General features: G+C 39.3%; 51 protein-coding genes (2 of these 51 cut by a window edge). 23 read left to right on the top strand and 28 right to left on the bottom strand.

Annotation, left to right across the window (positions count from 1 at the left end; genetic code table 11):
* From OOZ15_RS00525 to OOZ15_RS00555, 7 genes are all read left to right on the top strand, one after another.
* On the top strand, positions 1 to 853 hold the 3' portion of the coding sequence (locus OOZ15_RS00525) for a YaiO family outer membrane beta-barrel protein (protein WP_265953685.1). It extends 410 nt beyond the left edge of the window; 853 of the gene's 1,263 nt are visible here — the last part of the coding sequence; the start codon falls outside the window, past its left edge; the stop codon is at positions 851 to 853.
* Between the two features lie 217 nt (positions 854 to 1,070).
* Positions 1,071 to 1,616, top strand: a complete 546-nt coding sequence (locus OOZ15_RS00530; RefSeq protein WP_265953687.1) for an RNA polymerase sigma factor — start codon at positions 1,071 to 1,073, stop codon at positions 1,614 to 1,616.
* A 2-nt stretch (positions 1,617 to 1,618) separates the two neighbouring features.
* Positions 1,619 to 1,798: a hypothetical protein gene (locus OOZ15_RS00535; protein WP_265953689.1), complete on the top strand. Its 180-nt coding sequence runs from the start codon at positions 1,619 to 1,621 to the stop codon at positions 1,796 to 1,798.
* A 46-nt stretch (positions 1,799 to 1,844) separates the two neighbouring features.
* The gene (locus tag OOZ15_RS00540; RefSeq protein ID WP_265953691.1) at positions 1,845 to 2,633 is read left to right on the top strand and encodes a mechanosensitive ion channel family protein; all 789 of its coding nucleotides are present in this window, start codon (positions 1,845 to 1,847) and stop codon (positions 2,631 to 2,633) included.
* A gap of 524 nt (positions 2,634 to 3,157) precedes the next feature.
* A complete protein-coding gene (locus OOZ15_RS00545) occupies positions 3,158 to 3,937 on the top strand; it encodes an NIPSNAP family protein (protein WP_265953692.1) in 780 nt (259 codons plus the stop codon).
* A 342-nt stretch (positions 3,938 to 4,279) separates the two neighbouring features.
* Positions 4,280 to 4,912 carry a 7-carboxy-7-deazaguanine synthase QueE gene (locus OOZ15_RS00550; RefSeq protein ID WP_265953693.1) on the top strand — a complete coding sequence of 211 codons (633 nt, stop codon included), beginning with the start codon at positions 4,280 to 4,282 and terminating at the stop codon, positions 4,910 to 4,912.
* Between the two features lie 289 nt (positions 4,913 to 5,201).
* A complete protein-coding gene (locus OOZ15_RS00555; RefSeq protein ID WP_265953694.1) occupies positions 5,202 to 6,674 on the top strand; it encodes a Gfo/Idh/MocA family protein in 1,473 nt (490 codons plus the stop codon).
* Positions 6,675 to 6,743: 69 nt separating this feature from the next.
* Here the strand turns inward: OOZ15_RS00555 and OOZ15_RS00560 are convergent, their stop codons facing one another.
* Positions 6,744 to 9,185, bottom strand: coding sequence for a M14 family metallopeptidase (locus OOZ15_RS00560; RefSeq protein ID WP_265953696.1), 2,442 nt, complete (start codon positions 9,183 to 9,185; stop codon positions 6,744 to 6,746).
* 857 nt (positions 9,186 to 10,042) lie between these two features.
* On the opposite strand from OOZ15_RS00560, the gene bshC reads away from it, so the two are divergent.
* Both bshC and OOZ15_RS00570 read left to right on the top strand, forming a co-directional pair.
* A complete protein-coding gene (bshC, locus tag OOZ15_RS00565; protein ID WP_265953698.1) occupies positions 10,043 to 11,656 on the top strand; it encodes a bacillithiol biosynthesis cysteine-adding enzyme BshC in 1,614 nt (537 codons plus the stop codon).
* A gap of 39 nt (positions 11,657 to 11,695) precedes the next feature.
* A complete protein-coding gene (locus OOZ15_RS00570; protein WP_265953700.1) occupies positions 11,696 to 12,151 on the top strand; it encodes a GNAT family N-acetyltransferase in 456 nt (151 codons plus the stop codon).
* A 96-nt stretch (positions 12,152 to 12,247) separates the two neighbouring features.
* Here the strand turns inward: OOZ15_RS00570 and OOZ15_RS00575 are convergent, their stop codons facing one another.
* Positions 12,248 to 12,793 (bottom strand): pyridoxamine 5'-phosphate oxidase family protein, encoded by a 546-nt coding sequence (locus tag OOZ15_RS00575; protein WP_265953702.1) that lies wholly within the window; start codon positions 12,791 to 12,793, stop codon positions 12,248 to 12,250.
* Between the two features lie 248 nt (positions 12,794 to 13,041).
* Between OOZ15_RS00575 and OOZ15_RS00580 the strand changes: the two genes are divergently transcribed.
* The 10 genes from OOZ15_RS00580 to OOZ15_RS00625 all read left to right on the top strand — a co-directional run bounded on the left by OOZ15_RS00580 (position 13,042) and on the right by OOZ15_RS00625 (position 25,532).
* Entirely contained in the window at positions 13,042 to 14,412 is a 1,371-nt protein-coding gene (locus tag OOZ15_RS00580; protein WP_265953704.1) for a pyridoxal phosphate-dependent decarboxylase family protein, read from the top strand.
* A gap of 156 nt (positions 14,413 to 14,568) precedes the next feature.
* Positions 14,569 to 16,098: a glutamine-hydrolyzing GMP synthase gene (gene guaA / locus OOZ15_RS00585; RefSeq protein WP_265953706.1), complete on the top strand. Its 1,530-nt coding sequence runs from the start codon at positions 14,569 to 14,571 to the stop codon at positions 16,096 to 16,098.
* An 87-nt stretch (positions 16,099 to 16,185) separates the two neighbouring features.
* Entirely contained in the window at positions 16,186 to 18,171 is a 1,986-nt protein-coding gene (locus OOZ15_RS00590; protein WP_265953708.1) for a LysM peptidoglycan-binding domain-containing protein, read from the top strand.
* The gene (locus OOZ15_RS00595) at positions 18,128 to 18,532 is read left to right on the top strand and encodes an OsmC family protein (protein WP_265953709.1); all 405 of its coding nucleotides are present in this window, start codon (positions 18,128 to 18,130) and stop codon (positions 18,530 to 18,532) included. Before OOZ15_RS00590 ends, OOZ15_RS00595 begins: the two co-directional genes overlap by 44 nt.
* 5 nt (positions 18,533 to 18,537) lie before the next feature.
* Complete coding sequence (locus OOZ15_RS00600) at positions 18,538 to 18,759, top strand: DUF3820 family protein (RefSeq protein WP_265953711.1); 222 nt, start codon at positions 18,538 to 18,540, stop codon at positions 18,757 to 18,759.
* Positions 18,760 to 18,964: 205 nt separating this feature from the next.
* Positions 18,965 to 20,581, top strand: coding sequence for a CTP synthase (pyrG, locus tag OOZ15_RS00605; RefSeq protein WP_265953712.1), 1,617 nt, complete (start codon positions 18,965 to 18,967; stop codon positions 20,579 to 20,581).
* 166 nt (positions 20,582 to 20,747) lie between these two features.
* Entirely contained in the window at positions 20,748 to 22,637 is a 1,890-nt protein-coding gene (gene yidC, locus OOZ15_RS00610) for a membrane protein insertase YidC (protein WP_265953713.1), read from the top strand.
* A 168-nt stretch (positions 22,638 to 22,805) separates the two neighbouring features.
* Positions 22,806 to 23,996 carry a tRNA 2-thiouridine(34) synthase MnmA gene (gene mnmA / locus OOZ15_RS00615; RefSeq protein WP_265953714.1) on the top strand — a complete coding sequence of 397 codons (1,191 nt, stop codon included), beginning with the start codon at positions 22,806 to 22,808 and terminating at the stop codon, positions 23,994 to 23,996.
* 443 nt (positions 23,997 to 24,439) lie between these two features.
* Positions 24,440 to 24,595, top strand: a complete 156-nt coding sequence (locus tag OOZ15_RS00620; RefSeq protein ID WP_265953715.1) for a hypothetical protein — start codon at positions 24,440 to 24,442, stop codon at positions 24,593 to 24,595.
* On the top strand, positions 24,585 to 25,532 hold the full coding sequence (locus OOZ15_RS00625) for an NAD(P)H-dependent flavin oxidoreductase (protein WP_265953716.1): 948 nt from the start codon (positions 24,585 to 24,587) through the stop codon (positions 25,530 to 25,532). The genes OOZ15_RS00620 and OOZ15_RS00625 overlap by 11 nt, the downstream gene beginning before the upstream one ends.
* Here the strand turns inward: OOZ15_RS00625 and OOZ15_RS00630 are convergent.
* The 20 genes from OOZ15_RS00630 to OOZ15_RS00725 form a co-directional block, all read right to left on the bottom strand.
* Positions 25,529 to 25,780 (bottom strand): DUF1456 family protein, encoded by a 252-nt coding sequence (locus tag OOZ15_RS00630; RefSeq protein WP_265953717.1) that lies wholly within the window; start codon positions 25,778 to 25,780, stop codon positions 25,529 to 25,531. The two genes, OOZ15_RS00625 and OOZ15_RS00630, sit on opposite strands and share 4 nt — an antisense overlap.
* A gap of 22 nt (positions 25,781 to 25,802) precedes the next feature.
* Positions 25,803 to 26,234, bottom strand: coding sequence for a GNAT family N-acetyltransferase (locus OOZ15_RS00635; protein WP_265953718.1), 432 nt, complete (start codon positions 26,232 to 26,234; stop codon positions 25,803 to 25,805).
* Between the two features lie 107 nt (positions 26,235 to 26,341).
* Positions 26,342 to 28,144, bottom strand: coding sequence for an acyl-CoA dehydrogenase FadE (locus tag OOZ15_RS00640; RefSeq protein WP_265953719.1), 1,803 nt, complete (start codon positions 28,142 to 28,144; stop codon positions 26,342 to 26,344).
* 56 nt (positions 28,145 to 28,200) lie between these two features.
* Positions 28,201 to 28,548, bottom strand: a complete 348-nt coding sequence (locus OOZ15_RS00645) for a four helix bundle protein (protein ID WP_265953720.1) — start codon at positions 28,546 to 28,548, stop codon at positions 28,201 to 28,203.
* A 56-nt stretch (positions 28,549 to 28,604) separates the two neighbouring features.
* Positions 28,605 to 29,792, bottom strand: a complete 1,188-nt coding sequence (locus OOZ15_RS00650; protein WP_265953721.1) for an acetyl-CoA C-acyltransferase — start codon at positions 29,790 to 29,792, stop codon at positions 28,605 to 28,607.
* Between the two features lie 39 nt (positions 29,793 to 29,831).
* The gene (locus tag OOZ15_RS00655) at positions 29,832 to 30,197 is read right to left on the bottom strand and encodes a four helix bundle protein (protein ID WP_265953722.1); all 366 of its coding nucleotides are present in this window, start codon (positions 30,195 to 30,197) and stop codon (positions 29,832 to 29,834) included.
* Positions 30,198 to 30,255: 58 nt separating this feature from the next.
* Entirely contained in the window at positions 30,256 to 32,661 is a 2,406-nt protein-coding gene (locus OOZ15_RS00660; RefSeq protein WP_265953723.1) for a 3-hydroxyacyl-CoA dehydrogenase/enoyl-CoA hydratase family protein, read from the bottom strand.
* A 34-nt stretch (positions 32,662 to 32,695) separates the two neighbouring features.
* Complete coding sequence (locus OOZ15_RS00665) at positions 32,696 to 33,130, bottom strand: MarR family winged helix-turn-helix transcriptional regulator (protein WP_265953724.1); 435 nt, start codon at positions 33,128 to 33,130, stop codon at positions 32,696 to 32,698.
* A 163-nt stretch (positions 33,131 to 33,293) separates the two neighbouring features.
* On the bottom strand, positions 33,294 to 35,069 hold the full coding sequence (locus OOZ15_RS00670) for an AMP-dependent synthetase/ligase (protein ID WP_265953725.1): 1,776 nt from the start codon (positions 35,067 to 35,069) through the stop codon (positions 33,294 to 33,296).
* A 94-nt stretch (positions 35,070 to 35,163) separates the two neighbouring features.
* Complete coding sequence (locus OOZ15_RS00675) at positions 35,164 to 35,925, bottom strand: LytR/AlgR family response regulator transcription factor (protein WP_265953726.1); 762 nt, start codon at positions 35,923 to 35,925, stop codon at positions 35,164 to 35,166.
* 11 nt (positions 35,926 to 35,936) lie between these two features.
* Complete coding sequence (locus tag OOZ15_RS00680; protein ID WP_265953727.1) at positions 35,937 to 37,748, bottom strand: sensor histidine kinase; 1,812 nt, start codon at positions 37,746 to 37,748, stop codon at positions 35,937 to 35,939.
* A gap of 367 nt (positions 37,749 to 38,115) precedes the next feature.
* A complete protein-coding gene (locus OOZ15_RS00685) occupies positions 38,116 to 38,694 on the bottom strand; it encodes a hypothetical protein (RefSeq protein WP_265953728.1) in 579 nt (192 codons plus the stop codon).
* A 29-nt stretch (positions 38,695 to 38,723) separates the two neighbouring features.
* A complete protein-coding gene (locus OOZ15_RS00690) occupies positions 38,724 to 39,914 on the bottom strand; it encodes a histidine kinase (RefSeq protein ID WP_265953729.1) in 1,191 nt (396 codons plus the stop codon).
* Positions 39,915 to 39,988: 74 nt separating this feature from the next.
* On the bottom strand, positions 39,989 to 40,939 hold the full coding sequence (locus tag OOZ15_RS00695) for a hypothetical protein (protein ID WP_265953730.1): 951 nt from the start codon (positions 40,937 to 40,939) through the stop codon (positions 39,989 to 39,991).
* A 168-nt stretch (positions 40,940 to 41,107) separates the two neighbouring features.
* Positions 41,108 to 42,148: a hypothetical protein gene (locus OOZ15_RS00700; protein ID WP_265953731.1), complete on the bottom strand. Its 1,041-nt coding sequence runs from the start codon at positions 42,146 to 42,148 to the stop codon at positions 41,108 to 41,110.
* 161 nt (positions 42,149 to 42,309) lie between these two features.
* Positions 42,310 to 46,062 (bottom strand): phosphoribosylformylglycinamidine synthase, encoded by a 3,753-nt coding sequence (gene purL, locus OOZ15_RS00705; protein WP_265953732.1) that lies wholly within the window; start codon positions 46,060 to 46,062, stop codon positions 42,310 to 42,312.
* 164 nt (positions 46,063 to 46,226) lie between these two features.
* The gene (locus OOZ15_RS00710; RefSeq protein ID WP_265953733.1) at positions 46,227 to 46,913 is read right to left on the bottom strand and encodes an SGNH/GDSL hydrolase family protein; all 687 of its coding nucleotides are present in this window, start codon (positions 46,911 to 46,913) and stop codon (positions 46,227 to 46,229) included.
* A 186-nt stretch (positions 46,914 to 47,099) separates the two neighbouring features.
* Positions 47,100 to 47,489 carry a VOC family protein gene (locus OOZ15_RS00715; protein WP_265953735.1) on the bottom strand — a complete coding sequence of 130 codons (390 nt, stop codon included), beginning with the start codon at positions 47,487 to 47,489 and terminating at the stop codon, positions 47,100 to 47,102.
* Positions 47,490 to 47,852: 363 nt separating this feature from the next.
* Positions 47,853 to 48,641 (bottom strand): endonuclease I family protein, encoded by a 789-nt coding sequence (locus OOZ15_RS00720; protein ID WP_265953736.1) that lies wholly within the window; start codon positions 48,639 to 48,641, stop codon positions 47,853 to 47,855.
* Positions 48,642 to 48,697: 56 nt separating this feature from the next.
* On the bottom strand, positions 48,698 to 49,912 hold the full coding sequence (locus OOZ15_RS00725) for an RsmB/NOP family class I SAM-dependent RNA methyltransferase (protein WP_265953737.1): 1,215 nt from the start codon (positions 49,910 to 49,912) through the stop codon (positions 48,698 to 48,700).
* A gap of 76 nt (positions 49,913 to 49,988) precedes the next feature.
* On the opposite strand from OOZ15_RS00725, the gene OOZ15_RS00730 reads away from it, so the two are divergent.
* A complete protein-coding gene (locus OOZ15_RS00730; protein WP_265953739.1) occupies positions 49,989 to 51,023 on the top strand; it encodes a WD40/YVTN/BNR-like repeat-containing protein in 1,035 nt (344 codons plus the stop codon).
* A 45-nt stretch (positions 51,024 to 51,068) separates the two neighbouring features.
* Here OOZ15_RS00730 and OOZ15_RS00735 read toward each other — a convergent pair whose 3' ends face one another.
* The 4 genes from OOZ15_RS00735 to OOZ15_RS00750 form a co-directional block, all read right to left on the bottom strand.
* The gene (locus OOZ15_RS00735) at positions 51,069 to 51,524 is read right to left on the bottom strand and encodes a hypothetical protein (protein ID WP_265953740.1); all 456 of its coding nucleotides are present in this window, start codon (positions 51,522 to 51,524) and stop codon (positions 51,069 to 51,071) included.
* A 12-nt stretch (positions 51,525 to 51,536) separates the two neighbouring features.
* A complete protein-coding gene (locus OOZ15_RS00740; protein WP_265953742.1) occupies positions 51,537 to 52,061 on the bottom strand; it encodes a hypothetical protein in 525 nt (174 codons plus the stop codon).
* Positions 52,062 to 52,105: 44 nt separating this feature from the next.
* Positions 52,106 to 52,645, bottom strand: coding sequence for an RNA polymerase sigma factor (locus OOZ15_RS00745; RefSeq protein WP_265953743.1), 540 nt, complete (start codon positions 52,643 to 52,645; stop codon positions 52,106 to 52,108).
* Positions 52,646 to 52,726: 81 nt separating this feature from the next.
* Positions 52,727 to 53,197 (bottom strand): OsmC family protein, encoded by a 471-nt coding sequence (locus tag OOZ15_RS00750; RefSeq protein WP_265953744.1) that lies wholly within the window; start codon positions 53,195 to 53,197, stop codon positions 52,727 to 52,729.
* 117 nt (positions 53,198 to 53,314) lie between these two features.
* Between OOZ15_RS00750 and OOZ15_RS00755 the strand changes: the two genes are divergently transcribed.
* Both OOZ15_RS00755 and OOZ15_RS00760 read left to right on the top strand, forming a co-directional pair.
* Positions 53,315 to 54,199: an alpha/beta hydrolase gene (locus OOZ15_RS00755; protein WP_265953745.1), complete on the top strand. Its 885-nt coding sequence runs from the start codon at positions 53,315 to 53,317 to the stop codon at positions 54,197 to 54,199.
* 9 nt (positions 54,200 to 54,208) lie between these two features.
* On the top strand, positions 54,209 to 55,714 hold the full coding sequence (locus OOZ15_RS00760) for an ATP-binding cassette domain-containing protein (protein WP_265953746.1): 1,506 nt from the start codon (positions 54,209 to 54,211) through the stop codon (positions 55,712 to 55,714).
* Here the strand turns inward: OOZ15_RS00760 and OOZ15_RS00765 are convergent.
* Entirely contained in the window at positions 55,711 to 56,136 is a 426-nt protein-coding gene (locus tag OOZ15_RS00765) for a hypothetical protein (RefSeq protein ID WP_265953748.1), read from the bottom strand. The two genes, OOZ15_RS00760 and OOZ15_RS00765, sit on opposite strands and share 4 nt — an antisense overlap.
* Positions 56,137 to 56,250: 114 nt before the next feature.
* On the opposite strand from OOZ15_RS00765, the gene OOZ15_RS00770 reads away from it, so the two are divergent.
* A complete protein-coding gene (locus tag OOZ15_RS00770; protein WP_265953749.1) occupies positions 56,251 to 56,700 on the top strand; it encodes an Lrp/AsnC family transcriptional regulator in 450 nt (149 codons plus the stop codon).
* A gap of 59 nt (positions 56,701 to 56,759) precedes the next feature.
* Here the strand turns inward: OOZ15_RS00770 and OOZ15_RS00775 are convergent, their stop codons facing one another.
* On the bottom strand, positions 56,760 to 57,671 hold the 3' end of the coding sequence (locus OOZ15_RS00775; protein WP_265953750.1) for a tetratricopeptide repeat-containing sensor histidine kinase. It continues 1,134 nt past the right edge of the window; the window shows 912 of its 2,046 coding nt (coding positions 1,135–2,046); its start codon lies beyond the right edge, outside the window; it ends in the stop codon at positions 56,760 to 56,762.

A 57,671-nucleotide genomic window follows, 5' to 3' on the forward strand; every position in this document is an offset into this window, starting at 1 on the left:
AAAGGCTTTAGTCTATCAATTGCAGAAAGATATTGGCAGTGCTATTAAATATTTAAAGGAATTAGAGGGGAAATATCCAAAGGACGCTGAAATAAAACAACAACTGGTGCTACTGGAGAGTAAGTTAAGAAGCGACCGTATAGGCTTCGGTTATACACTAACCTCAATAGACCGGGATCCGGTAGGGCCTTGGCATCTGGGAAGTGTGCACTATATCAGGGAACGCCATTGGGGTTCTTTAATTGGAAAACTCAATTATGCCAATAGAATGAGCGGAGGAGAAAGCCTGAAAAATGGATGGCAATACGAATTAGAGTCTTATCTTTTTATGGGTAAACGAGGCTATTCTTATGCCAATATAGCTTTTAGTGATGCCCCAGTATTTCCACAGTGGCGTTTTGGTTATTCTTATTACCACAACTTACCAAAAGCCTGGGAAATAGAGATAGGGGGGCGATATACTAAGGCGGAAAATGTTTCCTTTGCTACCGGGGTAGCCGGAGTTGGAAAATATATAGGATCTTCTTGGATCAACCTTAGGGGCTATTTTATGGAACTTGATAAAAAGTGGTACCCGGCCTTAACCTTAACTACACGTTATTACTTTGATACTAGGTTTGATTATGCTACCCTCATTGCGGGTTATGGAACCACACCAGACGATAGAAGTGTTCAGGGATTAATAGACCAACGCCTTTCACTACTTTCTTATCGGTTTGGAGGAGGCTACTATAGAATTTTTAACAGACGCTATATAACAGGAGTTCAGCTGATGTATAACAACCAAGAATATATACACGATAAGCGACAAAATGAAGTCGAAGTTTTCTTAAGTTTGCAATATAAATTCTAAAAAATGAATTTATGTTTTGTAAACATTTATTTTTAATTGATAACTGTTGAACAGAGCGTTTTGATGTGAATTGCTACTAATCAGTGAAATATGGTTGAATTAAAAAAAATAAGTAACTTTCAGCATTTTGATATGTCTAAAATAATTGATGATGTTATGGCTTTAAACCTATCTTGAAAATATTTTGACTGGACCGATAAAAAGGAATGATAATAAAATGGATGATGGAGAATTGGTTGCAAAAATCGTTGCAACCAATAACACGCATTTGTTTTCTATTCTGTATGATAGGTATGCTGAGATAGTTTATCACAAATGTTTGAGTTTTTCAAATTCTGTTGAAGAAGCTCAAGATCTGACCCACGATATTTTTGTCCAACTCTTTATAAAACTTAGAAGCTTTAAGGGAAAATCCAAATTTTCAACTTGGTTGTATTCGTTTACCTATAACTTTTGCGTAAATTATGTGCAGAGAAATTTAAAAAAGCGAAGAGAAAAATTTGTTTCTACGGAGGACACAACGCAAGAACCGTATCAGGAAACCGAAATAGATGACAAGAATATATATGAGATGAAATCGGAAAAATTGTCAAAAGCATTGAAGCTTATAGAACCGGCTGATAAAATGGTTTTGATGATGAAATATCAGGATGATATGTCGATTAAAGAAATCCAAAAAGCATTGGATATAGGTCTAAGCGCCACTAAAATGCGTTTGAATAGGGCAAAGGGACGTTTAATAGAAATTTACAATACATTGTAATTATGGACAATCCGTTTAAAAAGATCATACATAATGAGAAACTTCCAGAGACTTTAAAGGGGAAAGTAATGGAGGATGTAGATTTTATTAAATTATCCCTGGATGTGGCCGATTTGTTCGTGATCAAATATCCGGACACCTTAGATAACATAATGAATATTAGAAAAAAGAAAAATAAATAAACAAACAAGCTTAAAAATCATGGAGACAACCTTTGACCTAAAAATATTGAATAATTTATACGAAGATTTTATTGAAATCATCCCGAAGGTATTAGGAGTAATTGCTTTTATCATTATAAGTTATTTATTGTTGAAACTAATTCTTTTCTTGGTTCGTAAATCACTGAAATTGACTAAATTAGATTCATTATTATCAAAACTAAATGATAAAAACCCAATTTTCAGTACATCTTCCAAACTACAACCCACAAAGATTATTCTGATGTTTGTGAAATGGTTTCTCATTTTGATCTTTATTGTGGTAGGTGCGGATATTTTGGGGCTGACGATGGTATCTAATGAAGTTTCCAAGATTATACAATACCTTCCTAAACTGTTCACTGCTGTTTTGATTTTCTTTATAGGAACCTATGGGGCGGTGTTATTGCGCAAAACTATTCAATCTGCTCTTAAATCCATTGATGTGAATGGTGCTAAGGCAATAAGTCTGATTGTTTTTTATTTTGTTTTTGTCATGGTGGCGATTATGACGTTAAACCAAGCAGGAATAGATACAGAAATTATCACTAAGAACCTTTTCTTTATCATTTGTGCTTTTTTAGCAGCATTGACTATTGCTTTAGGATTAGGATCCAGGGATGTTGTCCTTCGTCTTTTATTGGGCTTTTATTCTCGAAAGAATTTTCCGATAGGCAAACGAATAAAATTCGATGACGTTGAAGGAGCCGTTATCGCTATTGACAATATATCGTTGGTGTTGGAAAAAAACGATGGAAAGAAAATTGTAATTCCTATCAAAAAAATTGCGAATAAGCAGGTGGAAATCATAGATTGATTCCACAGACATACTCATAAATTATATAGGCCCAAGATGGAATAATCACCTCTTGGGCCTATTTTTTTTGAAAATTTTTAGAAGTTAAATAATTGCTTGTCAATGAATTGAAAGTAAAATCATTAAAAACTAAAAAAATATCAATTAAAAAAGTGACCTTTTAAAAAAAGAGGTGTCTTAAATAATAGAAACACAAATCTATCATAACACACAATTTTATGATCATTCTTTTGGAATACATCATTCTTGCAATTGGTTTTTTGGTTTTAATTGTTTTAATTTTTTTGGGTTTGATTAGTTGGTTAGATTATAGGAAATCAAAAAAGGAATATTGGAAAGCAAATGATGAAAAAAAAGATATCCATTAGAGGGTTTATTTAGGTAGGTTGGTTGTAGGTTCCTTTTGGAATCTCGATTTAAATGTTGAGGCTGTCTTGAAAAAGGCAGCCTTCTTTTGTTTGGCCATATGAAAATCAACGGATGATTTATTACCTTACGTCACTTAATCATTAACCTATAATATTATGTTAACCATAAAAGTAAAGTCTGTGTTTGTTCTGTTAGTCGCTATTGTTTGTTTAGGGTTTTCAAAAGAAGTATTAGCCAACGATATTTATCAAATAAAAATATATCATTATTCAACAAGCGAACAGGAAGCTGTATTGGAAAAATATTTAGAGACAGCCTATCTCCCTGCATTACACCGCTTAGGAATCTCCGATGTTGGTGTTTTTAAGCCTGTTGAGGTTGAAGAAGAAAAACAATTATATGTTCTTGTTCCGTTTTCCAATCAGGAACAACTTTTTGGATTGAAAGCTGAATTAGCCAAAGACGAAGAATATTCATCTACGGGTAAAGATTATCTGGAAGCAGCACACGATAACCCGCCCTATGACCGGATGGAAATCATTTTACTCGATGCTTTTTCAGAGCAACCACATTATCAAACACCTAAACTCTCATCACCAAATGCTGAACGCATATATGAATTGAGAAGTTATGAAAGTGCAACGGAAAAACTTCATGTCAACAAAGTAGAGATGTTCAACGAGGGTGGGGAAGTAGCGCTATTTGAAAAATTAGGTTTCAATGCGGTATTCTACGGAAGGGTTATTGCCGGAAGTCATATGCCCAATTTGATGTATATGACAAGTTTTGAGAATATGGACGATCGCAATAAGCACTGGGAGGCTTTTGGAGGTGACCCGTTTTGGAAAGAACTTTCAGGAAAACCCGAATATCAAAACAATGTATCGCATATCGATATCACCTTTTTATATCCAACAGAATATTCTGATTTGTAAATATATGATACAAGGTTGATTTGTCTAGGGGAAATATTTTACCTAAAAATCTTCTTATGTGATTAAATATTCCGCCCCGCCTAGGGCGGGCTTAAACACATTTGCAGTCTATTTTTTACTATTAATATTCCAGTCCTATGGACTTTTAACCCGTTAGGGGTGAAGTATTAATAGTAAAGGGTGTGTAAAAGGTCTTTTAAGCCCGCCCTAGGCGGGGTGGAATAAATTGATGTTAATATAGCCTCAAAACCGATTCATCCAGATTTAATTGTACAATGTGTTTGCTCTGTGATTTGTCCATAAGATCCACCGGGAAACAAAAACTATATGTATCTTTGCGGCATGATAAAAAGTGAGGTTTTAGCAAAGGTAAATGCAGGCGAAATGTTGCCGTTGATGGAGGAGTTTTACACCATTCAAGGGGAAGGTTTTCACAAAGGAGCGGCTGCTTATTTTATCAGGATTGGCGGTTGTGATGTGGGATGCCATTGGTGTGATGTAAAGGAAAGCTGGAACGCAGAGACGCATCCGCCAACGGATGTAAAAAGCATCGTCGAGAATGCAGCCAAATATTCCGATACCATTGTGATCACAGGAGGGGAGCCGCTAACGTGGGATATGAGCTACATTACCTCTGAATTGAAAAAAAAAGGACTTAAAATCCATATTGAAACCTCTGGCGCTTATGATCTGACGGGGGAGTGGGATTGGATATGCCTTTCACCCAAAAAGATAAAACTGCCCAAAGCGGAAATCTATAAAAAAGCACACGAACTTAAAGTAATTGTTTACAATCAACACGATTTTAAATTTGCTGAAGAGCAAGCCGAAAAAGTGAACGAAGATTGTATTTTATACCTACAACCCGAATGGAGCAAACGCGAAAAAATGATGCCTGAAATCGTAGATTATGTGATGAAGAATCCGAAGTGGAAAGTGTCGCTCCAAACCCATAAGTATTTAAATATTCCGTAGGGAAAACCTCAAAAAAGGATGGTTTTTCCGCACATTGTCTTAAAAAACGAATCAGCTTATCGTGATTGTTTGTTATGTAAGTGACCAGATATTCATTGCCCTTAATAAACAAACAAAAGAGTGAATAAAAACAATTTTTTACTAATACGTTTTAGTAAATCTGTATTGTTTAACATTTCTGCAACACTTTTTTTTCTATCTTTAGTCGGTAAGCAAGTAAATCTATAGATGTTTTTGATTATTTGACTATCAATTAAGTATATGTAAATCAATACTTTAATATATAATTATGGAAGAAAAACACCAGAATGAACAATCCAAAATTACTTCAAGGAGATCATTTATAAAAAAGGGAGCATTGGCTTCTTCTTTTTTGATTGTACCTAGGCATGTACTAGGAGGTGTAGGCTATATGGCGCCCAGTGATCAGTTGAATATAGCGGCTATTGGTGCCGGAGGAAAAGGACATAGCGATATTGTAAATGCTTCTGTTAACGGAAGGGAAAGGGTAGTGGCTCTTTGTGATGTTGATTTTTCAGGATCGGCAATGCGTACAGTAGAGAAATTCCCAAAGGCAAAGCTATATGCCGATTTCAGGGAAATGCTCGATAAAGAAAAAGATATCGACGCAGTTACCATTTCAACTCCGGATCACGTTCATGGACCGGCAGCTGCGTATGCGATGGAAAGAGGAAAGCATGTGTATGTACAAAAACCGATGACCCATAATATTCGCGAAGCACGAATGCTCACCGAAATGGCAAGAAAGCAGAAAGTGGTTACCCAAATGGGGAATCAAGGAGGGTCTAATCCGTTACTGAATATGGTTCAGCAGTGGGTGGATTCAGGAAAACTTGGAAAAATAACCAAGGTACAGGTATGGACTAACCGTCCCGTTTGGCCACAAGGTTTTGCCATGCAGGATCCGGATCCTTCCAAAAAACCGGAAGCTCTCAATTGGGATCTATGGTTAGGACCGGCTAAAGAAACACCTTATGTTCCGAATATCCATCCGTTTAACTGGAGAGGATGGTGGGAATACGGTACCGGAGCTTTGGGGGATGTGGGCTGTCACTTGATCGATATTCCGTTTAGGACTTTAGACTTGATGTACCCGAAATCAGCTGAATGTAGTGTAGGGTCTGTGTATACTCAAATGTGGACACCGGATTATCACCCAGAAGGTTGTCCGCCCTCATCGTTTATCAGCTTGAAATTTGACGCCACTGATAAAACCAAGTCACCAATTGAAATGACATGGAGTGATGGAGGTATTCGTCCGTCACATCCGGATATCATCCCGGCAGATAGTGATATAGGTGGACAAAACAGTGCCAATGGCGTATTGATCATCGGAGAAAAAGGAATTATTTCTACCAATATCAACGATAGTTCGCCCCTGATGCCGAAGTTATATCTTAATGACGGAACGACAGAATTTGGTCCTGAAACGGAAGAAAATGAAGAACCGGAATACGGACATCAGCGTAAATGGGTTGATGCTTGTAAAACTGGATTCGGAAGTAAGGAGCATCAAGGATTGACTTCTTCATTCGATTATGCCGGCCCGATGACGGAAACCGTGCTTATGGGGAACCTGGCCATCCGAAGCTATATGTTGAGAAAAGAGAGCAGTAAAGGACAAATGGAGTTCTACGGACGTAAGAAATTGCTATGGGATGGTAAAAATATGAAAATTACCAACTTTGAAGACGCTAATCAGTTTGTAACAAGAGAATACCGTAAAGGCTGGGAAATGTAGTTCTTACGGTAAGATAGTAAAGAGACCTGACAGGTTTCAAAAACCTGTCAGGTCTTTCATTTTTCCACATCATTCCATCATAAACAGGGCGTTGACAAAAAACAGCTTTCCGTTTTCCCAAAAAGCCCGGAATAGTGGATTGTCCACCAGATAAACAACTGTTCCGCTTCCCATGCTTTCTGTACCGAATATAAGGCTGTTGGCCTGAAGTTTTTTCGCATTGCTACCGGCAAACCCTGCAAGGGGTTCAGAAGTATCTGCAATATAAACCGCATTTCCGTTTTTTAGGTATGAATAAGCGTTCCCACTGAGTTTTAAGGTGTAATATGTGTCTTGATAACCGTAAGCCAATGGATGTGTGACATCAACTTTTGCTTTGTAAATAGCCCCGGTGATCATGTTTTTGATGTATTCACGCGAACTCGAAGCATAAGGCTCCGGTTTTTGAATGCTGTCCTGTTTCTCCCCTTCGTTTTCTTGTTTGCTAAGTCCAAAATCCTCGTCAGAGTCCAAGCTGGAAAGGGTTCTTCCAATTGCGATCAATTTTCCTCCTGAACGCACCCATGTTTTAATTTTCGACAATTGTTCCTTTTTTATGTTGTTTGATTCTGGAAGAATGAGAACATCATATTCCGATAGGTCAACACGATCAAAATAATCGTCATCTAAAACCGTAAGCGGGTAGTGTAGTTGTTGTTCGAAAAAGTGCCATACTTCGCCAAAATTCAGGGTGGAAACACTTCCTCCCGATAAAGCAGCGACTTTAACATCAGAAATCATATTTACAGAACTCGAACCAAAATCCTTTCCGCTATCTACAAAACCGGTAGAGGTTGTTGTTAGCGTTTTACGGTGTGCAGTTGCTAGATTGTTTAGAATGCTGTTGAGGTTTTTCAAATGGGTGTTGTCTCCTTTGGTGATGATCAAACTCCCACGATCAAAAGATTTTCCGCTTACCTCAAAATTTTCTTGGGCATAGCGAACACGAACTCCTTTTTTTATCAGACCCGTAAGAAAACGGGCATCGTCCATACTGTTCCAATCGGTAACATAGGCATAAGCATCATTCGAAATAACCGCTTTTGAATAAACTGGTGCTTCCGCATTGGCGCTCACGAGATTTTCTGAAGCCACGGCATTCAATCCATATGCATAGGGTAAAGACCAGGCCGTAATGTCATAGGTAAGTGAATCGCTCAACTTGGTTTTGGGTTCAAATAAAACTTTTACCAAGTTAGCTTTGGGTTGGTCGGTACTAATGACCAATTTCGAGTCGTTACCATCAAGAGATCCACTTTTTCCACTGTCATATTCATAACCTCTTGCATTGTATGAGGTATATCCGTAACTGATTTTATGAGCGTCCAAAAGTTCAGTCAGGGCATGAAGTTTGTCTGTATTTCCCGAAAGCACATAACTCTTGTATTTAAAATCCTTGTTGTTGTAAAACTTATCAAATTCCGCTATCAATTTTGAAGCGTTATTCGAAGCCATTTCAATTGTGGAAAGTCCTGTGGTGTAATGATGCGCAATTCGGTCTTTTAAGGTTAGCGTGTCACCATTGGCAATTTTCACACCCAATCCGGCACGGCCGCTACCACCTTGTTCATAGGTCATTCCAATCGCCCCGTTGTAAATAGGGTAGGTGTCGCCATAGCTGGGGTACAGCAGGTCAAAAACCTCTTTGGTAAAATAAAACCAGCCTTTTTCATCAAAATATTTGGCGTGATTCTTCCCGATGGATACCTGAAAATCCCGTTGCCATTGGGTAATCACTTCGTGCATAGGCTCTGCCGCCGGTGCAAAATAATACGGATTGTTGATGCCCTGTTCGTGAAAATCCACGTGGATATGTGGTAACCATTCGTTGTACAGGGTCAATCGTTGCTTACTCTCTTTTTGGGTCACCCAAGCCCAATCACGGTTCAAATCAAACATATAATGATTAGAACGTCCCGAAAGCCAGGTTTCGTGATGTTCTTTAGAGTTTACATCAACATTATATGGCGTGTTTTTAAAACTGTTGTACCAGTTAACATAGCGATCTCGTCCATCTGGATTGATACACGGATCAAAAATCACCACTGTATTTTCCAACCAGTCTTTTTTATTGGTCACTACCTCATAAATAGTCTGCATAGAAGCCTCGGTGCTCACACTCTCGTTGCCGTGTACGTTATAGCTCAGCCATACCAAGGCCTTTTCAGGAATGTTCCCCTCGGTAGTGGATCGTATGTGTTCCTTACGGATGGACTCCAAATTGTTCATATTCTTAGGTGTAGAAACAAAGGCCACCAGTAATTCCCGCCCTTCGTTGGTCGTTCCGTAGGATTTGATTTTAATTATCTCCGGCAATTCCGAAGCTAGATATTTGTAGTAATCAACAACCTGATGATGCCTCGAAAAATTCGTTCCGAGTTCGTGCCCTAAAAACTCCGAAGGCGATTTAACGCTCTGTGCAACAACGCAAAACGCCATAAAAAAAGTAGCAAAAAAAAGTCTAAACTTCATATGATTTTAATTGAATTAGCAGGTCTAAACTACAAATAAAATCCGTTCTCTTTATATCTTAGAACAATTCTGTCCTAAATAAATTTTTATCTGTTCATTTTTTCCATTGATGAAAAAACGAACCAAAAAAATCTAGGCTGACGATAAAAACATAAGAAAATACTACGGAATCCCCAGCCACAGATAAAAATAACTCATTCCGCCTTAGGGCGGAACTCAAACAGATTTTTATCTTTAACCCACCGCTGCTTCCTTGATTTTCAATATTTTTATCGTAGGCCGGAACCAAACCACAAACGTTGAAATTTCATCTAAACCTTAGCAAATTCAGTATGTTAAAAAAATTCAATAAAAACGTTTTGGACGCTATTTATCTTAGAACTAATTTTAATCTTTTTTGATTGAAGCGAAAATTAGCTATTTTGAGCCAATTGAAAAAAATAAATGAGTTCTTAACGGTTTTTTTAGGAGATGGAACCTCAAAGAATTTTATATTTACCATTTTATAATGACGCCTGAGGTTGTCTAAAAAGTAATATGAATTGGATATTGTCAGGTTGAGCATTGCTTGAAATGAAATATATTTTATTGGAAGCACATGGTATAACCATCGAAACCTATTAATTTCTAATGGTTATATAGTTCTCGACCGCGCCTGTCTGCCGACAAAGGCAGGCTCGAACTGACAGAAGACAACCTCACCGGGCTTTCCGCTGTATCTGTTTTGCCGATTCTCGGTTGCAGAAAGTATTTTTGAGTATTTTTATGTTATGTAGGCCATTGATTCACGACTCACTCGTACAGCAAAACAGGATGCCGCTGCAATCCCTGGCGCGTTTATTACAGAAAGATTAACTATGCCAACAAGCTATATTTCGTTTAAAGAAACCGGATATTTTTCTAATCTTATATGCGATTATCTCGATCAAAAAGAGTCGCTTCACCCGTTTTATAACAGGTTTCCGTCCATAGAAAATTTTAAAGCCCAGATAGAAGAAAAAAAAGCTGTGTTTCCACAGGAAAACAGAAATGTTTTGGTGGAAGTCCTGAAGGACCAATATCACGACATAGGCCCTTCAGAAATTACAAAAAACAATGTTGAACTGTTAAAGTCAACTTCTACTTTTACCGTGGTCACAGGGCATCAACTCAACCTTTTTACAGGACCGCTGTATTTTCTGTACAAGATCGTTTCGACCATCAATCTTACAAAACAACTGAAAGAAGCCTATCAGGACAGTGATTTTGTGCCAATATATTGGATGGCGACCGAAGATCACGATTTCGATGAGATCAATTACTTTAATTTCCACGGAAAGAAATTCCAGTGGCAGGGACCGGACACCAAAGAAAGCAGTGGAGCCGTAGGGGAATTGCCAACAAAAGGTTTGGATCAGGTTTTCGAACTTTTCTGTCAGGATATTGGCATGGGGGCAGACGCACAGACACTGCGAACATGGTTTGAAGAAGCCTATCTAAAACACAACAACCTCACCGACGCCACCCGATACTTGGTCAACCGAATGTTCGGGGACGAAGGTTTGGTGATTATCGACGCGGCCGACAAGAGACTGAAAAGTCTTTTTGTACCCTATATGAAGTCGGAATTGTTTGAGCAATCCTCACAAAAATATGTTGACGAGACCATCGAAGCTTTGAATGAAATTGATCCGTCCTACAAAATACAGGTTAATCCAAGGGCGATCAATTTGTTTTATCTGGATAAAGGACTGCGCGAACGCATTGTAGAAACCGATGGAAAGTTTTCCGTGAATGAAACCGATATTTTCTGGAATAAAAAAGAACTTCAACAGCATTTGGAGGAACATCCGGAGCGTTTTTCCCCCAATGTTATGACACGACCGCTCTATCAAGAGGTGATTTTGCCCAATTTGTGTTATATCGGTGGTGGGGGCGAACTGGCCTATTGGTTGGAACTGAAAAGCTTTTTCGATTCAGTTAAAGTACCTTTCCCGGCCTTATTGCTTCGCAATTCGGTACTGACAGTCACAGAAAAACAGGCTAAAAAGTTGGATAAATTGTCTATTACTTTTTCACAGCTCTTTTTAAAACGTCATTCGTTCATCAATAGAAAAGTGCGTGAGATCAGCAATATCGATATCAATTTTAAAGATCAGAAAAAACACCTTGAAGAGCAATTTCAGGAAATGTACCGCTTGGCAGAAGTGACGGACAAATCTTTTTTGGGTGCTGTAAAAGCACAAGAAGTGAAGCAGTTAAAAGGCTTGGACAAGCTGGAAAAACGCTTACTGAAAGCACAAAAACAAAAACTGTCCGACCAGGTTTCCAGAATAACCGATCTGCAAAACGAATTGTTTCCCAACGAATCCCTGCAAGAACGAACCGATAATTTTGCCAATATTTATGAAGAATACGGCGAAACCTTCATCAAAACCCTTTTGAAGGAATTAGATCCGCTGAAAGCCAAATTTGTGATTTTGGTGGTTTGATTTTTTAAGTATTTGCAAACAGGAAAAATGGTTGAAACCATGAACTTCAGAAAAGCAAAATTGGATGACATACAAGAGTTAAATCAAATTAGCTTGAAATCAAAAAAGTATTGGGGATATCCGGATCAGTGGATTGAAAATTGGTCAGACGAATTGACCCTGACATCTGAAAAATTCGCAGAACAGGAAATTGTTGTCGGGGAAATAGAAACACAAGTTGTTGGATTTTGTTCGATTTCAGAAAATAAGGACAATTACGAAATACTTCATCTTTGGTTATTGCCAAACTTCATAGGAAAAGGCTATGGGAAGAAATTACTAACGCGGACAATAGAAGAGTTTGTAAAGACTGATAAACCAATAATTGTCGAAGCTGACCCAAATGCTGAACCATTTTACAAAAGTCAGGGATTTGTAACTTTTGATAGCATTGAAAGTGTACCATCAGGGCGATTTTTACCAGTAATGAAAAAAACTATTGCTGAACTTCGATGAGCGGACAGTCGATTGCTGTGAAGCTCACACTATGTTTATACTTGATGGATTAACCGTCCAATCGCTGGGAAAAAATAAAATAATTTTTCATTCACACTAAGGCACCAAAAAACTCCCTTCCCAACTATCATCTTCTCTTGAGAATAAAGCGCGTAGGTGTTCAGTCTTTTTTAATTGCAGATATTCGATCTTTTTGGGAATGATATGGACAATGGAAAAGTAGTTTACACTTTCCAAACGCTCGATCATTTCAGGATCTTTTATTTTTGTCCCCGGAGCCATATCGGTAGTGTAGTCTTTTTTGGCTTCTGTTTTCGTCTGCTTCCACGCTTTCTTTATCAGTTTTTCATCCTGTTCCAAATAAGCTATTCCGTCAACCTTAAGTTGTAGCATTTGACTGTAGTCAAAAAATAGCAAGCCTACATTATTGTTCTCCCGAATATGCGTTACTTTTTTAGAGCGTTTGTCAGTATAAAAACTGATGGTAAGGTCGTCTTTGACATCACGAAGCACGACAGTTCGCAAACGCGGACTGTTATTTATACCAGTGGTAGCCATGGTAAAATAACGAAACGGATGCGAATTCTCTTTGGCCGCTTTCAATAAAGCAGCTTTTGCAGTATGGAATAATTCGTTGGTCACAATTATAGCCTTTGTATAAAGATAATAATTTCTAATGAATTATTTCGGAGCTTCCTGCTATCGCAACTAGGAGCGTTAAGCGGAGACGAATAAGGAGAATGGATAAAGTAAAACAAAAAAAATATTTCAACGCCAACCTGAATGGAAAGGACAGACAAGCGTCGGGGTTCCCGATAATTATCGGGATAAAATCTCACTTAGTGAGTGAAAACAGATCAAAAGCCTACCTTTGCAAAAAATGATTTTCTATGCACAATGTAGATATAGATTCTGTAGAAATGACGATCGACGTCATGAAATATGTACTAAACAGAATAACAAGGGTTTCCCCTGAATTAGGGCATCCGAAAAAGGAAGAAGAGTTAAAAAAGCTGGTAGGTGAAACCATTACGGACAAGGGTATAGGAGGCGAAAAAGCCTTTCAGCTCTTTAGGGATGTTTTGGTAAAAGCGACTGTGCCTGTCGACCATCCCAGGAATTTAGCTTTTGTACCGGCAGCACCATCACGCTCGGCAGTAATGTTCGATTTGGTTACGTCGGCCTCCAGCATTCACGGAGCTTATTGGATGGAAGGAGCCGGTGGCATTTTCTGTGAAAATGAAGCCATGAAATGGCTTGTATCCTTTACAGGGCTACCCACCGGCGCGTTCGGCGTGTTTACAAGCGGCGGAACAGCAGCCAACCTTTCTGCAATGGTAACAGCACGCGAACATTGGCGTAAAGACGAAAAGAATATCGGAAAAAAAGGTTTGATCCTCACTTCTATTGGAGCCCATGCTTCCATAAAATCTATGGCCAAGGTGATTGATGTAGATGTATTATTGGTCGATACCGAAGACCGTTTGGAGAAAGAAGACCTGCAAAATAAGGTAGCATCGCTTACCCCGGAACAGCGGAAACGCTTGTTTGCCGTTGTGGCTACCGGGGGGACGACCAATGCCGGAATTATCGATGATCTAAGTGGTGCAGCTGATGTTTGTGAGGACGAAAATCTTTGGTTCCATGTCGATGCAGCTTATGGCGGTGGTGCCCTTGCAGCCGATTCAGTAAGACACCTTTTTACGGGGATTGAAAGAGCCGACAGTATCACCATTGATCCGCATAAATGGTTGTTTTCTCCCTATGATTGTGGGGCGGTGATCTATAAAAAACCGGAATTGGCCAAAGAAGCGCATGCACAAGAGGGTTCTTACCTCGAAATATTTAAAGATGAAGGTGCTCGAGGTTTTAATCCGTCCGATTATCAAATTCAGCTGACAAGAAGAGTACGCGGATTACCACTTTGGTTTTCTCTGGCGATGCATGGGATTGATAAATATAAAGCTGTGATAGAGCAAGGCATTAGTTTGGCACAATTGGCAGGAAGACTGATCACTGAAGATCCCAATGTGGAATTGGTGCGAGAACCAAGTCTGTCCTGTGTTTTGTTCAGAAGAAAAGGGTGGACACCGGAAGATTATCGCAATTGGACCTATAAAAATCATAGCGATGGCTTTGCTTTGGTAACACCTACGAAATGGAAAACCGGCGATACGTTTGAAACCTGTGCCCGATTCTGTTTTATCAATCCCGATACTACGGAAAAAGATATTTCAGATATTTTGGCTTCTATGAAATGATGTAGAAACATGAATAATGTTAATCAATCTCATACATTAACCGCATTTTAATCGATGCGGTTTTCTTTTTTCGAGTGTTTTATCCCTAACAATAGGGGCCAAAAAAATATACAGGCAGCAGATGTTAAATTTCAAGCAAAATACTTAATTTTGCGCATGCAAAACAACGTACTCATTTTAGATTTCGGTTCGCAGTACACCCAGTTGATCGCCAGACGCGTGAGGGAACTCAATATTTTCTGCGAGATTTATCCATACAATAACATACCAAAAGACCTTTCAGAATATAAGGCGGTAATTCTTTCGGGAAGTCCGTTTTCTGTTCGATCAGAAGATGCACCACATCTAGATTTGTCACAAATCAGAGGGAAAATACCAATGTTGGGCGTATGTTACGGGGCTCAGTACCTGGCACATTTCGGTGGTGGCGAAGTGGCACCATCAAGCACCAGGGAATACGGCAGGGCGAACCTTTCTTTTATTGCTGAAAAAGAAGTGTTTTTTGAAAATATTTCAGAAGGTAGTCAGGTTTGGATGAGTCATAGTGATACCATGAAGGCTTTGCCGGAAGGCGGTGTGAAATTGGCAAGTACAAACGATGTTCAAAATGCAGCTTATAAAATTAATGGGGAAACTACCTATGGTATTCAGTTTCACCCGGAAGTATATCATTCTACAGACGGAAAACAATTGCTGGAAAATTTCTTGGTAAAAATTGCAGGGGTTAAACAAACATGGACGCCTGATAATTTTGTGGATATGACCGTAGCCAGCCTCAAAGAAAAATTGGGAGATGACAAAGTGGTTTTGGGACTTTCAGGAGGTGTAGATTCCAGTGTAGCAGCAGTTTTATTGCACAAAGCTATAGGAAAGAACTTGTACTGTATTTTTGTCAATAACGGATTGCTGCGTAAAAACGAGTTTGAAAGTGTGCTGAAGCAATATGAAGGAATGGGGCTTAATGTAAAAGGTGTCGATGCTTCGGAACGATTTTTGAGCGCACTTGCAGGAGTAGATGATCCGGAATTGAAACGTAAAGCCATCGGAAGGGTCTTTATTGAAGTATTTGACGATGAGGCCCACGCGATCAAAGATGTGAAATGGTTAGGACAAGGAACGATTTATCCGGATGTGATCGAATCGGTTTCTGTAAATGGTCCGTCGGCAACTATAAAAAGTCACCACAACGTAGGGGGGTTGCCCGATTTTATGAAATTGAAAGTAGTGGAACCACTGAATATGTTGTTTAAAGATGAGGTAAGACGTGTAGGCGCTTCCATGGGAATGAATCCGGAATTATTGGGAAGACATCCTTTCCCGGGACCGGGATTGGCGATTCGTATCTTGGGGGACATTACTGCCGAAAAGGTTCGTATATTGCAGGAAGTTGATGATGTTTTTATCAGTGGATTGAAATCATGGGGACTTTACGACAAAGTATGGCAAGCTGGAGCTATATTGCTTCCGGTAAATTCCGTAGGGGTTATGGGAGATGAGCGGACTTATGAAAAATGTGTAGCTTTACGTGCTGTGGAAAGTACAGACGGAATGACCGCAGATTGGGTGAATTTGCCGTATGAATTTTTGCAAAAAACGTCAAATGATATAATAAACAAGGTAAAAGGCGTTAATAGAGTAGTATACGATATAAGTTCCAAACCACCTGCGACTATTGAATGGGAATAATTATCCGTATCTCACCCTGATCGAGTTTATCCTCCAAAGTTTACGTAGGAAGGATCAAAGGGTTGAACTTGAACCAAAATACAATTTATGAACAGTAAGAAGATCATTTTTATCATAGCAGTTCTTTTCTGTGTAACACTTCAGGCGCAGAAGTTTCAAACTCATGCCGTTAAAGAAGGGGAGACATTGGAAAGTATTGCAAAAAAGTATAAGGTAACACCTTATTCCATTATAGAGTTGAACCCGGAGGTTAAAAATGGGGTAAAGAAAAACACAATTGTCATCATTCCGGTAGGCATGGAAGAGACACAAACCGGAGCTCCGGTACCCAATGTGGCCGCTGCTACTCAACAAGAAAAAGAAGTAGAACGGTTTATAAAGCACAAAGTTCGCCGTAAAGAAACCTTGTTCGGAATTTCCCAACAGTACGATATCTCGGTTGATGATATAAAGCGGTACAACAAAGAACTATACAGCCGTCAGTTAAAGAGAAGGGAAAAGATCCAAATCCCGATTTTTAAGAAAGGAGCAGTTGCCGATTCCGGTTTACCGAAAATAAAAGAAGGATTTGTAACCTATAAGGTAGCACCAAAGGAAGGACCGTGGAGAATTGCTTATGAGCACGGTATTACAGTTGATTCCCTTAAAAAGTTGAATCCGCAGATGAGTGATGTGCTTCAGTTGGGAGATACTTTGATGGTGCCTTTTGTTCCCGGGAATGTAAAAAAAGCTATAGAAGTTGATCAGTACAACTATTATACGGTACTTCCTAAAGAAGGCTTTTACAGATTGAAAGTGAAACTGGGTGTTACTCAAGAAGAGATCGAACAATTGAACCCAGAGGTCAAAGATGGTGGATTAAAGGTCGGGATGGTACTTAAATTACCCAAAGAAAAAATGGGAGACATGGCGGTAAACAACGGACAACTTATCGAGCGTTTCTCGTTGTTGGACAGCCTGAATTATGACGACAAGTCGGAAATAGCTCTCATGTTGCCTTTCAAATTGAATGAATTCGATTTTGAAAACCTGGAGAGCAATAGGACAAAAATAAAAAGGGACAAACTGCTTGGTGTTTCCATTGATTTTTATACCGGAGCGATGATGGCCATCGATTCTGCTAAACAAATGGGTTTGTCATTAGATTTGAAAGTGTTTGACACCAGTATCGGAGAAGGTTCGGTATATCAATTGTTGTCAAGCAACGATATGGATGGGGTAAATGCAATAGTTGGACCTGTTATGCCTACAGCCTTCAACAGGGTTTCAAGCTATGTAAAAACACGTAATATTCCTGTTTTTGCACCCTTTTCAAACAATGGAATACAATTGTATGACAATGTGTTCCAAACTTTGCCACCGGAAAAACTTTTCCGTGAGAAGATGTATACTTTTCTAAAAACTAATGGAATGGATAAAAACATTATCATTATAGCAGATTTGAAACATGCCAACATTAGAGCGAAGTTGAAAGAGATCTTCCCCGGAGCAAAAATAATCAATCCTATAGATGATAAATATATCCGTTTGGATGAGATCAATCCGTTCTTGTCGTCTGAAAAAGAAAATTGGGTCATTGTGGAGACCAATGATATTCCACTACTTACCAATCTTATAGGAGTGGTGAATTCTGCCAAGACGGAAAAGTATGATATTACACTTTTGACAACTATGAAAGGAAGTGCATATGAAAGTGAGAATATCTCAAACATGCATTTGTCCAATCTGAATTTTCACTTTTCTACTATCGATAAGATGTCGGATGCCGATTCTGGTTTCAACAAAAAGTATAAATCCAAATACGGTACGATACCCAATCGATATGCTGTTAGAGGCTTTGACTTGATGATGGATGTGATTTTACGTTTGAGCTTCAATAAAAACCTGTATTATGGAGTTTCAAGGGTTAGTGAGACAGAGTATATTGAAAATAAATTTGACTATGTAAAAGATCTTTCCGGCGGTTATTACAATCAGGCGCTGTATATTGTGAAATATGATAATATGGAAATAAAAGAAGTAAAAGACAATGCCAACCTCTATAGTGACATATCTGGGAGCACTACGGACTAAGTGTGTTCATGTAAAAAGCAATAATTCTTTTATTACCGATGCCCCTGTTGATAATAACGGAAAAGGCGAAGCCTTTTCTCCGACTGACACGGTCGCCACTGCTTTGGCGAGTTGTATGCTTACTGTTATGGGAATCAAAGCAAGGGATATGGACATAGACCTGACTGATGCAACAGCCTATGTGACCAAAACAATGGCTGAAAACCCGCGACGGATTTCAAAAATCGAGGTCATTCTCGATATTCCCGCAAAAGTGGATGAAAAAAATAAAACTATCCTTGAGCGGACAGCCAATACCTGCCCCGTACACCAAAGTTTACATCCCGATATCGAAAAAGAAATTGTGTTTAATTGGGCATAGACTGCATGGACATCACACAAAACAAGACTTTTCTACTGGAATTGGCAAAAGCGAAAATGCCCTTCGGAAAATATAAGGATCGATATCTTACTGATATTCCTGAGGCCTATTTTGTGTGGTTTAAACAGAAAGGATTTCCAAAAGGAAAACTCGGACAACAACTAGAAGCCATGCACGAGATCAAGGTCAATGGATTGGAAGGGTTGGTGAGAAAGATCAGGGGTTAAGATTGTAATACTGATAGCTTTTTTTGCCCTTTCCTACAAGAATGATAATAATAATTCTGATTATATAGAGATGGAGCAATGTATATCCGTTTCAACAAAAACGAAATGGTGAACTCCGTTTTTTTAAATTCAAATTTGTATTTTTGCCGCGGTATTTTAATAGCCTGTTTTCAGTCGGGCAAGAAATCTATAAGGAGATAAATAAATGGCAGAGACCAAATACATTTTTGTTACGGGTGGAGTTACCTCATCATTGGGAAAAGGAATTATTGCCGCATCATTGGCGAAACTTTTACAAGCTAGAGGCTATAAGACAACAATTCAAAAACTAGACCCATACATCAATGTAGATCCGGGTACTTTGAACCCCTACGAACATGGGGAGTGTTATGTAACCGATGACGGAGCAGAAACCGATTTGGATCTTGGCCATTACGAACGCTTCTTGAATGTAAATACCTCACAAGCCAATAATGTCACCACCGGAAGGATATACCAAAGTGTTATTGAAAAAGAACGCAAAGGGGAATTTCTGGGGAAAACCGTACAGGTGGTACCACATATTACAAACGAGATCAAAGAGCGCATTCAGCTTCTTGGCAAAAACGGAGATTATGATATCGTGATTACCGAGATTGGTGGAACGGTAGGTGATATTGAGTCTTTGCCATATATTGAAGCAGTGCGACAATTGATGTGGGAATTGGGGGATAATAATGGCATTGTTATCCACCTGACATTGGTGCCTTACCTTTCCGCAGCAGGGGAATTGAAGACCAAACCTACGCAGCACTCCGTAAAAACATTGATGGAAAGCGGAATAAAAGCCGATATTCTTGTGTGTAGGACTGAGCACGAACTGTCTGACGATCTTAGGGAGAAGTTGGCCTTGTTCTGTAATGTAAAACGGGAAGCGGTGATTCAATCCATTGATGCTTCTACGATCTATGATGTGCCTAACATGATGCTTAATGAGGGTTTGGATACGGTAGTACTTAAAAAAATGGCGTTGGAAGAAAAATCAGTTCCAGATTTAGAACGCTGGGATCAATTCTTAGACCGTCATAAAAATCCGAAAGATGAGGTTCATATCGGTCTTGTTGGGAAGTATGTCGAACTTCAGGACAGTTATAAATCCATTTTGGAATCCTTTATCCATGCAGGAGCAGAGAACGAGGTGAAAGTCAATGTAGAATACATCCATTCAGAATATATAGATGATGACGTATTAAACAACAAAATTGCCAAACTCGACGGTATTTTGGTAGCTCCTGGTTTCGGAGAGCGCGGTATTGAAGGAAAGATAGATGCCATAAGATACGTGCGAGAGCACAATATCCCTTTTCTCGGGGTTTGTTTGGGAATGCAAATGGCGGTTATTGAATTTGCCCGTAATGTTTTAAATATCAAAGATGCTAATTCGACTGAAATGGACCCAAACACACCAAATCCGGTTATCGATTTGATGGAAGAACAAAAAAGTATCACCCACATGGGTGGTACCATGCGTCTTGGGGCATGGGATTGTGATATCACCGAAGGCAGTTTAGTAAGCAAAATTTATGGAACCAACAAAATATCAGAACGGCACAGACACCGTTACGAATTCAACGATAAATATAGAACGCAAATAGAAGCTGCCGGAATGGTGGCTACAGGATTAAATCCGGATACCGGTTTGGTAGAAGTGGTAGAATTGCCTTCACATCCTTGGTTTGTAGGAGTGCAGTATCATCCGGAATATAAAAGTACGGTGGCCAATCCACATCCACTGTTTGTAGCCTTTGTAAAATCTGCACTTCAGTATAAAAATAATAAATAGTGCCAGTTTGACATGAATTGACGTTTTGGGCATATCTTTGCACGTTAACAGCGCATAACGATAATTGCCCTTTTTGGCATACTGTAAATTACCTCGGGACAAGCCCGATAATTATCGAGATAAAATCTCACTTAGTGAGTAAAAGATATTTTTTAATTTAAATTAAATGGAAGGAAAGAAGTTCGACATTAATTCAATTATAGGTTTTGTACTTATTTTTGGAATTTTATTGTGGTTTTTATACCAAAATCAACCTACAGAAGAAGAAATTGAAGCTGAAAAGGCCAAAACAGAACAGGTCGAAAAAGCAAAAGAAGAGCAAGAGAGCACTGCAACTCCTGTTGTTGAAGAAACTCCTACCGTCGATCTGACAGATTCTACCGCTTTGGCTCAATATAAAGGAAGTCTGGGAGCTTTTGCCTATTCGGCTACAATCCCATCTGCAGGAGATGATATCACAACTTTTGAAAACGAGCTTGTCAAATTTAAAGTAAGTAATAAAGGAGGGCAGATCGTTGAAGCCGTTCTTAAAAAATATAGTACTTACGATTCTGTTCCGGTTTATTTGGTAAAAGACGGAAATGCTTCCTTCAATTTAAATATAAGCACAACAGACAACAGAACACTCAATACAGAAAACCTGTATTTTGAACCTTCATTGTCAGAAAGTGGAGAAAACCAGATACTTTCCATGAAGTTGAAAGCGTCGGACAATCAATATCTTGAGTATCGATATGAGTTGAAACCCGATGGATATTTGGTAGATTTTACAATTCGTTCTCAAGGCTTGGACAATGTGTTGAACAGCTCGCAACCGGTTCAATTGGATTGGAAACAGAAAGGAATTCGTCATAGCAAGAGTATAGAGTATGAAAACCGTTATACAAGGCTTACCTATATGCATGACGGAAAAACAAGTAAATTGGGTCAGGGTGATTCAGATGATGATACCGATAGCAATGTGTCTTGGATTTCATACCGACAACACTTTTTCAGTACTATTTTGATCAATCCTGCTGAGTTTAGCAATGCTTCGTTTACCTCAGAAAAGTTGTTTGAAGAGGAGAGCAAAGAAGAAAAATACACTAAACAATATACTTCATCAATTCCTTTGGAAGTACAAGGCGGTGAGTTGAACTACAATATGCACTGGTATTACGGACCTACCGATGCTAGAGTCTTTAAAAAGTATAAAGATTTCAATTTAGCCGACTCTATACCTTTTGGGTGGGGAATTTTCGGTTTTATCAACAAACATGTGTTTACACCTTTATACGATTTCTTAAGTTCTGTATTCCCTTACGGAATCGCTATTATCGTCATGACGATTCTTGTAAGATTGGTTATGTCCCCGGTGACCTACAAATCCTATTTGTCACAGGCAAAAATGAAGGTCATCAAACCTGAGGTTACGGAGATTAGCCAAAAATACAAGGACAATGCGATGAAGAAGCAGCAGGAGACCATGAAGTTGTACAGAAAAGCAGGGGTGAGCCCAATGAGCGGATGTATTCCGGCATTGATGCAATTGCCTATTTTTTACGCTTTGTTCATGTTCTTCCCAACGGCATTTATGCTAAGGCAGAAACCGTTTTTATGGGCAAAAGACCTTTCTTCTTATGATACGATCTATGAATTCCCAGAAGGATTTAGTATACCGTTTTATGGAGATCACGTGAGTTTGTTCCCGATTTTGGCTTCAGTAGCTATATTTTTCTACATGAGAATGACCACCGGACAACAACAGGCCATGCAGCAGCCAACACAAGAAGGAATGCCGGATATGGGCAAAATGATGAAAGTGATGATCTATATTTCACCACTAATGATGCTGTTTTTCTTCAACAATTATGCGAGTGGTTTGAGTTTGTATTATTTTATTTCAAACTTGATTACGATCGTGATCATGTTGGTCATCAAGAATTATATCATTGATGAGGATAAAATTCATGCTAAAATTCAGGAAAATAAAAAGAAACCTAAAAAAGAGAGTAAGTTTCAGCGAAAAATGCGTGAAATGATGGAGCAGGCAGAAGCTCAGAAAAAGAAAAAATAAGGGCGATTCCCTTAAAAATATCAATGACCTGTTGGATTTTAGTATCTGGCAGGTCTTTTTGGTTTGTAACTGAAAGAAAAACCGCTTTTTTACGACCAAAACGTTCCAAATCAATTTTGTAATTTTGCAAAAGTTTTATTTACGTTGATTTTTCGATCGTATAAAGAAATGAAGAGAGTAATAGTAGGATTATCAGGAGGAGTAGATTCCAGTGTGACGGCATACTTGTTGAAAGAGCAGGGTTATGACGTGATAGGCCTTTTTATGAAAAATTGGCACGATGATTCGGTGACCATATCCAACGAATGTCCTTGGCTGGAAGACAGTAACGATGCCATGATGGTAGCCGATAAACTGGGGATTCCTTTTCAAACGGTTGATTTGAGCGAACAATATAAAGAACGTATCGTGGATTATATGTTTAACGAATACGAAAGAGGGCGAACGCCCAATCCGGATGTGTTGTGCAATCGTGAGATCAAATTTGATGTTTTTATGAAGATTGCACTGAGTTTGGGCGCCGATTATGTTGCTACAGGCCACTATTGTAGAAAAGACACCATTGAGATCGATGGAAAACCGGTACATCGCCTGTTGGCAGGAAAAGACAACAACAAAGACCAATCCTATTTCCTTTGCCAGTTATCACAAGAACAATTGAGTAAAACTTTATTTCCGATAGGGGAATTGACAAAACCGGAAGTTAGAAAAATAGCTTCTGAAAACAACCTCGTTACTGCCGAAAAGAAAGATTCACAAGGGCTTTGTTTTATCGGGAAAGTAAGGCTTCCTGATTTTCTTCAGCAAAAACTGAAACCGGAAGAAGGTTCTATCATAGAAGTGGCACCCGAAAAAGTGCTCGCTAAAAAAAATGGGGAAATGACTTTTGCTTCAAAAGAAGAAGAATTGGCTTTCAACGCTCGAAAAGTGAGCTACACAGCTGCGGACGGAAAAGAGGTAGGAAAACACCAAGGTGCACATTATTTTACCAAAGGTCAACGAAAAGGCTTGGCGGTGGGTGGAACTCCCGAACCCTTGTTCGTGATTGAAACTGATGTGGACGAAAACATTATTTATACCGGACAGGGAAAAAAACATCCGGGGCTCTTCAGAAAAGCGCTTTTTGTTACTAATGATGAATTGCATTGGGTGCGAGAAGATCTGACCTTAAAAGTTGATGAAACCATGGATGTCACAGCGCGGATTCGTTACAGACAACCTCTGCAAAAAGCGACTTTATACCAAGTAGATGGTGGTCTGTATGTGGATTTTGAACAGCCGCAAAGTGCCATCACCGAAGGACAGTTCGTCGCCTTTTATCAAGGTGATGAGTTGATCGGTTCAGGGGTTATTGCTTAGATAAATTTCATTTTTTCAACCATTAAGAAGTTAAGAGTCATTAAGGTAGAAATACAAAACTTAATGCTCCTTAATGGTTTCCCCTCAATTTTTATATTTCCCAACAATAGCCTATTTTTATCTTTAGAACTAATAGCGTCCAAAACGTTTTTATTTAATTTTTTGAGATTTTGATGAAATTTCAACGTTTGTGGTTTGGTTCCGGCCTACGATAAAAATATTGAAAATCAAGGAAGCAGCGGTGGGTTAAAGATAAAAATCTGTTTGAGTTTCGCCCCAAGGCGGAATGAGTTATTTTTATCTGTGGCTGGGGATTCCGTAGTATTTTCTTATGTTTTTATCGTCAGCCTAGATTTTTTTGGTTCGTTTTTTCATCAATGGAAAAAATGAACAGATAAAAATTTATTTAGGACAGAATTGCTTTAGAACCTTAATATATAATTATGCCATCTAGTAAGGGTCATACAAAACAAGTTCAATACGCCAAATCCTTTAAAGAGGCCTCACAAGATTCAGATGTAATGCTTATGGCTGAAAAAGGCATGGGCTACTACTTTAAGATAATTCAAGAATTTGAACAAGGCTTCAATGCAAAATAAAACGACCCAACTATTTAACATACAATACCCCATTGTCCAAGCCGGTATGGTGTGGGCCAGTGGTTGGAAATTGGCATCAGCGGCAGCAAATTCGGGGATACTCGGACTTATTGGTGCCGGTTCGATGTATCCTGAAGTGTTACGGGAGCATATTCAAAAATGTAAAAAGGCAACGGATAAGCCCTTTGGGGTGAATGTTCCGCTTTTATATCCTGATATCGACAAGATCATACAGATTCTTATTGAAGAGGAGGTGAAAATTGTTTTTACCTCTGCCGGAAATCCGAAGACATGGACTTCCCATTTGAAATCACACGGAATTATGGTGGTACACGTGGTTAGTAGTGTGAAGTTTGCTTTAAAAGCACAAGAATCTGGAGTTGATGCTGTTGTAGCCGAAGGTTTTGAGGCCGGAGGTCATAACGGAAGGGATGAAACCACCACTTTTACCTTGATTCCGATGGTGAAAGAAAAAATAGAAATCCCTTTGATTGCTGCGGGGGGCATAGCCACTGGAAGTGGAATGCTGGCAGCGATGGTGCTCGGGGCTGATGGGGTGCAGGTGGGAAGCAGATTTGTCGCTAGCGAGGAGGCTTCATCCCATATTAATTTTAAGCAGAAAGTTGTTGAAGCCAAAGAGGGCGACACACAACTCACCTTGAAGGAATTGGCGCCGGTACGCTTAATAAAAAATAAATTCTACGACGATATTCAGGCGCTTTATGCTAAAGGAACGACCAAGGAGGAATTAGTAGCACTCTTGGGTAGGGCAAGAGCCAAAAAAGGAATGTTTGAAGGGGATCTTGACGAAGGCGAATTGGAAATCGGACAAATATCCGGATTGATTAGTGATATTAAACCGGTTCAGGAGATTGTAGCAGATATGATTTCTGAATTTAAAACGGCAAAAGCCAAAGTTGCCAATTTAGATACTTAATTTTTCTTAGGCTTTTCTTTCTTTTCCATAGGACCACGAAGGTGGATAATGAGTCCGTTTAAAAAATTACGAAGGATTTGATCGCCGCATTCCATGTATTTGGGATGGTTTTCATTTCTAAAGAAGGCTCCCAATTCACTTTTACTGATTTTGAAATCGACAAGAGCCAGAATTTCTACGATTTGATCATCCCTTAGTTTGTGTGCTACCCTAAGCTTTTTAAAAATATCGTTGTTCGTTAGTCCCATAATCACAAAGGTAGGGAATGTTTTAAATCTTCTTTTGAAAATGGTAGCCAATAATTTCAAAGCCCTGATTAAAGTAGAACTTGTGGGATCTGCCGTTGTCCACATAAGAGTTTAGCTCCAGGGTTTTAAATTTATTTTGTTTGGCCCATTTTTCTATATGTGAGAGAAATTGCCTTCCAAGACCTTTGGATTGGATGCTGCTGTCTATAATGACATTATCCAGTTCCAGTTGTTTTCCGCTGTAGAGTTTTATACTGATCCACCCAGATGACATCCCAACAAGTTTACTGTCGATGACAAAGCCAAAACAGCGGTAGTTTTCAAGCTTAAACATCTCCCTGAGCAGTTGCCTTAACTCAGCCTCTGTTTTATTTGGGTTCAATTGGGCGGCAAGGGGAATGATCTCTTCAATATTGTCTTCAGAAAGAAAAGTAAAATGAATGTTTGCTTCCATAGCCCAAAATTACAAATTTCAACCAATCAAAAACGCCCTGCAATTGCAAGGCGTTTTCAACAACAACTAAATTCTAAAATCTAAAAGAATTCAAGAGTAATACTGTTTTAGAAACAGTATTTGTTTTCAGCCGTCACTTTTTCGGCTATGGTATTTCTAAGGGCTACCACATTGGGAAGGTTGGTGTATTTGGTGAAGCGTTTAAGCCCCATCAGCATCATTTTTTGTTCATCCCCTTCAGCAAACGAAGAAATCCCTTCTTTTCCTTTGGTATTGATCTTCTCAACAGCGTGGAACAAGTTGAGTTTTGCCATGGCGATCTGTTCTTTCTGACTTTTTTCGCCAAAGCGTTTGGCATTTTTCTCCGTTCGAAGAATAGCAGATTCCGCCATATAGATTTCGATTAAAATATCGGAAGCTGCCATTAATAACTGCTGATGTTCTTCCAATTCCGGACCATATTTCTGTACCCCGGCTCCGGCTACCATTAAAAAAGCTTTTTTGAGCTTGGCTAGCATTTCCTTTTCCTCGGCAAACAACTGAGAATAGTCGGGCATATCAAAAGAAGGAATACCCATGAGTTCATCTTTTACTGCTGCAGCCGGTCCGAGAAGGTCTACATGTCCTTTCATCGCTTTTTTGATCAGCATACCTACTGATAGCATACGGTTAATCTCATTGGTCCCTTCATAGATCCTGGAAATACGGGCATCTCTCCATGCTGATTCCATTGGAGTGTCAGCAGAGAAGCCCATCCCTCCAAAAATCTGAATTCCTTCATCTGTACAGTCCTGACAATATTCAGAAACAGCTACCTTTAGAATGGAACACTCTATGGCGTATTCTTCTACACCTTTTAATTCGGCTTCCTGATGGGATTCTCCTTCGGATTGGCGAATGGCAATACGATTTTCAATATCCTTAGCTCCGCGATAAACGGCAGATTCACCTACATAACAGGCTGTGGCCATTTCTGCAATCTTTGATTTGATCGCTCCGAATTTGGCAATCGGTGTTTTAAACTGTATGCGGTCATTGGCATATTTTACAGCTTCTGTGATGACTCTTCGTTGAGCATCTAAACAAGCACCTGCTAGTTTGATCCGTCCGATGTTCAAGGCATTCATCGCAATTTTAAATCCGTTGCCTCTTTCTGAAAGCATATTTTCAACCGGCACCTTGGTTTCGTTAAAGAATACCTGACGGGTAGAAGAGGAGTGGATTCCTAATTTGTGCTCTTCCTCGCCCAGGGTAATGCCATTTTCGGGATCGTTTTCCACAATAAACCCGGTGATGTATTTGTCGTCTTCAATACGGGCAAACACGATAAACAAGTTGGCAAAGCCTGCATTGGAGATCCACATTTTTTGTCCGCTGATGAGGTAGTGTTTACCATCTTCAGAAAGGACAGCCTTGGTTTTTCCGCTATTGGCATCCGATCCGGCTCCGGGCTCTGTTAAACAGTAAGAACCGAACCATTCTCCGGTGGCCAGTTTAGGTACGTATTTCTTTTTTTGCTCTTCAGTTCCGTAAAGGGTAATCGGCATAGTTCCTATCCCGGTATGCGCTCCGAAGGCAGTGGCAACAGAGCCTGTGGCTCCCGAGATATAATCACACACCAACATGGTAGTTACAAATCCCATTCCGAGTCCGTCATATTCTTCAGGTACAGCCACTCCCAAAAGACCAAGTTCACCAGCCTTACGCATGATCTCTTCGGTAAAAGCATAGTCTTTCTTCTCGAAACGCTCTTTGTTAGGCCATATCTCACGATCAACAAATTCCTTGACCGAGTCACGCATCATTTTTTGTTCCTCCGAAAAATCTTCAGGAGTAAACACGTCTTCAGCTTTGGTTTCTTTGACCAAAAACTGACCGCCTCTTGTTATGTCTTTTTCTGTTGTTTCCATTTTGGATTATAGTATTATGTACAAAGTATCAAGTATTAAGACTTTGCACTGTTATTTTATAATAATGATTTTTGAAGTGAATAATTCATTTTACAAACTTCAAAAAGTTCTTTTATAAGTTGTATTCTTTTTCTACTTGAAAGATTAAGCCTTTCCGTAAGATATAATTGAGTAAGAAGTTCGAATGAAGAACCATTGGAAATTCCTAAAAATTGTTTGAATTCCCCGTCAGAATTTCGTCCAGCTCCTTCAGCAATATTTGAGGGAATGGAAGTCGCACTACGTCTTATTTGAGAGGTTAAATTGTATTTTTCCTCTTTAGGAAATTCAGCTGTTAAAATGTAGCAATTTTCAGTAACATTCATTGCTTTTTGCCATATTTTAAGTTCTTCAAATCGATGCATATTTATAAGTTTTAAAAATCCATACTTAATACTTTGTACTCAATACTCAATACTTTTTAATTTATAAACTCATAAACTCCCGCTGCTCCTTGTCCGGTTCCGACACACATGGTCACGATACCGTATTTGTTTTTTCGTTTTCGCATTTCATCAAAAAGTTGAACAGAAAGTTTTGCTCCGGTACAACCCAGTGGGTGACCCAGAGCAATAGCTCCTCCGTTTACGTTAACGATATCCGAATTTAAGCCTAATTCGCGAATCACAGCTACAGATTGTGAAGCAAAAGCTTCATTGAGTTCGATTAGTTCAATCTGATCGAGTTTCATCCCGGCTTGTTTTAAAGCTTTTGGAACGGCTTTAACCGGACCTATACCCATGATTCTCGGTTCTACTCCCACAGCGGCATAAGACACCAATCGGGCAATGGGTTCGAGATTTAATTCTTTGACCATCTCTTCGCTCATCACCAATGTAAATGCTGCACCATCACTCATTTGCGATGAATTTCCGGCGGTCACACTTCCCCCTTGTGCGAAGACGGGTTTTAATTTAGCCAGTACCTCTTTTGAGGTATCGGCACGCGGACCTTCATCGGTATCAACTGTGTATGATTTTATAGCCTTTTTACCCTCGCCATTCACATAGGTCTGGTCGATCTTGATAGGAAGAATCTGTTCTTTAAATTTTTCATCTTTGATGGCTTTTAGCGCCTTTATATGCGAGTTGTAAGCAAATTCATCCTGATCTTCCCTAGATACTTTGAACTGTTCTGCTACAGCTTCAGCGGTGAGCCCCATTCCCCAATAATAATCTTCGTTGCCTTCTTTAGCTACTTGATAGTCCGGTACAGGTTTATAACCTCCCATGGGGATATAGCTCATGCTTTCGGCGCCTCCGGCAATGATACAATCGGCCATTCCGGATTGGATTTTTGCCGTTGCAATACCTATGGTTTCCAAGCCCGATGCACAATAACGATTGACGGTCACTCCGGGAACGTCTTCGATCTTCAATCCCATCAAAGAGATCAGGCGTCCCATATTAAGACCTTGTTCTGCTTCCGGCATGGCGTTTCCTACGATCACATCGTCAATGCGTTTTTTGTCCAATTCCCGAACCTCTCCCAACATGTGCTGGATGACTTCCGCAGCCAGTTCGTCCGGTCTTTTAAATCTGAATAGCCCACGAGGCGCTTTCCCTACGGCTGTTCTGTATGCTTTTACTATGTATGCTGTTTTACTCATTTTATGACGATTTAAGACTTCATGACTTAAGACGTAAGACTAATTTGTAGTCAGATTGTCTATAAATTTTGAAATCATAGATTGTATTTTGTGAATTTTAGTTTCTAAATGTTTATATGTTTTTTCAGAAAGATATTCTATTTTGTAAGAAATAATGAGTTGAGTTTCCCATTCATAGGCTGAACCAAGTGCATTTTCCAAATATTGAATAAAATGTTTGTCTGAACTTTTAGCAGTTCCTTCAGCAATATTGGAAGGAATAGACACTGCTGACCGTTGTATTTGACTACTTAGGCCATATTTTTCTGATTTTGGAAAAATTTTAGTTGTTGCATAGGTTTCTTTAGCTAAATCAATACCATCTTTCCAAATGGTTAACTTTCTAAAGTTATGTTTTGATGCCATTTAATTTAAATTTTAAGTTATTATAGAGTCCTATGTCTTACGTCCTACAGTCTTACATCTAATTCCTTAGCGGTTTCCCCGTCTTCAACATATGTTGAATGCGTTCTAGCGTTTTTTTCTCTGTACAGAGGCTTAAAAAAGCTTCTCTTTCCAAGTCCAATAAGTATTGCTCTGTTACCAATGTTGGTTCAGAGAGGTCACCTCCGGCCATAACGTAAGCCAGTTTGTTGGCGATCTTTTTATCGTGATCAGAGATATAATGTCCAGCTTCCATGGAGTCGGTTCCAACGAGGAACATACCCAAAGCTTGTTTTCCCAGTACTTTTACATCTTTTCGTTTCGGTGGTTGTGTATATCCAGCTTCAGCCATTAACAAAGCGTGTTTTTTGGCTTCGGCTATCTGTCGATCTTTGTTGACCACCACTATGTCTTTTCCTTTTTGGAGGATTCCGCTATCAAAAGCCTCATAGGCAGAAGTGGCAACTTTGGCCATTCCGATGGTAAGGAAATACTCTTGGAGCACATTCAGTTCTACATCATTTTTATGGAAAGTATCCGCAGCTCTCAAGGTCATTTCTTTTGAACCACCACCACCGGGGATCACTCCAACACCAAATTCTACCAATCCGATATAAGTTTCAGCAGCAGCGACCACCTTATCGGCATGCATGGAAAGCTCACAACCACCACCGAGTGCCATTCCGTGGGGAGCGGCAACGGTTGGTATGGATGAATAGCGCATGCGCATCATCGTATCCTGAAACGCCTTGATAGCCATGTGTAACTCGTCATACTCCTGTTCAACAGCCATCATAAAGATCATCCCGATATTGGCACCTACGGAAAAGTTGGTCGCTTGGTTTCCGATGACCAAGCCTTCAAAATCTTTTTCAGCAAGATCAATAGCTTTGTTGAGTCCGGCAATCACATCACCGCCAATGGTGTTCATCTTGCTTTGGAACTCACAATTGAGGATACCGTCACCCAAGTCTTCAATAACAACCCCGCTGTTCTTCCATACTTCATTTGATTTTCTGATGTTATCGAGAATGATAAAGGAGTCTTGTCCTGGTTTTTTTACTTGAGATCGAGACGGAATATCGTAATAATAAGTAGCTCCGTCTTTTACGGTATAGAAGGAAGTATTTCCTTTGGAAAGCATATCAGTCACCCATTTTTCGGGTTGTTTACCCTCGGCTTTGATCAGTTCCACGCCTTTTTCAACTCCGATGGCATCCCATATTTCAAAGGGACCGTGTTCCCATCCAAAACCGGCTTTCATGGCATCGTCGATGCGGTAAAGTTCGTCGGAAATCTCAGGAATACGGTTCTGTACATAGGCAAAAAGCGCAGCAAAGTTTTTACGATAAAATTCACCTGCTTTGTCCTTTCCGTCAACAAGGATGGAGAAGCGGTCTTTTACTTTATCCACTGTTTTAGTGAGCTCCAGGGTAGCAAATTTTGCTTTTTTGTTTGCTGAATACTCCATAGTATCGAGGTCCAGGGAAAGAATTTTACTCTTTCCGTCATCTGATTTTACCTTTTTATAAAAGCCTTGTCCTGATTTGCTACCCAACCATTTGTTGTCCATCATGGTTTGGATGAAACCGGGAAGTTTAAAAAGATCGTGGGCTTCGTCATCCGGGCAATTTTCATAAATCCCATTGGCAACGTGTACCAAGGTGTCCAATCCCACAACATCAACAGTACGGAAGGTAGCTGATTTTGGTCTACCGATAACAGGACCGGTAAGTTTATCGACTTCCTCAACGGAAAGCCCCATTTCTTTTACCTGATGAAAAAGACTTTGAATACCGAAGATACCGATTCTATTCCCGATAAATGCGGGAGTATCTTTGGCCAAGACTGATGTTTTACCAAGGAATTTTTCGCCGTACATCATTAGGAAGTCAACAACATCTTTCTTACAGTCCGGACCGGGTACAACCTCAAAGAGTTTAAGGTATCGGGGCGGATTGAAAAAGTGGGTTACGGCAAAATGTTCTTGGAAATCCTTACTTCTTCCTTCGTTCATAAATTGAATCGGAATTCCCGAGGTGTTTGAGGTGATCAAAGTTCCGGGTGAACGGTATTTTTCAACCTTTTCAAAAACACTTTTTTTAATATCAAGCCTTTCAACAACAACCTCAATAATCCAATCTACATCCTTGATTCTTGAAAGGTCATCGTCCAGATTTCCGGTTGAGATACGATTAGCAAATTTTTTGCTGTAAATAGGAGAGGGGTTCGATTTTAAAGCACTTTTAAGATTGCTGTCTACAATCCTATTTCTCACAGCTTTATCTTCCAAGGTGAGCCCCTTTTTCTTTTCTTTATCGTTGAGTTCTCTAGGTACGATATCGAGCAATAAAACTTCAGCTCCTATATTGGCAAAGTGGCATGCTATACCGCTTCCCATAATACCGGAACCTATAACTGCAACTTTCTTAATTCTTCTGTTCATATTTCTGTGTTGAAATTAATGGGTTGAATATATTTTATTTAAATATCTTTTTTTCTGAAATAAGTTCGTTGATCACTTCAGCAACTTTAAAAAAGTTTTCAAGCTCAGTTTCACTTACATGATTCTTTACCGTTTCATTAAATTTTAAAACCACTTCCTTGGAAGTTTCCCTTTTTTCCTTACCGAAAGAAGTGAGGTAGATTAAAACACCTCTGCCGTCTTTGGGATTTGGCTTTCTGATAATAAGCCCTTTTTCTTCCATATTCTTTAAAGTCCTGGAGAGACTTGTGCCTTCCATGCCCATTTTGGGTCCTAATGCAGTTGAAGGAGTGCCTTTTTCCGGGTCTAAAGACAATAGTGTAAAACCTGTAGCCATGGTGCTATCAAACTTTCCGGCTTCTTCGTTATACATCTTGGCAACAGCTTGCCATGTAGCCCGCAGTATGTAATCTATTGTTTTGTACTTCATTTTTTATTGGTGGTGTGCTCAAATATACAAATAATTTTCTATGCATGCATAATAAATAAAGGTAAAAAATTGTTAAATGATAATACAGTTAGGGATTAACTGATAAGATAATAAAAAAACTCCCCAAAAATGAGGAGTTTGTATAAAAGTATGTTGTGATTTTTTATTTGTGTTCGTAGATTTTGTTGTAGAGATCGATATATTTTTCCTTGATGATACGTCTTTTTAATTTTAGTGTTGGAGTAAGGTGACCTTCTTCTATACTCCATTCGTCCGGAGTGAGTTCAAAACGTTTTATTTGTTCCCAGTGACCAAACTTTTTATTATACAGGTCGACCTCTTCTTGTATTCTTTCTATGAGTTTTGGGTTAGCAATCATTTCTTTTTGACTGTCTCCCAATGCTACACCATGTCTTTTTGCCCATTCCTGAATAAATTCAAAATTGGGTTGGATCAGGGCTGTTGGCATTTTCTCTCCTTCTCCCATGACCATGATTTGTTCTATAAAACGGGATTGTTTCATTAGGTTTTCAATAAGCTGTGGGGCTATATATTTACCTCCCGAAGTTTTAAACATTTCTTTTTTACGGTCGGTAATCTTTAAAAAGCCTTCATTGTCGATCTCACCGATATCTCCGGTGTGGAAATAACCATCGTTAACTACTTCTTTGGTTTTTTCTTCGTTTTTATAATAACCAATCATAACATTGGGACCTTTACAAAGAATTTCACCATCTTGGGCGATCTTTACATCAACACCGGGAAGCATTTTACCTACAGTTCCTATTTTCCAACCGCGATTGTTTTGGTCATTTACCGCTATAACGGGAGAGGTCTCTGTGAGTCCGTAGCCTTCCATAACCGGGATATTGGCAGCACCAAATACTCTAGAAAGTCTAGGTTGTAGTGCTGCACTTCCGGAAACCATGATTTTCAGGTTGCCTCCCAATCCTTTTTGCCATTTACTGAATACCAGTTTTCTGGCAATACCCAATTTAAATTTATACCAACCTCCGTTGGCATCATAAGGTTGAAATTTATGTCCGAGTTCGATGGCCCAAAAGAAAAGTTTCTTTTTGATGCCGCTTAGTTCGGCTCCTTTAGCATATATTTTGTCATACACTTTTTCCAGAAGTCGGGGGACGACGGTCATGACGTGAGGTTTTACCTCTTTCAGGTTATCACTGATCTTATCGATGGATTCTGCAAAGTAAATCTTGATGCCACAGTATTGGTACAGATAAACAACCATCCGTTCAAAAATATGGCAGATAGGGAGGAAACTCAGCGCTTTGTCTCCTGAATCAAGCGGAACACGTTCTTCACTTGCCAATACATTGGATACGATATTGTCGTGGGACAACATCACACCTTTAGGTCTTCCTGTGGTTCCGGAGGTATAAATGATGGTTGCCAGATCATCAGGTTTTACGGCTTCTTTTCTTTTTTCAACTTCATTCTGATTGGAATCGTCTTTTCCTAGTTCTAAAACTTCATTCCAGTTTTTGACACCTTTTAGGTCTTTAAAGCTATAAACTTCCTTGAGGTTTGGAATGTTTTGTTTGACTGCATTTAGTTTCTCTAAAATATCATCATCAGAAACAAAACAATATGACGCTCCTGAATGATTCAAGATATATTCATAATCTTCTTCAGAAATCGTAGGGTAGATAGGAACATTTTGTGCTCCTGTCTGTAAGATACCGATATCGGCAATATGCCATTCGGTTCTATTGGTGTTGGTGATAGCGGCTATCTTGTCGTTGGGTTGAATACCAAGACGCAACAATCCTCTACTGAATTGATTCACTTTATCAACATATTCTTGAGAAGATGTGTTCACCCATTCATTTCCATATTTAGTAGAAAAGGCAATGTCTAAATTAAATTTTTCCAATTGATAATATGGAAAATCGAACAAACGGGTTACTTTACTCATAAGGTTGAATGCTAATTATCAGATTTGCAAAATATGAAATTTACGGACTATTTTCAAAAGAACTCATAAAAAAAGGATAGTTACATTGAAAATATCAGAAAACATTTTCCATAGCTTTTAAGAAATCATCTTTTTTAGTCCGTGATAGGCTTACTGGTTGTCCACCGTTCATTAAAATATAACCACCGTCGGTTTTTATGTATTTTTTTACTTCGGATAGATTGATGAGATAACTATTGTGCACCCGCATAAAAGGTGGGTAGGGTAGTAATTTTTCGTATTCTTTTAAGTGCTTGCTCACCAAAATAGTGGTATTATCAGTTAGGATAAATTGGGTGTAAGACCCCTCGGATTTGCAGAAGGCAATGTTTTGTACAGGTAAAAATTCGATGCCATCTGTTGTGCTAAGGCAGATATTTTGCTGTTTATGTTTGGCTTGTGTTACTTTTAAGTTTTGTAGCAGGGTTTCAAGTTGTTTTTTATAATCGGTTTTGTTCTTGATATGTTTTGCCTTTTCTACAGCTTCGATGAGTTCGTCTATGTCAATGGGTTTTAACAGGTAATCCAGTGAACTCATTTTTAAAGCCTTGATGGCGTACTGCTCGAAAGCGGTGGTGAAAATCACTTCAAAATGTTGGTCGGACAGCTGCTCCAACACATCAAAACCGGTACCTGTTTGTAATTCGATATCCAAGAAAACCAAATCGGGTCGATGTGCTTTTATAGTGGCAACGGCTTCTTTTACATTGGAGGCCGTGGCCAGCACCTCAATGTCTTCACAAAATTCGAATATGAGTTTTTTAAGGGTTTCTCGACTGTGTTTTTCGTCATCTATGATGATGGATGTTAGTATCATATCGCTAGCTATTATTCTTGTAAAGGGATTTTTAAAACTACGGTGGTACCTGTAGGGTTTCCTTTGGCATCAGTTTTATCGGTTATCGTTAGTAATTTTTTATCTGTTTGATCATAAAACAGGCTACTTATACGTTTTTGAGTAACTTCCATGCCACGAGATTTTCTGTTTTTTTGAAACCGTTTTAATTGCCCCGAAGCTTTTCGGCCTATACCGTTATCGTCTATGATGCATTCCAAGAAGATGCCTTTTTCACTAAAGGAGATATCCAAATGTTTTTCAACTTCCTTTTTGTTGAGCAGTCCATGAAGGATTGCGTTTTCAACAAAGGGCTGAATCATTAATTGGGGAACTTCGATATGGTTAGGGCGGATGTTCTTATCTACTGAAATTTTGTACTTAAACGAATTGTCAAATCGCAGGGATTCGAGCTGGATATAGGTGTTGAGGAACTGGATTTCTTCGGAGAGTAAGATATTGTTTTCTATAGAATTTTCCATGGTTTGTCGCATCAGCCTGCTAAATTTATTGAGGTATTTTATGGCTGAAACTCGCTTGTTCGTGGTGATTAAATGCTGAATGGAATTGAGGGAATTGAAGATAAAATGCGGGTCTAATTGGGAGCGTAATAACTTGCGGTAGTTTTGGATAGCCACTTCCTGAAGCTGTGTTTTTTCTTCGTTTTCCATTCTGATTTTGTAACCCAAACCAAGCAGAAATATGGTGATTTCGGCTAGCACTCCCATTTTTAGGTAATCCCCGTTAGCAAAAGCGTACAGTAGCATGGAGCCCAGTCCATACAAAAATGAACCCACCACGATAAACCAGTTGAGGTTGGTTTTTCGGTTAATTATCAAATAAACCATACCAAACAACACCAAGACCGAGAGGAAACTGGCCCGAACATCTAGCAGTGTTAGGTGCCAGCTATACCGTGCTATCATAATCGAAGTACTTTCAACTATGATAAGTACCACTAGTATGACAATGGCATAACTTATCACCTTGTTGAGAAGCGGGTATTTATTTTTGGTATCTAAAAAATAGCGTACAAACAACAGGTAGAAAATATTTGAAAGCATTTCAAGTACGGCATTGAGTACAAACGACGTTTTGGAATAGAGGCCAATAACGGTATCGTAAAAATCCCATACCCCACGAAGTAAATACAGCCCAACACCTATAATGTAAAGTATGTAAAAAAGGTATTCGCGCCTTCTGTGAGTGGCATAAAAAACCAGTGCCATGAGTACGCCCATAATTGCTCCGCCCAAAAACAGGTGTGATATGTTAGTGTTGGACAAATACCGTTTTGAAACAAATTGCTCTCGGAACTGTGAGAGAGTTTCGGGGTAAAAAACAAACCCTTTTTTTGCCAAAGAAGATCGGACGGTTGATATGGAAAACTTCAGGTAAAGGTAGCGACCGTCAATCAGACTTTTTTTAGTGAAAGGGAATTGACCCGTAAAATTTTTGTTGAGCTGAAAGCTACCCATGATTTTAGACTGGATACCGTTTTCGGTTTGATAAAAAATCACGCCTTTGTTGAGATAGCCCGTTCGCAGGATCCAGTTGTTTCGGGATAGTAGAGAACTGTGTTCAAAAAAATCCAGTTTTACCCAGTAAATATCATCGGGATGGGTTTTGGTAAAGTGCGATTTGTCTTGATAAGATAAGGTACTTGCTTCTTTAATAGTAATGGTGTCTTGAGTGGTTTTGTACAGTAAAAAAGACACTTGATACAAAGGATTGAGCTGTTTGTCTTGTGTAAATCCAAAGCAAGTAAAAAGCAGGAATAAAAGAAGGGTTGGTTTTGATTTCATCTGTCTTATAAAGATATAAAGATAGGCTTTAACCGGTCGCTATTTTTTACAAAAAACACTTATTTTATAGCCTATCCAATAGAATGTCAGGCAATTCAAGATAAATGAGGGGATGTAAATCGATAGATCGTTCACAAAAATGCCAAGCAGTTCAAAACTCATACCCAAAACATAGGCCCAAGGAATAAAGGCAAAAAGAAGCAAGATACCACAAAATGAGTCATTGCAAGTTTTGGAATTCACGTAAAAACCAATGACCAGTAATACATAGAGTATTAAAAACAAACTGCCTAAACGGTTTGGTTTATTATGTTTTAAAAAATGATTCAGCATAATTTAAAAGACCGGCCGGCAGCTTTTTAAGGTATTAATTATCCAATCCAAAAAGGGTAGAGGCTTGGTCGAAAGTTTTCGGAATACCACCATTATTAAAGTTGAAGGCTTGTGCCATGGTAGCAGGGACCAATACATAGCGCAAGGTGTAATCAGGGTTGTTCTGCACTTCTACATAAACGCCATTGGCACCGGGATCCTCTAATCTTACTAAAATTCCTACCTTATTCTCGCTGGGGGCATTGACCGTAAGGTATTTAAACACGATGTCGTCATCGGCATCAAATGGCAAGGGATGTATTATAGAATTATCGTTTCCAAAGTCTGTTTTTAAATACATCAATACCATACCGCCGTTATCGACTAGATCGGTAATTTCCGGTATATCAACATACATCTCGCTTAGTGTAGGGATGGCATTGTCCCACTCAATGGTAAACCAGTTAGATGCTGTCACGTTGGCGTTACCATCTTGTCCGTCAGGGCCTTGCGGTCCCATTTCACCATCTACCCCATCGAGGCCGTCTTCGCTCGAGCAGGAGGTTAGAGTCAAGCTGAAGCCCAGAAAAGCAAAGAAGGCTAGTTTTACAAAATTCAAAGTTTGTGTTTTCATAGTTTTAATGTTTAAATGAATAAAAAATGTTAAGTTGTACTTGCTTTTAAGTTGGGCAGCTCTATCAGTATGGTATTTTGATTGCCGTTGAGAACTGCCTTCTTTTTTATGTTATAACCTTTTATGCGGTTCATCAATCGTATTTGGTCTTGCCATTTAAGCATTTGTGTCCTGTATTTTGGGTTGTTTTGCAAGTTGTTTTTTATGCTGAAATAACTGCCGGCTTCAATTTTTATCAAAACGGTGTTTGGTTTGGACTTTATGTACAGTTGTATTTTAAAACCTTTGGGGGTATTGCTGGGTGTATTTTCAATAAGGTTTTCCAGAAGGGGTTGTAACACAAAAGCTGGTATTATGCCTGCTGTATTGTCTATTGTTTTTGGGATTATTTTAAAACTAAACTTGCCTTGATAGCGCATATTCTGCAAGCTTAAGTAATGCCCTAACATTTTAACTTCACTGTTGAGCGCTACGGTGTCAGAGCCTAAGTGTCCGAGATAAAACCGTACCAATCGGCTAAATGTGGTTAAGTATCGCAAGGCTGTGGTTTTTTTTTCAGAAAGGATAAAATGCTGAATGGCATTTAAGGTATTGAACACAAAATGTGGGTTCAGTTGGTTGCTCAATACCCTTATTTTTAGATCCAGAAATTCTTTTTGAAGCAAAAACCGCTTTTTTTGTTCTTCTCTAATACGGTTGTTTACCCTCAAGTTTTGTATGCTAACAGCGCACAGGTTGGCAATGCCGGTTAGTATGCGCAGATGCTGGTCGGTAAAGAAATCTTGTTCGGGGTGCTCGCAATCTATAACACCTATTACCCTGTTTTCTATTACAAAGGGTACGGCAATTTCAGACAGCCTTACATCGTCGTCGGTAATGTAGAGTGGTTCTTTACGGGTATCTTTTATAATTTTAGCCTTGCCGATTTTGGCCACATGGCCCGATATGCCTTTTCCAAGTGGGATTTCAATAGGGTTGTACACCCTGTAATCTTTTGGGTTTTTTGGTCCATAGGCCGCTTTTTGCATCAGTACGCCCCGCTTGGCATCTAATAGGTAAATAACACAATCCACAAGGTTTAGTTGCGAAATGCAGTTTTTAGCAACGTCCCAAAGCAGTTCTTCTTCAGTTTCCTTTTTTAAGGTTGAAACCGAAAAATGAAGCAAAATCTCTTCAAAACGTTTATTGCTAAATACTTTATGTGTGCGGTGTGGTTGCATACGTTTTTTTAAAAGCCACATCATAGACAATGCGCCTGTTTGCTAGCGTAACTTATTCTAATCAATTCACTGTTTTATTGCGTAATGTAAATGTCCAGTTTAACCCAAGATTCAGGTGAGGCAGTGTGTTGGTCCGTAACTTTTACCAAACCAATACGGTCATCATCAGTTTTGAAACTGAATATTTTTCCTACTGTGTTGGCACTTTCCAGTTTTTGCTCATGCGAGTTAAAATCAGCTTCGTCGTAGGCATTCATAACCAAAAAAGTCTCGTATGCGCTTATATCGCTCCAGTCAATATTTTCCTGGACTTTAAACTGGGTGGTGGCGAGTGTGTTTAGGCCGTTTGTTACATTGTCTTCCAGGCCGTTGACAACTGTCGGAGAACCCAAGTAAAAACCGGAACCATCATTAACGCTGTAAACCATGGCTATTTTGTCATCGTAGCCCAAATCGTAGAACTGACCAAGGCTGGTAGCTTGACAAGTGTTATCTTCAATATGAAGGAAGCAAGATGTGTCTGCATTAAAACCGGTTATCGGGAAACTTTGTTTTAATTCCACACTTGCGAAGTGCAACAGGGGGTTTTTAACCTTGGCAGCACCAAAGGATATTTCGGCTGTGGCATCGTTTTGATCAGTAACCACTGCTTTAAATCCTAAAGCCTTATCTACATCGTCGTTGCTGAAAATGTAGTTTAGCGTATAGGTTTGCACATTGCCTTCTACATAATCGGGCGAATTGGCATCTAAAGACTCGTACTGGTTTTCACTTCCGTTTTCAATTTTGATTATTTCAAGCGATTTAAACCCTTCTTCGGCCGTGCCTTCTATGGTATAGATCATGGCGCCGCTTTGTGGTGCACCTACTACACCGTGAAGGGTTTCGTTGTAGCCCGATTCTTGTACTTCTACTGTTGGTAGTACGACTTCGGGGGGTGGAGTGGGCGTGCTGCCACCATCGTCTTTGCTACAGCTGAATACTGCCATAGCCATAAATGTGTAAATACATGTTAGTTTTTTCATCACTAGATGTTTTTTAAATGATTAAACAGGACAAACTTATAATGAAGCCATCGGTTTATATGGGTAAGATTGATCAATGGTGGCTCTAAATTGATAGATGGAAAAAAAGAACCCTGACCTTAAAGAAAATTAAGGTGTTTCAATAGGTACCTTACCCTTAATTAACTTCTATTGAACTGTAACTATGGACGTCAACGACGATTTGGCCATGCCGGTGTATTCAACTTCTCCGTTTTTCCATACGGTAGCTATGTTGGTGTTTGCTTCTGTGGTGGTGTAACCAACCACATATACATCGTTGCCCAAAACTGAAACATCTAACGCATAGGCACTGGCAACACCGGTGGTTAGGTCTTGACCCACACCGTTTTTCCAAAGCTTTGCAATGGTTTTTTCTTGGGCGTTTTCTTCGTATCCTGCAACATAAATATCGCCATTGTTAACGGTTATAGCGTAAGCCCAAGCGTTGGTGTTGCCATTTGTAAAGGGTTCTGCTACACCATTTTTCCATATTTGGGCCACCCAAGTACTGTTTATGCGTTCGTAACCCGCAATGTACACATCGGTGTTTGCTTTATCTATAACAATATCGCGGGCAACTGCATTGTTGTTGCCATCGGAGAGTTCTTGTGCTGTTCCGTTTTTCCAGAGTTTGGCTACGTTGGCGCCGTTGCCATTGCGTTCCCTTCCTACTACATAAACATCGTTTTTAAAAACCGTAATGGCTTGTGCGTTGGCATCAAGAGAGCCATCTGTAAGGTGTTGTGGAATGCCGTTTTTCCAGACAGTTGCCATATAATTTTCAGCCTCGGCACTACTGCTTATGCCTGTTGCATACACATCGTTTACGGAAACTGCCACACCTTTGACATAAGCGCTATGTAAACCGTCTGAGAGCTCTTGTGCTGTACCGTTTTTCCAAAGTTTAGCCACCATGGCTGTGCCGTTGGATTCGTTTCCAGCTACGTACACATCATTTTCCGAAACTGCCACGCCCCAAGCATAGGCGTTCTTTTCACCAGAACTTAAGTCTTCGGTAATGCCATTGTCTATTATTTGTGAAACATTGGCCATGCCGTTGTCAGTATGACCTGCCATAAAAATTCCTGTTTTAGTAACAGTAGGGATTGGTGTCGGACTATCGTCGTTACTACAATTTAGCGTTAATAACGCGATACCTAGTAATGGTAAATATTTTAGTGTTTTCATTAAATTTTGTTTTGATTAAACAAAATCAATGTATGATGAAACCGTCTATTTATAGGTAGTGGATTGACAAATGGTAGGTTTCAATTGACGGTTTACAAAAAAAAGCCGCTTGGTGTATGACAACCAAACGACTTTTGAGGTTAATGTTTTAAATGTAAAAGCTATTTTGAAGACTTCTCTAGCCACTTTCGTGCATTGACAAAAGCTTCTAACCAAGGCGATACCTCGTCTTTGCGACCCTGCGGATAGTGCGCCCAGTTCCATTGGAAGATAGAACGCTCAAAATGTGGCATGGTCACCAAATGCCTTCCATTGTCAGATACTATCATGGCTGTGTTGTAATCGGAGCCATTCGGGTTGGCAGGATAACCTTCATAACCGTATTTAGCAACGATATTGTATTTGTTCTCTTCGTAAGGGAAACTGAATTTTCCTTCTCCGTGAGATACCCAGATCCCCAGTTTACTACCTGCTAAAGACGACAACATCACCGAATTATTTTCCTGGATTTCTACGGAAGTGAAGATGCTTTCGTGCTTGTTACTTTCGTTGTGAAGCATTTTCGGTTTTTCACTATGATTAGGATTGATAAGCCCTAATTCTACAAAAAGCTGACATCCGTTACAGATTCCCACAGAAAGGGTATCCTCTCGTTTGAAAAAGTTCTCCAGTACTGTTTTGGCCTTTTCGTTGTAAAGGAAAGCTCCTGCCCATCCTTTGGCGGATCCTAAAACATCAGAGTTGGAAAAACCACCCACAGCACCGATAAATTGAATGTCTTCCAGTGTTTCACGCCCGGAGATCAGGTCGGTCATATGTACATCTTTTACATCAAAACCAGCCAAATACATGGCGTTGGCCATTTCCCTTTCTGAATTGGAGCCTTTTTCCCTTAAAATTGCGGCTTTGGGTTTAGCCCCCCCTTCTTTTGGAAGGGGGTTGGGGGGTAAGACTCCTGTAAAATGTTCTGGAAAGTTGTATTGTAGCGGCTGATTCTTATAATTCTGATAGCGTGCTTCAGCTCGTCCGTTTTTGCTTTGCTTTTGATCGAGTAGGAATGAGGTTTTGTACCAAACATCCCTCAGCTGACTAATACTGAATGAGAAATTGTCGTTGTTATTTTTCATCTGAAGACGATCGCCTTCAACCGGTTTCCCGATTTTGTGGAATGTAATTCCGGCTTCGGAAAGTGTATTTTCAATAACATTATCATCTTTACTTTGGAAAACAATTCCGGCATTTTCATTGAATAATAACTTGACAGAATCTTCCTCATTGATACTTGAAAGGTCGAGTAGTGCTCCCAGATTCACATCGGCAAAACACATTTCGAGCAGGGTGGTGATCAATCCTCCACTGGCGACATCGTGTCCAGCAAGAACCTGACCTTGGTTGATCAATTTTTGAATTGTATTGAAGGTGTTTTTTAATCCGGCTGCACTTTTGATTGTCGGAACTTCACTACCTATCATGTTCAAAATCTGACCAAATGAAGAACCACCTAATTTTAACTGATCTTCAGTAAGATTGATATAGTAGATGCTTCCACCGTTTCTTTGCAGTACGGGTTCAACCACCTTGTTGATATCGTTACAATGTCCCGCTGCAGAAATAATGACCGTTCCCGGAGCAATCACTTCTTCGTTGGGGTATTTTTGTTTCATGGAAAGTGAATCCTTTCCGGTAGGGATATTGATTCCCAATGCCACCGCAAAATCGGAACATCCCTTTACTGCTTCATATAATCGGGCATCTTCCCCTTCATTTTTACAGGGCCACATCCAGTTTGCCGAAAGCGATACCGATGTTAATCCATCCGCTAGTGGAGCCCAAATAATATTGGTCAGTGCCTCAGCAATGGAGTTTTTACTTCCTTCCACGGGATCAATCAAGGCGGATACCGGAGCATGTCCGATAGAGGTAGCGATCCCCTGTTTTCCCTTAAAATCCAAAGCCATGACACCGCAGTTGTTAAGTGGTAGTTGTAAAGGTCCGGCACATTGTTGCTTTGCCACACGCCCTCCAACACATCGGTCCACCTTATTGGTCAGCCAATCTTTACAGGCAACAGCTTCCAGTTGTAAAAGCTGTTCCAAATAGCTGTGTATTTTATCACTGTTGTAATCCGTATTTTTATAGTTGCGTATTACAGTTTTATCTGCCATAATGGTTTTGGGTGAACTCCCAAACATATCGGAAAGATCCATGTCCATAGGTTTGTCCCCTTTGGTAGCCGATTCAAAAGAGAAATGGTCGTCTCCGGTTACCTCGCCAACTTCATATATGGGAGCACGTTCACGCTCAGCGATTCTTTTTAGTTTCTCGGTATGTTCTTTGGCAATGACCAGTCCCATACGTTCCTGACTTTCGTTACCGATGATTTCCTTGGTCGATAGGGTAGGGTCACCGACGGGAAGTTTATCAAGGTCTATTTTTCCTCCGGTGTCTTCTACCAATTCAGAAAGACAGTTTAAATGTCCACCGGCACCATGATCGTGAATAGAAACAATATCGTTTTCTTCATTTTCTACCATTCCGCGTATCGCATTGGCCACTCGTTTTTGCATTTCGGGATTGGAACGTTGTACAGCATTCAATTCAATTCCGCTGCTGAATTCCCCAGTGTCTGCAGACGATACCGCAGCACCGCCCATTCCGATTCTGTAATTTTCACCACCCATGACAACGATTTTATCACTGGTTTTAGGGGTGTCTTTTTTGGCTTGTTCCTCTTTTCCATATCCAATACCTCCGGCTAGCATGATGACTTTGTCATAGCCTAGCTTTCGGGTGTCCCTGTCCCCCTCCAACTCCCCCAAATGTGAAGTGTCAAGATGTTTCCCCTCTTGGGGGGGATTAATGGGGGATTCTGTATGTTCAAATGTCAGTACAGATCCCGCAATCAATGGTTGTCCAAATTTATTTCCAAAGTCCGATGCCCCATTAGAGGCTTTGATAAGAATGTCGATAGGAGTTTGATAGAGCCAATCTCTTTCGTTCATGGCTTTTTCCCACGGACGGTTTTCTTCCAGACGGGAATAGGAAGTCATATAGACCGCAGTTCCGGCGAGCGGTAAAGAACCTTTCCCACCAGCAAGACGGTCGCGAATTTCCCCTCCTGAACCCGTTGCAGCTCCGTTGAATGGCTCTACCGTAGTTGGGAAGTTATGGGTTTCCGCTTTTAATGAAATAACGGAATTAAAATCTTTGGTTTGATAAAAGTCAGGGATGTCGGCACGCTTTGGGGCAAACTGTTCCACTTTTGGTCCTTTTAAAAAGGCAACATTGTCTTTGTATGCAGAAACAATAGTGTTTGGATGCTCCTTTGAGGTTTTTTTGATCATTTTAAAGAGCGATGTTGGCTTTTCCTCTCCATCGATCACAAAAGTACCGTTGAAAATCTTATGGCGACAGTGTTCTGAATTCACTTGGGCAAAACCGTAAACTTCGGAGTCGGTGAGTTTTCGTCCCAGTTTTTCAGAAAGCCCGTTCAAATAACTTACTTCTTCTTCATTGAGCGCCAAGCCTTCCTCTTGGTTGTAGGCTTTTATATCATTAATTTCCCTGATCCCTTCGGGCTGGATATCGATTTTGAAAATATCCTGATTTAACACAGCGTATTTTTGGGAAAGCATAGGATCATAACTCTTGTCGTCTTTGCTGCTGGCATAAAACTCCTCGATCCTGATGATTCCAGAAATGGCCATGTTCTGTGTGATTTCGACCGCATTGGTACTCCACGGGGTGATCATCGCTGCACGCGGACCAATAAAAAAATCCGCTAAAGCGGACTGTTCGATTTGTGGTTGGTTGCCAAACAGCCACGTTAATTTTGCTATGTTTTCCTGAGAAATTTGATTGTCCGTTTGAACGGCGAAGATTTTGTTTTCCGGGTTTCCGAAGAAAAGGATCATACTGTGTTGTGTTTGTGCCTTATTTGATATTAAGACATATTGTTTGATACAAAGCGCAAATTTAATGAATTACTCCTTATTTTTTGATAGAGAATTCGTTTAAATAATTTAAAAACCTAAAGAGTGTAAAAAATATGGTTATTTAAGTTTTGTGTTCAGTTTTCTTAGCGATTCAAGGCTTGTTTAATACCAGCTTTTACCAAAGGTTCCATGATTTTATATCCTTTAGAGGTAGGGTGTACACCATCTTCTGCAAGGTCTTTGCCCAATCCTTTTTTGTCGTTTACCATGGCGTTGTAATAGTCTACATATACAATATTGTTCTCCCCACAATACTGCTGCATCATTGTGTTTAATGCTATGACTTTATCAGCCGGTTTTATGGATTTTCGCCAAGGGAAATTATTGGCCGGAACGACAGAACAGACTACTACCTTTATTTGGTTTGCTTGTGCTAGATCTACCATGGAAATAATGTTACCGAATACGTCTTTGAGCTCAACAGGACCTGTGTTTTCAGCAATATCATTGATTCCGGCAAGAAGAACAACTACTTTTGGTTGCAAATCAATCACATCCCTACGAAAACGCAATAGCATTTGGGAAGTGGTTTGTCCGCTGATACCTCGATCGATATACGGATTCTCTTCAAAGAAATAGGGGTGTGTATTCTTCCACCCTTCAGTAATGGAATTTCCCATAAATACAACCCGGTCTTGATCAGGCTGAGGGATGGGTAAAGCTGTGTTTTCAGCTTCGTATTTACTGAAATCAGCAAACGCTACAGCCGTTTGTTGTGCAAAGAGTTTTAAAAAGCTTAGCATGATAATGACAAGGATATATTTTTTCATAATAATGAAATGATGTTTGAAAAATGATACCCAAATATAAATAAAGCATTGTAAACTTTGATCTATTTAGTATTACAAATCAAGGGTTGAAATATTAAAGTTATAACGGCAGCTTCCAATCTTCTGTATGTATGGAGGGTGAGCCCTTTAGTGGATCGAACCCTAGTTGCCTTTTTCATTGAAATTCTAATTTGTTTGTGTACTTACGGCCCAATAGTTACCTGCAAAATCGTAAAACGAGCCTCTTGTGTCAGGGTCGCCTTCTTTGTTTACAGGTTTTTCAATTATTTCGCAACCACTCTTAATTGCCAAGTCGAAAGTTTTGAATACATCTGGCACATAAATATGTAGCATTGTGGTGTTTGCAGGATAATTTTCTGTGCTATTGCTAATCATTAGGATACTGTCATCCAATTCCAGTTCTATATGTGCAATGATTCCATTTTCACGATCAAACCGCCTCAATTCCTTTGCTCCGAATATTGTTTTTAGTAAGTCTACTAATTTTTGGGCATTATTGGTAATTAAATATGGTGACAGTGCGTTATAATCTTTTGGTTTGTAGTCTGTTTTCATTTTCTTGATGTATTGATTTAATCTCACTTTTACTAATGACCGCTAATGTGTTTGCACACAGAGTAGTTGCGTGTAAATGAGCGCAAATTTTTCGATTAATTGCTAAGCTACAAAATACGAAAAATCCAATGAATTAAGAGCGTATAAACAATTTTTTACAAGGATGCTATTGCTGAATTTGACCACGACCACACTCGTCATATATCCAGCAACTGGGTAGGCGAAGTTGCTTTTGCCTATCCCGTCGCATGAGGTACTCAAAAGCAGGAAGAGGAGCTGTTAAGTTCATTAACCAAAAACTGCGCAATTGTTTGCACAAAAATGCGGCCTATTGCCACAAACATTACAAGAAGGTTTATTAGCCTATTTCCATCGATTTTCTGCTTTTTCCCCTCCCCAGATCAAGGTGGCCAGATATGGATTGTCTATAAACGGGTTTCTGTTGCCTTGTGCTTTTTGAATATACTTGTTGCGTTGTTCTTCAAAAGGGGAAACAGGGTCTTCAGCATTCCATTTTAAAAATAAAGCAATGCCTCCCATGTCTTCAAACGATTCATTGTAACGTAAATTCAAATACATGATCATTCGCGCCACATCACCTTTCCACTCATCGCCCGGATACCAACTGTTGTGTTTCAATTTATAAAAACCTTTCCCTTTCGTAAACGGATTGTTACTACGGCGTGTGTTGGTTCTTTGATCGCACACCCTAAGATGATGAAGATCGCCTTTGACTGTGTTTTCAATGAATGATTGCGGATAGACGTGTTCTGTGTTGAAGGTTTGTTTTTTGTATGGATTTCTTGACGACACATATTCTTTCCAATACCTAACCTCCCCTGAATACATTAGAATTACACTGTCCTTATGTTTCGGATGGGCGTCTATTCGATATAGATATTTATGACGTTCGCCATAGCTGAGAATATTAGTGTGTTTGGCAATGGTATTCACTGCCAGATTTTCATACAACGGAATGCTCCTCAGGCTAAAATCAACATCTTTATAATATTCTTTTAACTCTTTAGGGACTTTAAGTACTGTAGAATCTTGTTGAGGGTTAACAATATTTGCTGAAGCCGTTTCCTTGGTATTGATTTTACAGCTTAGACTGAGAATGATGAATATGAAAAAAGCAAGTTTTTGAAACATGTTATGGGTTATAAAATGAAACAACGGTCTTTCTGAATAACACAAATAGTGTAATCTTATTGTTTTTTTGCTAAAAGTGCCATATAAAATCCATCAAAACCGGATGTTGAAGCCAACACTTTTTTGTCTTTCACCAAGCCGAAATCTTTTCCATTTTCCGATTGCAAGAAAGCCTTCACTTGATCTTGGTTTTCTGAAGGAAGGATAGAGCAGGTGGCATACACCATTTTACCGCCCGGTTTTACCATTTTTGAATAATCGCGGAGGATCTCCTGCTGTGTTTTTTTGATATTGTCGATAAACTCCGGCTTTAGTTTCCATTTGGCATCCGGATTTCTGCGTAAAACCCCCAGACCGCTACAGGGTGCGTCTATTAAGACCCTATCCATTTGGTTGTGCAGTTTTTTGATGGTCTTGGTAGAAGTGATTTCCCGGGGTTCTATGTTGTGCGCACCATTTCTTTTGGCTCTTCGTTTTAGCTCTTTCAACTTAAAACCGTAGATGTCCATCGCAATAATCTGCCCTTTGTTGTCCATTTTGGCAGCCAGGTGTAGTGATTTCCCACCGGCTCCGGCGCAGGCATCCGCTATGCGCATTCCGGGTTTCACATCCAGAAAATCTGCAATCAGTTGGGAAGAAGCGTCCTGAACCTCAAAAAGCCCGTTCTTAAAGGCTTCGGTTTTAAAGACATTGCTACGTTCTTTCAATTGGAGGGCATCCGGATAGTTTTTTATAGCGATGGTAGCAATATCTTCATCGATCAAAAGGGCTTGTAAGGCTTTTTTGTTTGTTTTTAGGGTGTTAACGCGAATAACAACTTCCGCTTGCTGATTGAGCGCTTTTAGTTCCTTTTCCCAAGTAGCTTCTCCCAGCTCTTTACTCCCCATATCATCCAACCAATCGGGAATGGATTCTCGGCATTTTCTGATTTTTGAAAGCTCATCAAATCGTCCTTTGATTCTACGTGATGGTGTTCCTTCCAATTGTTTCCAATCGGGGAGTTGAATACCTTTTAGTGTTGCCCATACGGCAAAAATACGCCATAGGTTTTCTCTTGAAAAAGGTTCCTTTACTTCGGCAATTTCGCCGTAGAGACGTTTCCATCTCACAATATCATAGGTGGTTTCGGCAATAAATCCTCTGTCTCGAGAGCCCCATCTTTTGTCGCGTTTGAGTAGTTGTTGAACTACCTTGTCGGCATATTTGTCTTCATTGAAAATTAGGTTTAACCCATCAATAACAGCGTAAACGAGATTTCTGTGCAGTCGCATAGTTAAAAAAATAATTGGGTGCAAAGGTATTGCTTTGTAAGAGATTAAACTTATTTTTAGGGCAAATTATATTGTTTTGAAAAAAATAGGCATTATTTGTTTGTTGGTATTGATTTCCTGCGGAAAGGAAAAATTCGAACCACATAATTATACTGAAGTTTTTGTTGATCAGGTGTATAGTGATTCGGTTAGCATCAGGGCGATTACCCTCATGGATGGAAATCTGGGTTTTGCCGGGTCTAAAAATACCTATGGGATTTACAATGCTGCCCAGAAAAGTGTGGTCACCCAACAGATGGAACAGGATTCCTTGGCCATGGAATTCAGGGCGGTTGCCAGCACAAATACCGATTTTTACATGTTGACGGTCGCTAGTCCGGCCTTGTTGTACAAAACAGGGGATCAGGGAAAAATGGAACTAGTATATCGGGAAGAGCATGAAAAGGTGTTTTACGACGCCATGGAGTTTTGGAACAATCAGGAGGGTATTGCCATGGGCGATCCTACCGATGGTTGCCTATCGGTTATTGTAACCCGTGACGGAGGGCAGCACTGGAATAAACTCTCCTGTGATGTTTTACCTGAGGGTGTTGAGGGAGAAGCTGCTTTCGCCGCCAGTGATACCAACATAGCTGTTGTTGGTGATCATACGTGGATTGTAACCGGAGGGAAAAAAGCGTGTGTTTTTTATTCCCCTGACAAGGCTGTGACATGGCAAATTTTTGAAACGCCAATAATACAGGGTGAGCCGACACAAGGCATCTATTCGGTAGATTTTTATGACAAGGACAACGGTTTTATCATCGGGGGTGATTATACGAAGCCGAATGGGAATACTGCTAATAAAGCCATAACCAGTGACGGGGGTAAAACTTGGCAGCTGGTAGGCCAAGGGCAAGATCCCGGATATCGATCTTGTGTACAATACCTGCCGGGGAGAAAAGCAGAGGAATTGGTAGCTGTAGGATTTAAAGGGATTTCGTTTTCAAATAACAAAGGGAAAGATTGGAAACAAATTTCCGAAGAACCATTCTATACTATCCGATTTATAAATGACAGTACGGCTTTTGCTGCCGGGAAGAACCGTATTGCTAAATTGACTTTCCGATAGAATTTAGTATTTGGAATTTGTTTTTTTGCCAACTACCAACTGATTTCAGTCTTTTTTATCATGGGATGCTTTACGAAGTCTGCGTAAGAGTTCCCTGTTGAAATCGTGTTCCAGTTTTTTCAAGTGAATGATTTTTTTGGCGGAGATGATACCGTCCAATTTCTTCACCAACTCCTTATCGTTTTTCAAAAGGTTTTCATCAATGGTTTCTATTTCCCGGATTAAGGATTTCGCTTTAGCTTCAGAAAGTGAGCTCAAGTTTTCGTTTGAGAGTTGATGTTTTATTATCCCTTTGTACTGTACATATTTCAGCTGAAATAATTTTTCTTCATATTCATTATAGATAGGCCAAAATTTTTGTGCTTCTTCTGTAGTTAAGTGAAGATTTTCAGTTAAATAAGCAATTTTCAGTGATTTTATATGATCCCTCTTGCTCTTTTTCTGTGCTTCAACATGGATAAAGCAACCGAGCATTAGTATCAGGAGAATATATTTTTTCATCATTTTGTTTTTTTATTGTTCATTATCGGATGACTCATCATAGTAAGGATCCATATTAGTATTGCTCAGGTAATCTATGATTTCATTCTCGTCGATGGATTCTGCAAAGAGAACATTATCGAGCGGTACATCGTTGAAGGTTTCTACAATATCATAGGAATTTGGCGTAAAATATCCTTCTTCGATATAGGTGTCTATTTCTGAAATGGCTAATGTTTCAAATCCACTTGTTCCGTTTTGTGGGTTATTTTTAAAGACAAACAAACCAATAATGAACAAGGCGGCTATTCCGGCAGCAGGTAAGGCCCATTTTCTGAATTCATGCAATGAAATAACCTTAGTTTCCTGTCTTTGTATTTTGCTGTCCAGCCTTTGCTGAAAAGTTTTAAAATAGTTGTCGGGAACTTTAAAACCTTCCTGATTAGGGATAAATTGATCGGCTTTTATTTTTTCAGATAAACGATCGTCAAATTCCGAGAAATAATCCTTCGGAACTTTAAAACCATCTTTTTTAATATCTGTTAATTTTTGTTTCATTGTTATTTAGACCTATTTTTTTTAAAAAGGTTTAATGGGTTTACTCATTCTGTTGTCAAATAACGTTCTATTTTTTTTACCGCATGGTGATACGAAGCTTTTAAACCTCCCACAGAGGTATCCAAAACGGTCGAAATATCTTCGTATTTCATATCCTCAAAATATTTCATATTAAAAACCAAGCGCTGTTTTTCCGGTAGGGTTGCAATGGCTTTTTGTAGCTTCAACTGAATTTCCTCGCCTTCAAAATAAACATCGGCCCTGAGGTTTTCTATCATGGATGCTTGTAATTCCTCATCAGAAATTTGGGATTCCCTGGCTCTTTTCTTTAAAAAACTCAGCGATTCATTGGTTGCAATGCGATACATCCATGTGTAGATGGAGCTATCCTCATTAAAAGACTGTATATTTTTATAAATTTTGACAAAAGTGTTTTGTAAAACATCATCTGTATCATCGTGATTCATCACAATGCGTCGAATGTGCCAATACAAACGCTCCTTGTATGTGGATACAAGTTTTTTGAATGCCCGCTCTTGAGTACCACGGTTTTTCAGGTCTTTGATTAAAGTGTCTCCCTGCAATGAATGTCTTTGTTTACAAATGTTAGACTCTAATTTATGAAAAAAGTTTTATCCCACTGTGGATGCTAGTCTTCAAAGAGGTTAATTAATCTCAACAGTTGGGTAATGTTTTACCTCAAAGTTCAATGAATTGGCGATAAAACAATATTCGCTGGCCTTGTGATGAAGCTTTTTGGCAAGATCAATTTTGTCTTTTTCCACAATTTTGACTATCGGATGTAAGATAACTTCAGTAAAATGACCTTTACCATTACTTTCTTCAACCATAACTCCTTCCGCAGTGTCATGATAACTTACAACCATTATCTTGGCTTGTGAACAAAAATGTAAATACCAAAGCATGTGGCAGGAAGAAATAGAAGAGAGAAACATATCTTCCGGGTTGTGTTTGGTGGGGTCACCACGGAAGGCAGGATCTGCTGAACCTTCTATAACTGCTTTATTGTTTACCACAATCCGGTGTGATCTTTCATAGCTTTTGTAGTTTGTCGTTCCTTCACCGGTATTTCCGGTCCATTCTAGGGATAACTTATAATGATGTTTGCGTTCCATCAATCAAAAATACAAAGGAATATGTAGAGAAGACATAAATCATAACATTTTATGTTCCATTCGTCGAGAATATGTAATTTTAAATTTGATTTTGAGATGGTAAATAATTTTTAACAGATGAAAGATATAGTTTTATGTACTTTGGCATTGCTGAGCAGTTTGTCATTATTCGCACAACACAAAGAGACATTCACCTATGCAGTCAAAGGAGGGGAGAGTTTGAAAATGGATGTTTACTCCCCTGAAAAGATAGCAAAAGACCAAAAACTACCGGTGTTGTTGTGGATTCATGGCGGTGGGTTTTCCGGTGGGTCAAGAGATAATAAAAACGAAGTGGAGTTGTGCAAATATGTCACTGGGAAAGGTTATATCGGGGTTTCTATTTCCTATCGCTTATTGCGAAAAGGAACAACCACGGCATTTGGATGCGATTGTACTAAAGAAGAGAAACTGGAAACTTTTAAACAAGCGACAATCGATTATATGGATGCTGCTGAGTATCTGGTAAAATACGCTGATGAATTACAAATAGACACTACTAAAATTATTGCCGGAGGGAGTAGTGCAGGTGCCGAAACGGTGCTCAGTGCAGTTTTTATGAAGGAATATTATATAGATGAAGCCAATAAATATAGCGATATCAACTTCGCTGGTATTTTCTCTTTGGCAGGGGCTATGATAAATGCAGATTATATCACAAAGGAAAATGCAGTGCCGGGAGTGTTTTTCCACGGAACGGATGATAATTTGGTACCTTTTGCTAATGCGCCGCACCATTATTGTGAGAAAGACAAAGCGGGGTATTTAATGTTGGACGGATCAGCAGTGATTGCTGAGAAATTGGAAAAACTGGAAATGCCGTATTATTTTCAGGTGGTTAAAAATGCTAAACACGAGGTTTCGGGAATTCCATTTACTGCATTGGATGAGGTCTTTGGATTTTTTGATCGGACACTTTTTAAAAACGAAATTGTGCAAACCAAAGTGATAAGCACCAAATAGTAGCGAAGAATGACACTCAAAACAGCGGAGCGACAATTAGTATTGGACCATATTGATTTATTGGCCGAAGGGCATAGTATACTCAAAGATATTAAACTGAAAATAGTTAATGGGCAAGCCATGGCCATTACCGGAAGATCGGGGAGTGGCAAAACTTCACTGGCCAAGATCATTTCCGAAGCGATAAAACCCTCTTCAGGAACACTTGAGAACCCGTTTAAAACAGTGTTTGTTAGCCAACAAGATTATTTCAGTGAACTCGCAGGTTTGGCGAGTACCTATTACAGTAAGCGTTATGAATTCCATGAGTACGAAAAGCAAATGGGGGTAGGAGAATACTTGGCTCAGGTGAACCACAAATGTCAATACACCGATTTGCATTTGGAAGAGGTTCCGATCCTGGAAACTTTTCAGATAAAGCATTTGCTAAGCAGTAACTTGATGCAATTGAGCAATGGTGAAAGAAAGCGATTGCAGTTGGTACAGGCCTTTTTTGAGCGGCCGGAAATGCTGATTATGGATCAGCCGTTCACGGGTTTGGATGTTGATTCCCGAAAATTGCTGACAAAACATTTACAAAAAGTATCCTCAATGGGAGTCACATTGGTTCTGATCTGCGGAATTGGTGAAATCCCCGATTTTATTAAAAAGGCCATCACTTTGGAAAAAGGGGAAATTGTATATCAAGGTACTCCTTCCACAATTTCCGACGTAATTATTTCTGAAGAAAGTATCAATAGTGAGATTGATGTAGATGCTCTTTTTCATAAGTCTGAGGATGCACATGAGACGATCATTAAAATGAAGGATGTCAATGTGAGTATGAAAGAAAAACCTATCCTGAAAGCCATCAATTGGGAAGTAAAATCCGGGGAGTGTTGGGCGCTTTTGGGACATAACGGTGCCGGAAAATCAACTTTATTGAGTTTGGTAACGGCTGATAATCCGCAGGGATACACCAACGATCTTACCTTGTTTGGACGAAAAAGGGGAAGTGGCGAAAGTATTTGGGACATCAAAAAGAAGATTGGGTTTTTATCACCTGAATTACATCTGTATTTTATGCGGGGAAAAGGTGTATTGAACACCGTTCCCGGAATGCAAGCTGACATCCCTGTGTATAGTACTATCAGTTGTTTGGATGTGATTATCTCCGGATTTAATGATGAGGTGGGGACGATTTCTATTCCGTCTGAAGGACAAATAGAATTGGCAAAAAAATGGTTGGAACTGGTAAAACTGTCCCATTTAGAAGATGTTTTGTTTGTACACGCGTCCTTGGGGGAACAACGCGTATTACTTTTACTGCGGGCATTGATAAAATCTCCTGCTTTGTTGATCCTTGACGAACCCAGTCAGGGAATGGATGCCCAACAGGTAGACTATTTCAAAAAATTATTGGATCACATTTGTAGTTCGAGACATATCACCATGGTTTATGTGTCTCACCGTAAGGAAGAGATTCCCGATGTTGTGACTAAAGTACTCAGACTAGAAAATGGAAGCGTAATCTAATTTTGATTGCACAGGTGTATGGCCCATCTGCTTTGCAGTTGTCCGAACTTTTTCACCTCTTTTCGCAATAATTCCAAAAACTCCTTACCGTGTTCATGGTTGAGCTCCAATTTTTCACAATAGTGCAACAAAGCTGCTGTTGTTTTTTCAAGTGAAGAAACCGACTGCATTTTTACAGCAGGATCGGCTGTACTTTCGGCTATGGCAATTTTAGGAGCCAAACCCAGGGAAGCCATGATCAATTTATCAGAGAACTGATCAGCAACAAAAGAAGAGCGATTGAGTTCCAAAATACTTTTATCTCCCCTTAAATAGTTGGAAATTTGTCTACTGAGTTTAAAAATGTGTATCGCCTTTCTGTAAATGGGCGATTTGCTCACATTTCTTTTTTTGTGGCGATAGGATTGGTAATTCTTTTTCATCAAAGCTTCTTTTTTCAAAATTACTACAGAATAAGCAAAGGTTTATTTTGATTTTAAAGTGAAAGTCGTATTTTACAATAAAAAATACGGCATTAATCTTATTTTGATTTAAAAATGAAAACAGATAAACTTAACTGGGATATTTTGAAGCTTTTACAACAAAATGCACGCTATACCAATGCAGAAATCGGAAGGAAAATAGGATTGTCATCACCAGCAGTTGCAGAGCGGATCAAAAAGTTGGAAGACCTCGGGGTGATTAATGGATATAGGGCAGAGGTGAGCCATATCGAAACCGGGTATCAGTTAAAAGCATTTGTGAGTTTACGTGCTTTTATGGGGAAATTGAAACCTTTTTTGGAGAAGGTAGTGGAGTTTAAAGAAGTACTGAACTGCTATCGTATCACAGGAAATGAAAATTTGTTGATGGAAGTGGTTTTATCCGATCAATTTCACTTGGAAGAGTTTATCGACAAGCTGATTACCTATGGTGAGGTACGTACTCATATCGTACTTTCCAATGTGGTGGAGAATAATCCTATTGGGAGGAAGTTACCGAGATAGAAATATAAAGTACGTTAGCCCCGATAGTTATCGGGATACGAAGGTAGAAGTAATACTGTTTATTTTTTAGGCAATGTGAAAAAGAAACTCGTTCCACTGGCTAATGTAGAGGTGATGGATAGTTTTCCGTTATTTTTATCTATCATTTCTTTGCAGAGTTTCAGCCCAAGACCGGTTCCTTTTTCATTATTAGTGCCGTAAGTTGAGTTGAAATGTGTTTTTTTATAAAGGATGTTGTCGATATCTTTCTGGTTCATGCCAATTCCACTGTCTTTTATTTCAACCTGAAATGAATCTTCTTTTTCTGTGGCGAGAATGGCGATAGCACCGTTTTCGGGGGTAAATTTAATGGCATTGTCAATCAGGTTTCTAAAAACCAAGGTAATCTGGTCAGCATCAACATATACAATAGTATCATCTTGAATCTTGTTGGTGATATTGATATGTTTTTTGAGTGCTAATTCATTAAGTAATTTCAAGGTTTCGTCACTTATTTGTTTCAAATCAATCTTTGAAGGGCGGGTAATGGCTCCACTTTTCATTTGAGCTTGTCCCCAAACCAGTAAGTTGTTCAGTGTAAAGGAAATATTTTTTACCTGCTCACTTAAATTGGATGTGAATTGCATAAAATCATCAGCATCTATTTCATTGTTTTTCAGCAGATCGATCAATGAATTTAAAGAAGCGATAGGCGTCCGCAAATCGTGAGCTATAATGGAAAAGAGTTTATTTTTTGTATCGTTGAGCTCTTCTAATTCATTTTCCCTCTTTTCCAGATCGGCATTCTTTTTAGCGAGGAGATTGTTCAGTTTTTTTTCCAGTTTTCTACTGCGTTGTGTAAAAAACAATACGGTAAGCAAGATGATTACTCCACCGCTGGATAAATAGATCAACAGACGTTGTTTGTTGAGCTTTTTTTCATTCCCCAGCACCAGTTGGTTTTCCTTTTCAATATAATTCATTTGAGCCTC

This window comes from Galbibacter kalidii (assembly GCF_026241135.1).
In the GTDB taxonomy this organism is placed as follows: Bacteria; Bacteroidota; Bacteroidia; order Flavobacteriales; family Flavobacteriaceae; genus Galbibacter.

Bases quoted from the DNA above. Each gene is read 5' to 3' on its own strand.
- OOZ15_RS00735 (WP_265953740.1), bottom strand. From the start codon at position 51,524: ATGAAAAAATATATTCTCCTGATACTAATGCTCGGTTGCTTTATCCAT.
- OOZ15_RS00535 (WP_265953689.1), top strand. From the start codon at position 1,619: ATGGACAATCCGTTTAAAAAGATCATACATAATGAGAAACTTCCAGAG.
- OOZ15_RS00595 (WP_265953709.1), top strand. From the start codon at position 18,128: ATGCCAACCTCTATAGTGACATATCTGGGAGCACTACGGACTAAGTGT.
- OOZ15_RS00555 (WP_265953694.1), top strand. From the start codon at position 5,202: ATGGAAGAAAAACACCAGAATGAACAATCCAAAATTACTTCAAGGAGA.
- OOZ15_RS00620 (WP_265953715.1), top strand. From the start codon at position 24,440: ATGCCATCTAGTAAGGGTCATACAAAACAAGTTCAATACGCCAAATCC.
- OOZ15_RS00665 (WP_265953724.1), bottom strand. From the start codon at position 33,130: ATGAAGTACAAAACAATAGATTACATACTGCGGGCTACATGGCAAGCT.
- yidC (WP_265953713.1), top strand. From the start codon at position 20,748: ATGGAAGGAAAGAAGTTCGACATTAATTCAATTATAGGTTTTGTACTT.
- OOZ15_RS00740 (WP_265953742.1), bottom strand. From the start codon at position 52,061: ATGAAACAAAAATTAACAGATATTAAAAAAGATGGTTTTAAAGTTCCG.
- OOZ15_RS00695 (WP_265953730.1), bottom strand. From the start codon at position 40,939: ATGAAAAAACTAACATGTATTTACACATTTATGGCTATGGCAGTATTC.
- OOZ15_RS00685 (WP_265953728.1), bottom strand. From the start codon at position 38,694: ATGAAAACACAAACTTTGAATTTTGTAAAACTAGCCTTCTTTGCTTTT.
- OOZ15_RS00675 (WP_265953726.1), bottom strand. From the start codon at position 35,925: ATGATACTAACATCCATCATCATAGATGACGAAAAACACAGTCGAGAA.
- OOZ15_RS00600 (WP_265953711.1), top strand. From the start codon at position 18,538: ATGGACATCACACAAAACAAGACTTTTCTACTGGAATTGGCAAAAGCG.
- OOZ15_RS00655 (WP_265953722.1), bottom strand. From the start codon at position 30,197: ATGGCATCAAAACATAACTTTAGAAAGTTAACCATTTGGAAAGATGGT.
- OOZ15_RS00580 (WP_265953704.1), top strand. From the start codon at position 13,042: ATGCACAATGTAGATATAGATTCTGTAGAAATGACGATCGACGTCATG.
- OOZ15_RS00560 (WP_265953696.1), bottom strand. From the start codon at position 9,185: ATGAAGTTTAGACTTTTTTTTGCTACTTTTTTTATGGCGTTTTGCGTT.
- OOZ15_RS00770 (WP_265953749.1), top strand. From the start codon at position 56,251: ATGAAAACAGATAAACTTAACTGGGATATTTTGAAGCTTTTACAACAA.
- OOZ15_RS00720 (WP_265953736.1), bottom strand. From the start codon at position 48,641: ATGTTTCAAAAACTTGCTTTTTTCATATTCATCATTCTCAGTCTAAGC.
- OOZ15_RS00765 (WP_265953748.1), bottom strand. From the start codon at position 56,136: ATGAAAAAGAATTACCAATCCTATCGCCACAAAAAAAGAAATGTGAGC.
- OOZ15_RS00550 (WP_265953693.1), top strand. From the start codon at position 4,280: ATGATAAAAAGTGAGGTTTTAGCAAAGGTAAATGCAGGCGAAATGTTG.
- OOZ15_RS00625 (WP_265953716.1), top strand. From the start codon at position 24,585: ATGCAAAATAAAACGACCCAACTATTTAACATACAATACCCCATTGTC.
- OOZ15_RS00640 (WP_265953719.1), bottom strand. From the start codon at position 28,144: ATGGAAACAACAGAAAAAGACATAACAAGAGGCGGTCAGTTTTTGGTC.
- purL (WP_265953732.1), bottom strand. From the start codon at position 46,062: ATGATCCTTTTCTTCGGAAACCCGGAAAACAAAATCTTCGCCGTTCAA.
- OOZ15_RS00545 (WP_265953692.1), top strand. From the start codon at position 3,158: ATGTTAACCATAAAAGTAAAGTCTGTGTTTGTTCTGTTAGTCGCTATT.
- OOZ15_RS00590 (WP_265953708.1), top strand. From the start codon at position 16,186: ATGAACAGTAAGAAGATCATTTTTATCATAGCAGTTCTTTTCTGTGTA.
- OOZ15_RS00680 (WP_265953727.1), bottom strand. From the start codon at position 37,748: ATGAAATCAAAACCAACCCTTCTTTTATTCCTGCTTTTTACTTGCTTT.
- OOZ15_RS00715 (WP_265953735.1), bottom strand. From the start codon at position 47,489: ATGAAAACAGACTACAAACCAAAAGATTATAACGCACTGTCACCATAT.
- OOZ15_RS00725 (WP_265953737.1), bottom strand. From the start codon at position 49,912: ATGCGACTGCACAGAAATCTCGTTTACGCTGTTATTGATGGGTTAAAC.
- OOZ15_RS00710 (WP_265953733.1), bottom strand. From the start codon at position 46,913: ATGAAAAAATATATCCTTGTCATTATCATGCTAAGCTTTTTAAAACTC.
- OOZ15_RS00570 (WP_265953700.1), top strand. From the start codon at position 11,696: ATGAACTTCAGAAAAGCAAAATTGGATGACATACAAGAGTTAAATCAA.
- OOZ15_RS00530 (WP_265953687.1), top strand. From the start codon at position 1,071: ATGGATGATGGAGAATTGGTTGCAAAAATCGTTGCAACCAATAACACG.
- OOZ15_RS00650 (WP_265953721.1), bottom strand. From the start codon at position 29,792: ATGAGTAAAACAGCATACATAGTAAAAGCATACAGAACAGCCGTAGGG.
- OOZ15_RS00755 (WP_265953745.1), top strand. From the start codon at position 53,315: ATGAAAGATATAGTTTTATGTACTTTGGCATTGCTGAGCAGTTTGTCA.
- OOZ15_RS00635 (WP_265953718.1), bottom strand. From the start codon at position 26,234: ATGGAAGCAAACATTCATTTTACTTTTCTTTCTGAAGACAATATTGAA.
- OOZ15_RS00690 (WP_265953729.1), bottom strand. From the start codon at position 39,914: ATGCAACCACACCGCACACATAAAGTATTTAGCAATAAACGTTTTGAA.
- OOZ15_RS00760 (WP_265953746.1), top strand. From the start codon at position 54,209: ATGACACTCAAAACAGCGGAGCGACAATTAGTATTGGACCATATTGAT.
- OOZ15_RS00660 (WP_265953723.1), bottom strand. From the start codon at position 32,661: ATGAACAGAAGAATTAAGAAAGTTGCAGTTATAGGTTCCGGTATTATG.
- bshC (WP_265953698.1), top strand. From the start codon at position 10,043: ATGCCAACAAGCTATATTTCGTTTAAAGAAACCGGATATTTTTCTAAT.
- OOZ15_RS00630 (WP_265953717.1), bottom strand. From the start codon at position 25,780: ATGGGACTAACGAACAACGATATTTTTAAAAAGCTTAGGGTAGCACAC.
- OOZ15_RS00700 (WP_265953731.1), bottom strand. From the start codon at position 42,148: ATGAAAACACTAAAATATTTACCATTACTAGGTATCGCGTTATTAACG.
- pyrG (WP_265953712.1), top strand. From the start codon at position 18,965: ATGGCAGAGACCAAATACATTTTTGTTACGGGTGGAGTTACCTCATCA.
- OOZ15_RS00750 (WP_265953744.1), bottom strand. From the start codon at position 53,197: ATGGAACGCAAACATCATTATAAGTTATCCCTAGAATGGACCGGAAAT.
- OOZ15_RS00645 (WP_265953720.1), bottom strand. From the start codon at position 28,548: ATGCATCGATTTGAAGAACTTAAAATATGGCAAAAAGCAATGAATGTT.
- OOZ15_RS00670 (WP_265953725.1), bottom strand. From the start codon at position 35,069: ATGAGTAAAGTAACCCGTTTGTTCGATTTTCCATATTATCAATTGGAA.
- guaA (WP_265953706.1), top strand. From the start codon at position 14,569: ATGCAAAACAACGTACTCATTTTAGATTTCGGTTCGCAGTACACCCAG.
- mnmA (WP_265953714.1), top strand. From the start codon at position 22,806: ATGAAGAGAGTAATAGTAGGATTATCAGGAGGAGTAGATTCCAGTGTG.